At 53.5% G+C, this 57671-nt stretch carries 45 protein-coding genes, 1 other RNA gene, 1 pseudogene and 1 other annotated feature (1 of these 48 running past the window's edge); of the genes and pseudogenes, 27 read left to right on the top strand and 20 right to left on the bottom strand.

Annotation, left to right across the window (positions count from 1 at the left end):
• The 4 genes in view from KXR87_RS16130 to KXR87_RS16115 are tightly spaced (at most 41 nt apart) and all read right to left on the bottom strand, a layout consistent with a single transcriptional unit that may run on beyond the window.
• Positions 1 to 80, bottom strand: partial view of a DUF3131 domain-containing protein gene (locus KXR87_RS16130; RefSeq protein ID WP_437433223.1) — the start only. 1315 nt of this gene lie to the left of the window's left edge; 80 of the gene's 1395 nt are visible here — the first part of the coding sequence; its start codon is at positions 78 to 80; its stop codon lies beyond the left edge, outside the window.
• A complete protein-coding gene (locus KXR87_RS16125; RefSeq protein WP_437433255.1) occupies positions 65 to 1567 on the bottom strand; it encodes a DUF3131 domain-containing protein in 1503 nt (500 codons plus the stop codon). Before KXR87_RS16125 ends, KXR87_RS16130 begins: the two co-directional genes overlap by 16 nt.
• A gap of 41 nt (positions 1568 to 1608) precedes the next feature.
• Positions 1609 to 2940: a DUF3131 domain-containing protein gene (locus KXR87_RS16120; RefSeq protein WP_437433222.1), complete on the bottom strand. Its 1332-nt coding sequence runs from the start codon at positions 2938 to 2940 to the stop codon at positions 1609 to 1611.
• Complete coding sequence (locus tag KXR87_RS16115; protein WP_437433221.1) at positions 2937 to 4754, bottom strand: glycosyltransferase; 1818 nt, start codon at positions 4752 to 4754, stop codon at positions 2937 to 2939. The genes KXR87_RS16120 and KXR87_RS16115 overlap by 4 nt, the downstream gene beginning before the upstream one ends.
• Before the next feature lie 286 nt (positions 4755 to 5040).
• Between KXR87_RS16115 and opgC the strand changes: the two genes are divergently transcribed.
• Genes opgC through KXR87_RS16090 form a run of 5 tightly spaced genes read left to right on the top strand, consistent with a single transcriptional unit; the run spans position 5041 to position 9158 of the window.
• The gene (opgC, locus tag KXR87_RS16110; RefSeq protein ID WP_437433220.1) at positions 5041 to 6258 is read left to right on the top strand and encodes an OpgC domain-containing protein; all 1218 of its coding nucleotides are present in this window, start codon (positions 5041 to 5043) and stop codon (positions 6256 to 6258) included.
• 10 nt (positions 6259 to 6268) lie between these two features.
• Entirely contained in the window at positions 6269 to 7168 is a 900-nt protein-coding gene (locus tag KXR87_RS16105; protein ID WP_437433219.1) for a hypothetical protein, read from the top strand.
• Positions 7169 to 7176: 8 nt separating this feature from the next.
• Positions 7177 to 8391: a PP2C family protein-serine/threonine phosphatase gene (locus tag KXR87_RS16100; protein ID WP_437433218.1), complete on the top strand. Its 1215-nt coding sequence runs from the start codon at positions 7177 to 7179 to the stop codon at positions 8389 to 8391.
• Positions 8381 to 8719 carry an STAS domain-containing protein gene (locus KXR87_RS16095; protein WP_437433254.1) on the top strand — a complete coding sequence of 113 codons (339 nt, stop codon included), beginning with the start codon at positions 8381 to 8383 and terminating at the stop codon, positions 8717 to 8719. Before KXR87_RS16100 ends, KXR87_RS16095 begins: the two co-directional genes overlap by 11 nt.
• Before the next feature lie 19 nt (positions 8720 to 8738).
• Positions 8739 to 9158, top strand: a complete 420-nt coding sequence (locus KXR87_RS16090) for an ATP-binding protein (protein ID WP_437433253.1) — start codon at positions 8739 to 8741, stop codon at positions 9156 to 9158.
• A 124-nt stretch (positions 9159 to 9282) separates the two neighbouring features.
• Here KXR87_RS16090 and KXR87_RS16085 read toward each other — a convergent pair whose 3' ends face one another.
• Positions 9283 to 9669, bottom strand: coding sequence for a DUF7079 family protein (locus tag KXR87_RS16085; protein WP_437433217.1), 387 nt, complete (start codon positions 9667 to 9669; stop codon positions 9283 to 9285).
• 539 nt (positions 9670 to 10208) lie between these two features.
• Complete coding sequence (locus KXR87_RS16080) at positions 10209 to 10655, bottom strand: DUF943 family protein (protein ID WP_437433216.1); 447 nt, start codon at positions 10653 to 10655, stop codon at positions 10209 to 10211.
• 830 nt (positions 10656 to 11485) lie between these two features.
• Between KXR87_RS16080 and KXR87_RS16075 the strand changes: the two genes are divergently transcribed.
• A complete protein-coding gene (locus tag KXR87_RS16075) occupies positions 11486 to 12223 on the top strand; it encodes an ankyrin repeat domain-containing protein (protein ID WP_437433215.1) in 738 nt (245 codons plus the stop codon).
• 329 nt (positions 12224 to 12552) lie between these two features.
• Here the strand turns inward: KXR87_RS16075 and KXR87_RS16070 are convergent.
• Together KXR87_RS16070 and ssrA are read right to left on the bottom strand one after the other, a co-directional pair.
• Positions 12553 to 12764: pseudogene (locus tag KXR87_RS16070) on the bottom strand (transposase); the annotation flags it as partial.
• A gap of 285 nt (positions 12765 to 13049) precedes the next feature.
• Positions 13050 to 13412: a transfer-messenger RNA gene (ssrA, locus tag KXR87_RS16065) on the bottom strand.
• Positions 13413 to 13988: 576 nt separating this feature from the next.
• Here ssrA and KXR87_RS16060 point away from each other — a divergent pair.
• From KXR87_RS16060 to KXR87_RS16040, 5 genes are all read left to right on the top strand, one after another.
• On the top strand, positions 13989 to 16937 hold the full coding sequence (locus KXR87_RS16060; RefSeq protein WP_437433214.1) for an Ig-like domain-containing protein: 2949 nt from the start codon (positions 13989 to 13991) through the stop codon (positions 16935 to 16937).
• Between the two features lie 15 nt (positions 16938 to 16952).
• A complete protein-coding gene (locus tag KXR87_RS16055) occupies positions 16953 to 26417 on the top strand; it encodes a beta strand repeat-containing protein (RefSeq protein ID WP_437433213.1) in 9465 nt (3154 codons plus the stop codon).
• Between the two features lie 68 nt (positions 26418 to 26485).
• Positions 26486 to 27832, top strand: a complete 1347-nt coding sequence (locus tag KXR87_RS16050) for a TolC family outer membrane protein (protein ID WP_437433212.1) — start codon at positions 26486 to 26488, stop codon at positions 27830 to 27832.
• 23 nt (positions 27833 to 27855) lie between these two features.
• The gene (locus tag KXR87_RS16045; protein WP_437433211.1) at positions 27856 to 29988 is read left to right on the top strand and encodes a type I secretion system permease/ATPase; all 2133 of its coding nucleotides are present in this window, start codon (positions 27856 to 27858) and stop codon (positions 29986 to 29988) included.
• A 10-nt stretch (positions 29989 to 29998) separates the two neighbouring features.
• Positions 29999 to 31168, top strand: coding sequence for an HlyD family efflux transporter periplasmic adaptor subunit (locus KXR87_RS16040; protein ID WP_437433210.1), 1170 nt, complete (start codon positions 29999 to 30001; stop codon positions 31166 to 31168).
• Positions 31169 to 31227: 59 nt separating this feature from the next.
• On the opposite strand, the gene smpB is transcribed toward KXR87_RS16040, so the two are convergent.
• Positions 31228 to 31710 (bottom strand): SsrA-binding protein SmpB, encoded by a 483-nt coding sequence (gene smpB, locus KXR87_RS16035; RefSeq protein ID WP_437433209.1) that lies wholly within the window; start codon positions 31708 to 31710, stop codon positions 31228 to 31230.
• A 159-nt stretch (positions 31711 to 31869) separates the two neighbouring features.
• On the opposite strand from smpB, the gene KXR87_RS16030 reads away from it, so the two are divergent.
• On the top strand, positions 31870 to 32307 hold the full coding sequence (locus tag KXR87_RS16030) for a type II toxin-antitoxin system RatA family toxin (protein WP_437433208.1): 438 nt from the start codon (positions 31870 to 31872) through the stop codon (positions 32305 to 32307).
• On the top strand, positions 32297 to 32587 hold the full coding sequence (locus KXR87_RS16025; RefSeq protein ID WP_437433207.1) for an RnfH family protein: 291 nt from the start codon (positions 32297 to 32299) through the stop codon (positions 32585 to 32587). The genes KXR87_RS16030 and KXR87_RS16025 overlap by 11 nt, the downstream gene beginning before the upstream one ends.
• Here KXR87_RS16025 and KXR87_RS16020 read toward each other — a convergent pair.
• From KXR87_RS16020 to nadK, 4 genes are all read right to left on the bottom strand, one after another.
• Positions 32557 to 33108: a ClbS/DfsB family four-helix bundle protein gene (locus KXR87_RS16020; RefSeq protein ID WP_437433206.1), complete on the bottom strand. Its 552-nt coding sequence runs from the start codon at positions 33106 to 33108 to the stop codon at positions 32557 to 32559. The two genes, KXR87_RS16025 and KXR87_RS16020, sit on opposite strands and share 31 nt — an antisense overlap.
• 56 nt (positions 33109 to 33164) lie before the next feature.
• Entirely contained in the window at positions 33165 to 33506 is a 342-nt protein-coding gene (gene bamE, locus KXR87_RS16015; RefSeq protein WP_437433205.1) for an outer membrane protein assembly factor BamE, read from the bottom strand.
• A gap of 148 nt (positions 33507 to 33654) precedes the next feature.
• Positions 33655 to 35316 (bottom strand): DNA repair protein RecN, encoded by a 1662-nt coding sequence (gene recN, locus KXR87_RS16010; RefSeq protein WP_437433204.1) that lies wholly within the window; start codon positions 35314 to 35316, stop codon positions 33655 to 33657.
• Positions 35317 to 35402: 86 nt separating this feature from the next.
• Entirely contained in the window at positions 35403 to 36281 is an 879-nt protein-coding gene (gene nadK, locus KXR87_RS16005; protein WP_437433203.1) for an NAD(+) kinase, read from the bottom strand.
• Positions 36282 to 36404: 123 nt separating this feature from the next.
• Here nadK and grpE point away from each other — a divergent pair, with 123 nt between their 5' ends.
• On the top strand, positions 36405 to 36998 hold the full coding sequence (grpE, locus tag KXR87_RS16000) for a nucleotide exchange factor GrpE (protein ID WP_437433202.1): 594 nt from the start codon (positions 36405 to 36407) through the stop codon (positions 36996 to 36998).
• Between the two features lie 54 nt (positions 36999 to 37052).
• Here grpE and KXR87_RS15995 read toward each other — a convergent pair whose 3' ends face one another.
• A complete protein-coding gene (locus KXR87_RS15995; protein ID WP_437433252.1) occupies positions 37053 to 38342 on the bottom strand; it encodes an HlyC/CorC family transporter in 1290 nt (429 codons plus the stop codon).
• 17 nt (positions 38343 to 38359) lie between these two features.
• Complete coding sequence (locus KXR87_RS15990) at positions 38360 to 39148, bottom strand: cytochrome C assembly family protein (protein WP_437433201.1); 789 nt, start codon at positions 39146 to 39148, stop codon at positions 38360 to 38362.
• A 169-nt stretch (positions 39149 to 39317) separates the two neighbouring features.
• On the opposite strand from KXR87_RS15990, the gene ffh reads away from it, so the two are divergent.
• From ffh to KXR87_RS15955, 7 genes are all read left to right on the top strand, one after another.
• Positions 39318 to 40679, top strand: coding sequence for a signal recognition particle protein (gene ffh / locus KXR87_RS15985; protein ID WP_437433200.1), 1362 nt, complete (start codon positions 39318 to 39320; stop codon positions 40677 to 40679).
• 258 nt (positions 40680 to 40937) lie between these two features.
• Complete coding sequence (rpsP, locus tag KXR87_RS15980) at positions 40938 to 41186, top strand: 30S ribosomal protein S16 (RefSeq protein ID WP_437433199.1); 249 nt, start codon at positions 40938 to 40940, stop codon at positions 41184 to 41186.
• A gap of 18 nt (positions 41187 to 41204) precedes the next feature.
• The gene (gene rimM, locus KXR87_RS15975) at positions 41205 to 41753 is read left to right on the top strand and encodes a ribosome maturation factor RimM (protein WP_437433251.1); all 549 of its coding nucleotides are present in this window, start codon (positions 41205 to 41207) and stop codon (positions 41751 to 41753) included.
• Positions 41754 to 41798: 45 nt separating this feature from the next.
• On the top strand, positions 41799 to 42581 hold the full coding sequence (gene trmD, locus KXR87_RS15970) for a tRNA (guanosine(37)-N1)-methyltransferase TrmD (RefSeq protein ID WP_437433198.1): 783 nt from the start codon (positions 41799 to 41801) through the stop codon (positions 42579 to 42581).
• Between the two features lie 150 nt (positions 42582 to 42731).
• Positions 42732 to 43079, top strand: coding sequence for a 50S ribosomal protein L19 (gene rplS / locus KXR87_RS15965; RefSeq protein WP_006178051.1), 348 nt, complete (start codon positions 42732 to 42734; stop codon positions 43077 to 43079).
• Between the two features lie 149 nt (positions 43080 to 43228).
• Positions 43229 to 43633 carry a DUF2946 domain-containing protein gene (locus tag KXR87_RS15960; protein WP_437433250.1) on the top strand — a complete coding sequence of 135 codons (405 nt, stop codon included), beginning with the start codon at positions 43229 to 43231 and terminating at the stop codon, positions 43631 to 43633.
• Between the two features lie 49 nt (positions 43634 to 43682).
• A complete protein-coding gene (locus tag KXR87_RS15955; protein ID WP_437433197.1) occupies positions 43683 to 45047 on the top strand; it encodes a PepSY-associated TM helix domain-containing protein in 1365 nt (454 codons plus the stop codon).
• A gap of 36 nt (positions 45048 to 45083) precedes the next feature.
• Here KXR87_RS15955 and dgcN read toward each other — a convergent pair whose 3' ends face one another.
• Positions 45084 to 46292, bottom strand: coding sequence for a diguanylate cyclase DgcN (gene dgcN, locus KXR87_RS15950; RefSeq protein ID WP_437433196.1), 1209 nt, complete (start codon positions 46290 to 46292; stop codon positions 45084 to 45086).
• Positions 46293 to 46987: 695 nt separating this feature from the next.
• Between dgcN and aroF the strand changes: the two genes are divergently transcribed.
• From aroF to KXR87_RS15935, 3 genes are all read left to right on the top strand, one after another.
• Positions 46988 to 48058, top strand: a complete 1071-nt coding sequence (gene aroF, locus KXR87_RS15945; RefSeq protein ID WP_437433195.1) for a 3-deoxy-7-phosphoheptulonate synthase AroF — start codon at positions 46988 to 46990, stop codon at positions 48056 to 48058.
• Between the two features lie 9 nt (positions 48059 to 48067).
• Entirely contained in the window at positions 48068 to 49189 is a 1122-nt protein-coding gene (gene tyrA / locus KXR87_RS15940; protein WP_437433194.1) for a bifunctional chorismate mutase/prephenate dehydrogenase, read from the top strand.
• Positions 49190 to 49255: 66 nt separating this feature from the next.
• On the top strand, positions 49256 to 50161 hold the full coding sequence (locus KXR87_RS15935; protein WP_437433193.1) for an SMP-30/gluconolactonase/LRE family protein: 906 nt from the start codon (positions 49256 to 49258) through the stop codon (positions 50159 to 50161).
• On the opposite strand, the gene pheA is transcribed toward KXR87_RS15935, so the two are convergent.
• The 4 genes from pheA to bamD all read right to left on the bottom strand — a co-directional run bounded on the left by pheA (position 50122) and on the right by bamD (position 52871).
• Positions 50122 to 51282, bottom strand: coding sequence for a bifunctional chorismate mutase/prephenate dehydratase (pheA, locus tag KXR87_RS15930; protein ID WP_437433192.1), 1161 nt, complete (start codon positions 51280 to 51282; stop codon positions 50122 to 50124). The two genes, KXR87_RS15935 and pheA, sit on opposite strands and share 40 nt — an antisense overlap.
• Before the next feature lie 22 nt (positions 51283 to 51304).
• Positions 51305 to 51430: a sequence feature (Phe leader region), on the bottom strand.
• Complete coding sequence (gene pheL, locus KXR87_RS15925) at positions 51382 to 51429, bottom strand: pheA operon leader peptide PheL (protein ID WP_437433249.1); 48 nt, start codon at positions 51427 to 51429, stop codon at positions 51382 to 51384. (Overlaps the previous feature by 48 nt.)
• 103 nt (positions 51431 to 51533) lie before the next feature.
• Positions 51534 to 51869, bottom strand: a complete 336-nt coding sequence (gene raiA, locus KXR87_RS15920; protein ID WP_437433191.1) for a ribosome-associated translation inhibitor RaiA — start codon at positions 51867 to 51869, stop codon at positions 51534 to 51536.
• 267 nt (positions 51870 to 52136) lie between these two features.
• Positions 52137 to 52871: an outer membrane protein assembly factor BamD gene (gene bamD / locus KXR87_RS15915; RefSeq protein WP_437433190.1), complete on the bottom strand. Its 735-nt coding sequence runs from the start codon at positions 52869 to 52871 to the stop codon at positions 52137 to 52139.
• 130 nt (positions 52872 to 53001) lie between these two features.
• Here bamD and rluD point away from each other — a divergent pair, with 130 nt between their 5' ends.
• From rluD to clpB, 3 genes are all read left to right on the top strand, one after another.
• Positions 53002 to 53982: a 23S rRNA pseudouridine(1911/1915/1917) synthase RluD gene (gene rluD / locus KXR87_RS15910; protein WP_437433189.1), complete on the top strand. Its 981-nt coding sequence runs from the start codon at positions 53002 to 53004 to the stop codon at positions 53980 to 53982.
• Positions 53979 to 54710, top strand: coding sequence for a purine nucleoside phosphorylase YfiH (gene yfiH / locus KXR87_RS15905; protein ID WP_437433188.1), 732 nt, complete (start codon positions 53979 to 53981; stop codon positions 54708 to 54710). The genes rluD and yfiH overlap by 4 nt, the downstream gene beginning before the upstream one ends.
• A gap of 131 nt (positions 54711 to 54841) precedes the next feature.
• Positions 54842 to 57415 (top strand): ATP-dependent chaperone ClpB, encoded by a 2574-nt coding sequence (gene clpB / locus KXR87_RS15900; protein ID WP_437433187.1) that lies wholly within the window; start codon positions 54842 to 54844, stop codon positions 57413 to 57415.
• Positions 57416 to 57671 lie beyond the last annotated feature (256 nt).

The raw sequence follows: 57671 nt of genomic DNA, 5'->3' as shown, positions 1-57671 counted from the left end.
CCGTCGCGGCTGAACAGCGCGAAGGCGATGAGGGCCACAAGGGCGACAGCGGTCAGCCAGCCGGCTAGGGTTTTAAGCATTGCGCGGTTACCGGCGGAAGTTTAATCGGCTCATCCGCGCTACAGGCGGCACACTGGCAGGCCTGACAGGCAGGTCTGGTCCGCTGCGTAACCCCGGTCTGTTCACACCAGCTTTTCACGGCTGGCGTACTGTTCAGGAATGGACGGTTGCGTCGGGTGTTGTTCTCTTCGAACTGGTCGAGAAGCTTTTTGTCCCATAACGAGGGGGCGAAATCGTGATTTTTCGGGTTGTCGCTGTTGAACTGCAGCAGCTTGCCCTCTTTTTTAAACAGCAGTGCCTCCAGCATGATGCCGTTGTTGTTGGCGGTAAACTCCTTGATAGGACCGTCACCATTTTCGTACAACCCCTCGTAGTATCCTTTGCCCTCTTCATTGGCGTTTTCAATGGTATTAAACAGGCGGTCCGTGTAGGGAGAATCCCATAACACCCACATACCAAGCGCGGCTTTGAGGGAGACGGCGGCTGTTTCAGGCACGAACTGTCCCTTATCGGTAATGGTGTTCCAGTTAAAGCCATCGCTGAATACGGTGTCGTAAACGAAGTAGGGGGATTTATCGAGTTGATGTTCCGAGCGGGCAGTTAGCACGCCGGTTATCGCGTAGCGATTCTCCTGCGCCTGATAGACGCGATCGGCAAAGTTCTTCATCCAGGGGTGGGAATAATCCCGCGGGCTGTTATTGCGATCCGTCGGATTATCGAATCCAAACTCAAGGCCATAAAGCAGATATGACTCTGTCACCACGTAGTTGTGTTGCGAGGTACGGCGGGGATCGCGTGAATCATAGGGCACCAGAACGCAGTAAATTTCCGCCAGCTCATAGGGCTGCGGTCGGCTGGCCTGGCAGGTGGTGAAACCCCAGAGCTGGAAGCCCGCTGCACCGTACTCCTCATAGCCGAGCCGCCCCTCCTGCACATACTTTGGCTGGCCATTTTCCAGGTAGGCACCATAGAGTGTTCCACAAGGATCGACGGCGTGGCTGAAGTCCCAGCCAAGCACAACGTTGTCAATGCTGTTGCCGTATTCCGGGTAGCGCTCCTTGATAACCTTAAGCCACACCAGCATCCTGCCAATATCAAGGGCTGAAAAGCCGATCTCGCCGGGTTTGTTCTGGTAGTCCACCTTCTGCCCGCTAATGGTGTTATAGGCTTTATTGGGCAGTTCATTGCGAAACAGCACCAGTTTGTTCAGCGTGGCGAGAAATTTCAGCATCCGACGGTCAAATTCGGCTTTATCAATGATGCCGAGCTCGCGGGCCGCAGTCATGGCAGCCAGATAAGAGGCGCTGTCCCACATCGTGGTTGAGGGATACTTATTTACCGCGTTCACAAGCCCGGTCGTTGGCTGATAGTTAGAGACAAAATATTGCCAGGCATTTTTGGCGATAGCCATCTCCCGGGGGCTGAGCTCCCCACTGCGTGGGCGGTAATCAGACGCCGGCAGACCCGGCGCGGCATTAGCGGCAGACAGCGCCAGCCAGAACGCCATGAGTCCGGCCAGAAGAGGGAAAAAGAGAATGAATTTCAGCTTCATGGCGTCGCTCCTGCTGAAGAGAGGGGGTGGGCGTCGGCGTTAAGGCAGGCGAGGCAAAGCATCTGCCCGTGGGCAATGTAGGCCAGGCTTTCGAGGACAATCGCGTTGGTATCGGCATCAACAACGTCATTTACGCTGCTGTTCAGGTTCAGACCCCGCTGCCAGCCTTTACCGGGGACTTGCAGCCGCTGCACCTGCTGGCGCAACGCTTCGCTCCAGCCGTTGCGAAACAGGGCATACCAGGCAAACGCGGATCGGGTTGAGACGATGGCCGTTTGCTCCGGGGTTGCATCGCGCAGGGCGCGGTTCTGAAGAGGCTGGCGGTCCGGCAGGTCGTTAACATAGTCCGGGGCGGGTTCGGCGTAGTCCGTGCTGATGGGCGGTTTGCTGACGCGCAGGCTGTGGCGACGCTGCTGTATTTGCATAATGCGCCAGGTGATTTCTGCGCTCTGGGCGTCAAAACCGAGCTCCAGCCCGGTAAGCAGGTAGGGCAGGCTAATCAGAGAAGGCTGGCGTCCCCACGGGGTGCGTAGCCCCTCGTCAGGCACCATGATGCCGTCGATATCAATCATCTGCTGGCCCTGAGGCGGGTTTGTCACCGCAAGCCCCGCGGCACTGTCAATCAGCCGCAGCGTATGGCTGGCATACAGTCGGTAACCAAAGCTGTTTCGTGGTTCGTCGGTCGCCAGCGCCCAGTGATGCAAAGCGGCTGCGGCCTGGCTGGTGGTGCTGGTTTCAATCAGCGCTCCCACCTTCCACTGGTTAAAGAGATCGCGTACGGCGGGGGCATGCTGCGGGTAACGCCACAACAGCGCTTGCAGTGCGTTCAACAAACGGCCCATTCCGATGGCAGATGACTCGGGTTTTCCCAGTATTTTCAGCGTGTCCGCGTGATAGTAAGCCGCAGGCAGCCCCTGCGGGTTCAGCGGAAGCTGGCCCAGGGTAAAGAGTGCCGTCGCGATCCGCTCATCAAACTCGTCAGTAGTCAGAATACCCAACTGTTTTGCCGCCACTGCGGCAAAGAGGTAGCTGCCAATGCTCCACAGACTGAACCACGGCTCCTGGTCATGCCCATTCGCCAGCCCATTGGGCTGGGTATTATTCACGTAATACTGCCAGGCGACCCGCGCCCAGATGGCCTCATCAAACGTTAACTCACGTGGGGCAGGCAGCGGCGGAAAATCCTTGCTGAGCGTCATGCCGCTGCTGCTCTCAATGCGGGTAGGCATCTGTTTTTCGACCCAGACGACAATGGCGAAGCCCAGCAAAAAGCCGAGCAGGATAGTGAGGTAGCTGCGGGCAGAGAGTAGCGCATCGCGTTTTCTCATTGGCTCGTCTCCGCGTCTTCCGCAGGCGTCCAGATGGCAGCCAGTATCAATGGCAGCATGGCGGCAATGTTGACCGCTCCCCAGAAGATATTGATGACGTAGCCGGAAGGATCGTCAACCTGTCCCCGTGCTACCTGAATGCCGCCCCAGATAAGCCCGACAAGCGTTAACAGCACAATGGCAATTTGTGGCTTTACGAGGTAGAGAAAACGGCCCGCCTGGCGCTCCTTCGGGGTGACATGAAATTTTATCTGCTCACCGCGCAGCACGGTGCTGAGCGCTCGCAGGTTCATAGAGAAAAAAGAGAGGTATGAGGCCCTGCCATCCCAGGCGGAAATGCCCCAGGTGCCGAACATAAAGGCCAGCTCTGACAGAATAAAAAAGGGCAGGAAATGGAGATAGAAGGGCGTCGACCATGCAGAGACCGGCGGGATGCCGGTAAACAAATAGATAATCGGCGAAATCAGAAAAACGGTATTCCAGACGCAGGCCATGTAGGACCAGAAGGTGGTGGCGTACATTAGCGTTTGCGGCAGGGAGAGCTTAAAGCGGCGGCGACTGAAAATATTGTCGTGAAACAGTATGTCCAGCGAGCCTGCGGCGTATTTAAAACGCTGGATCATCCACGTCAGCATGTCCTGGGGCGAAAGCATTTTGGACTCGATACGCGGATGCATTACCGAGCGCCAGCGCCGGGCAGCGTCGCCATGCAGCAAAATCGAGGTATAGATATCTTCAGAGACGTGAAATTTATAGGGGGTGAGTTCGGTGTCAAACGCCACGTGCGGTCGCATAGCCTCTTCCAGTGCCTGACGCGTGGCGGGATCGCGTATATCCCTGGTGTGGCGGTTAATCTCCTCCTCCACGGTCCAGACATAGCTGCGCAGGGCCGCCTGCATCACCGCTTCGCGGCGGTGAACGGAGGCCGCGCCGCAGCAGAATGCGGCGTTGGCCCAGTTACGACGGCGCAGAATGACGTCATAGAACATTCGTGGATCGTTAAAGAAGGGATCGCGGCCAACGGTAACAGGCCCGATGAGTTTTTGCATAAGCCAGCCCACGCCATAGCCTGCCTTGCCCGCTTTACGCTCAAGCCAGCGGGCCAGGTTCTCCCCTTCAGGAAGATCGTAAAACCACTGCGGCGTCTGCACCCAGGCTACATCAGGGTCGCGGAAATAGCCCATTGTGTGGCTGAGCAGCGTCGGGAAAACGCGGGTATCGGCGTCACAGATAATGAGAAAATCGCCGTCGGTCTGCTCAAGCCCGTTGCGCAGATTCCCTGCCTTGTAGCCAGTGTTGGTCTGGCGGGTAATATAATTTACCCCCTCCTCTTCACAGACAGCGCGCATCGCCGGGCGACGCCCGTCGTCCAGCACATGCACACGGTAGTCCAGCGGGAAGGGGTACTCCATTTTCATGGCGTCACGAATGGAAAGTCTGACAAGCTCCACATCTTCGGAGTAGGTCGCAATAAACAGATCCACCCTGATGGGACGGGACTCGACCTTTTCCTCCGCCAGCAGGCAATCGTTAATCTCCGCAGGCGGTGTGGTTTGCAGCGGATCGTCTTCTTTCCACAAATTAATGGTAAACAGCACCGTGCCGATCCAGGCCAGGGTCTCTGCTAACACCAGCGGCAGGGCATACCAGAGGGCATCGGTATTTAATGAGGCTGTCCAGCGCCAGTAAATATAATTGGCTCCGAGGATCAGCGCCGCTACTGCTAAAACCTGCCAGGTCATCATCACCCAGCGAGGTGTGTTGAGTGGCTCAGGCGGCTGGCGATGTTCAAAACGGGAAAAGTAAAAATCCATAGCAAAGGATATCCTGTTTCCACACGGGTTCTGAATTAAAGACGCTGTGCTGGCAGGAGCGGTTCCGCCTGAGAAAATAACGTCTGTCAAAACAAAAGGTAAAATAAGTGTAGATGGCTGAGAAAAAGTGTCCAGCCGGGTAAATAGCAACAATACAGGCTCACTTAACTTAAAATCATTGCTGCTTAATATAACTTTTGGTTCTCTTATTAATTGCCTTATACAGGTCTATACGCTATCTAAATAATTTATCAGCTGTTTTATCGCACAGATAAAAGGTCTGCCTATGAGCCAGGTTGCGTCAGCGATTTCTGAGAAAGAAAGAGAAAAATCAATCGCATGGCGCTATGATGTGGCGGGTAATCGTGACCTGAGAATTGATCTCATGCGTGGGATAGCGCTGGTGATGATGGTCGTGGCTCACACTGAGGTAATGTCGATATTTAATATATTTACCTGGGAGCGATTTGGCCTGACGACCGGGGCTGAAGGCTTTGTCATTCTTTCCGGATTTATGCTGGGAATGCTTAATCGGGCCCGTTTGCAAAAAGTCGTCTTGCTCACGGTTTCGTGGGGGTTATATCTTCGCGCATGGAAAATATATCGCGTAAATATCATCATCATCATCTCTTTTTTATTGATTGGGTATATTCCCTTTATTAATGTTTTTGAGGTGACCCATTTTACCGATCGTTTTTCGGGCACCAGCTGGTCGCTTTATCCGGTTACGCCGCAAATAAAAGAGACCTGGTTTAACATTATTCTCTATTTACAGATTGGCCCCCACCAGACGCAAATCCTTGGTCTGTATATTTTTCTGTTGCTATTAAGCCCGCTGTTTCTGGGAATGCTACAACGCGGCAAGGTGTACTGGCTTCTCGGGCTTTCTTTGCTGGTCTACTGCTGCTGGCAGCGCTGGCCGGTGCGGGTTACCGCCGCTGAATTTGAGTTCGCGTTTCCGCTGCTGGCCTGGCAATTTATTTTCGTACTGGGCATGAGCAGTGGCTGGTACAAAGCGGAGCTGCTCTCCTTTGCCCGCACCCCTGCTGGCAGGGTTACTGTCGCTGCATTGGTGGTTCTGGCGCTGATCCTGGGGTTTATCGCGCAAAACCACACCAACCCCTTTATGCCCTCCGCCCTGCTGATGCATACCATCCCGCCGGCGGATTTTAATGCCTTTTATCACACCTGGGCGGCGAAAAATGGGCTGGGGCCGGTTCGGGTGCTCAATGATATCTGCCTGATGGTTACGGTCTACCTGCTGCTGACCTGGTGTTGGCTTCCTGTCTACCGGCTGGCGGGGTGGTTTCTCATCCCGCTGGGGCAGCGTTCCCTCTACACCTTTATTTTGCACGTTTACGTTGTTCTTGCGGTCAGCCAGTTCGTGACCTTCGATTTATGGCGTCATGCCTGGATTGAAAACACGATAATTCATGCGGCGGCGCTTGGCGCACTGTGGCTGATGGCGAAATACAACGTCGCGGCACGCTGGATACCTAACTAAGGAAAGGCAAATGCGTGAGAGATTTTTAGCTGCCACTCTGCTGATGAGCGCTGCTCTGGGGGCGCAAGCGGCGCAAACGGATGATAACCCGACGCTGCGGGATAAAGATGGCGAGCCGGTGCAGGCGGGGGTTTTTACCAGTCGCTGGGGACGGTTATTTTCCGGTAATGAGAAGACGTTCTCGGGGGCGTTAAGCTTTAGCTCGGGTCTCAAAGAGCAGTGGATGACCATTCCCAATAATTCAGATAGCGCAGAGCGGAAGAAAAAGGTTAATCAGACGCTTAACCTCAGCCTGCAGTATTCCCCCTACAGCTTCTGGTTTGCCAACATCACCTCGCGGTTACCCGTGACGGATACCAGTCGTTACACCGCCGACTATCGCTACAGCTTTGGTTATGACGACTGGCATGCTAATACCCTCAGTCTCGTCTACAGCAATTACGGCGATAACCACTTCTGGACGTCAGACAAACGCCGCAGCACCTATTTTGAGCAAGGGGCCGTCACGCTTGCTTATAAATTCTCACTGCCAAAGCCGATGGAGCACGCTCTGCTGATTAATAAAGGCGACTCGATTATTTGCCAGGTGGGCTACAGCTGGGTGCCGCGTTACTACGACCTCAGCGACAACGATATCCGTAAAAATAAAAACGTCATGCTGGGCGGGTGCGGATATACCTTTAAACAGCATTTCTTTGTACGCGCCACAGCCTTCTGGTTCCCGGATCGTAGCCAGCAGCAGCCGTGGAACGGTGATTACAGTTACAGCTTTGGCTACGCGGGCTACACCCCTGGTTCCTTCTCCCTGCAGTATGCGAACTACGCCGGTACGCGCTACCCTGGTCATAAGAGTGGTAACGGGAAATTCCGTGAAGGCACGGTCAGTCTTATCTGGTTCTTACCGCTATAGGGGGGGGTATGACGGCACAGCATGTACTGATTGTGGAAGATTCACCGGTTTACCGTCGTCTGCTTGCCCGTATGTTGACGCAGTGGGGATACCGCGTCAGCGAGGCGGAAAACGGTGTTGCCGCCCTCACTCTGCTGGCAAGCCAGCCGGTGAGCATGGTGATTAGCGACTGGGAAATGCCGGAGATGGACGGTTTGACGCTGTGCCAGGAGATCCGTAGCCGTCAGTTTGGTCACTATATCTATCTTATTTTGCTGACCGCCCGTGAAGATCCCTCCGATCTGACGCTGGGGTTTGATGCTGGTGCAGATGATTTTCTGAGTAAACCCGTTGAGCAGGCCGAGCTGCGGGCGCGTCTGCATGCGGGGGCGCGTATTTTGTCGCTGGAGGCGACGCTCGCCGCCCGCAACGCGCGCCTTAGCGAGGCGTTGCAACAGATAGAACAGGATCTTGAGGTGGCGGCCCGCATCCAGCGGTCGGTATTACCCGCTCATCAGCTGTGCTACCGCGACTATTTTTCCGACTGGTTATTTCTGCCGTCGGCCTGGGTCTCCGGGGATATTTTTAACGTATTCCCGCTGGATAACCATCTGGGCTTTTACTGCGTGGACGTTTCCGGCCACGGCGTCGGGGCCGCGATGATGTCGCTCGCCGTCGCCAGACAGTTTTTACATGGCCGGGCGGTGGAGCGTTTTCTCTTTTGTGATGATGGCGGCGTGGAGTCACCGGCGGAGGTGGTGCGCATCCTGAATGGTCGTTTTTGTAGTGAAGAGACTGAGATTGTGAGCTATTTCACCATGATCTACGGCGTGATCGATCTTGATACCGGGCAGGGGAAACTGTGTCAGGCCGGGCATCCTACCCCCTTTATCGTGAGCCTGAATGGAGAGGTGAGAACAGTAGGTAGCGGCGGGGCACCGGTGGGGCTGATGCCCGATCTTGTCTGGAACGACGTTTCCTTCACCCTGGCACCCGGCGAGCGGCTGTATCTGTTTAGCGATGGCATTACGGAGTGTGAAAATGCGTCCGCAGAGCAGTTCGGGCAGATGCGGCTGCAGCACTGGCTTCAGGAGGGGGCAGCCCTGCCGCTGGACGCACTACTGACGCACTTTGGTCAGCATCTCATCCGCTGGCACAGCGGGGAAAACGCAGAGCAGCAGGCAATGGCTGATGATGTCTCACTCTTGGTTATTGAGCATAAAGGAGAAGATGATGAATATTGATACAGAGCGGCTGGCGCACGTGAATATCCTTACCCCCTCGGTGCGCAGGCTCGACGCCTCGGTGGCTGCGGCCTTTAAGGAGGCGGTTATTCGCGAAATCGGTGATGACCGCAAAGCCCTGATCGTCGACTTTTGCAAAATTGACTTCATCGACAGCAGTGGGCTGGGGATGCTGGTTTCTTTACTCAAGATGATGAACGGGAAGGGAGAAATGACGCTGTGTGCCTTAAACCCGGGAATTCAAAATATGTTCACCCTGACCCGGATGGATCGCATTTTTCGAATCTGCCCGGATCGCGCCTCGGCGCTAACGCCGACGAATCCGTGACCTTCCCGTGGCTAACAACATGGTATTTCCGGCAACCTTAACGTCACTCTCCCGGTTGGCGGAGTGGCTTACACAACAGCTGGCGCCCCTTCCCGTTAGCGACGAATGGCGGTTTTCTGTCGATCTTGCCGCCTGCGAGACGGCAACCAATATTATTCGCCACGCTCTGCATGAAGACGGGCATAGCCAATTTTCCGTGGAATTTATCCAGAGCGAGGAGGCTATTACGTTGCGTTTTACCGACACGGGCGATCCCTTTCCGGCAACGCGCCTCGCAGCGGCGAAAGAAGACAGCACCTTCGGGGCAGATCCCTTTGCCGAAAGTGGACGGGGGCTAAAATTAGTTTTGTTGAGTGTCGATCTCTTTAAGGTAGAAAATACCGGGGGGATGAATGTCACGACCCTGGAAAAGTTAATGCCGGGACAATGCTCACGATAAGGGCGTGTTTGCTGATAATGTAATGCGTAACCACGTTGGGTTCGGATTTAATGTCTTGGCGTAAGACTTCACGGGACACATTCAGGGCACAAAAAAGCCCGCAGGGTTTGTGCCGTGCGGGCTTTCAGGAGCATGATTCCAGCAGGGCCGATAGCCTGGTGAGGGGGTCCTGAATATGTTTACGGCGCTGTTTTAACAGTACGCGGGCAGGAACAACACGCTCAATAAGGGTCGGCTTCCTGCTTACGTATTCTGTTACGAGCCGCTTAACATCTTCTTCTGTCCAGCCGTCCATCACCGGCGTTGGGTTGTAAAGAAGATTCCACTGGAGGGCAGGGGCAACTTCCTCATCGAGAATCGCGAAGATTGCTTCCCGGCTGTACCCGGATTCCTTTAACAAATTAGCCATGAATCGATAGTCATAGTCCATGAGTTCGCGCCCGGTAAAAAGCTCCGATAAGGCATGCCAGACAGGAGTGCGCATGGCCAGCTCATCCTCGTTAAGGTGCATTTATTTTTCCCTGCGGTTCAGACAGTGAGTCAGATGTCTTGTGAAATATTTTCGTTGCGTAATGTTCGGCAAAATCGGCTATGGTGCGACCTGACGGTTTTGATAGCTGAGGTTTCACCACCCGATACTGGCTACTTCGGTCATTGCGTTAGGACTGTGAAGTAATAAGTGTAGTTCTGTTGACCTGCTCCCGCTGGTTAATACACCGCGATAGTAGTCTCTTCATAATTCACATGGGACATCCTCATAAGGTCGGATATCTGAAGCAATGTGTTGCTCACCGACTGATTCGAGCAGTTTTATAAGATTAATTCGATAAGGAGCGTAACCTTTTTTATTACTCCTGTACTGATGGCATTGCCGTCAAATTTAGAGTGAAATAATTTAAATAGGTGTAGCGTCAGTTTTTGTCGACCGTATTCATAGCATGAGGCTTTTTAGCAGGTATAGCGTGAGAAATAGTGTTATTTTTCATTAAATGAACCCCTCGTTTCATAATGGCTCGTGCCGGGTTTACCTGTTGAGTCGGTAAAGACTATTTATTCTAACTCTATTTTTCCTTCAGGGGTCTGCACGTAAGTTTTATGATCTATGTTTATGAATTGCTTTTCATTAAGGTTACCTCTGACAATTATCGCCATAGTATTATATACACATTTTTCATGCTTACCATTTGCATCATCAAAACAGGTATAATCATCGATAGAACCATCCCTTGTTCCTTTAGGTAATTCTTCATAACCATTAAAGTTCATGATGGTAACTGTGAAGTTATAGGGTGTCTTGATGACGTGATATTTTTCCTGCAGTAACTGTTTGTTTTTCATCCACCATTTTAATTTTCCTTCTGTGGTTACTGGCAAATGTTCTACAAAAACCGCACTACCATCCACCCTGACTATTTTTGTTGGTCTGACATAACTCCATATGCAGTATGCAATAATTAAAGCAATTATAATTGTTCCAGTCCTTTTATACTTAGGCATCGTTTTTTCGCGGGAATGACTATAGGAGGGTATCACTTTCATGGAAATTAGACCTTGAAATCTTGCAATTTTGAACCGCAACCAGTTTAACCGATACATCAGGGACATTGCAGACTGACCGCGATCCGATATAGATGTCATAAAGATATTGTCTACCTCAAGAAAATCATTAATACCTGGCGGCAGGAAGATAACGAGTGTGAACCACATTCAGCACTGAATTATCTGACACCACGATAATTTCAGTACACTGGCAACATGGAAAATCAGGGTGCAACGTAATATATAGTGCTAATTTATTGATAGATCAAATAGTTAATGCAGTTAAATACAACTCATTTATTCTCTCAAAAATTTCAACTATCAAAAATCATAGGGGCTGGTTAGATGATCCTCATCCCATAAGACTTATGTGAATCATTTTCACATCTCCCTGTCATTTACAGTAATTATTTATATAATTGTTTATCTAGTCGTTTAGGACACTATCAGCGCGTTTAATAACAGCTCGCATGCTAAATGATTATCCCTTCTGGAGCATCCATGCATATCAGTAAAGGGAGTAGTGAGAAGGGGGAGTTGGTGTTATGACAAATTACATGTCTCTGACCTACATCCTGGAAGAAAAAGTCGCTCCCGAACGATATCCTTTTTTGATACGTCACTTATTGCTATGAAAGTGGGCGTAGCAAACATGTTTCCTGATGACACAGTGCTGGACTTTCTGGCGGTACGGGTAACATACGGACAAGCACGGCCTGTCACAGGTTATTAACTGCTTGAGGCACAAAAGGATGAGGATACGGGAATTATTAAAAGCAGGATTTAGCATGAAAAAAATCACCTGCGCGATATTCTTTTCTTTTCTGTTAGCGCTGTTATCGGCGTGTAATGATATGAAAAAGATAGAACCTGAAAAACATTTTACTGGCCCGCAACTTGTTCTGGCTAACGCGATTGATGCGGCAGATCGCGAGTCTGTTCTTCGACTGGCAAAAGTGACTGACCTAAAAACGCCCGGAGCTGAAGAGCTGACTATCCTCTTTTATGCCCTTAATGAGTGCTTCTACAATGACAATCCTCCTGAGCGATTACAGATAGTCACGGATTTGGTTCGCGCTGGCGCTGACCCATTACAGCCACAGATGAATATGCCAGGTAGCCCTGCTGAAATAACGGCTAAAGGCGATAAAGACATATGGTTAAAGGCATTACTGGATGGAGGGTTAAACCCTGGCGCCAAGGACAAGCTGTATCATGTCCCACTTATCTTCTCGACGATCGATTCAAAAAATACCTCCACGCTGGCGCTATTAATAGAGCGAGGAGCTGATCCAAATGCACGAAATTCACTCGGTGAAACTCCGCTTGTTGATGCTTTTTTTAGTGCCGATTTTGATAAAATGTTTTTCCTGCTGGATCACGGAGCCGATCCAAACCCGGTAAATAAGCAAGGACGATCTTTCCGACAAATGGTTGATAGAAGGATTTCTCAGGTTAAAAAAGGCAGTGGTTACTACGATAACCTGCTGAAACTGGACAAAAAACTTAAAAATCTCGGTGTTTAATATATGACGCTTTTTTTGGATAAGAAGCTCATCAATGCTGACGAACAGCAGAGGTTAATTCCACTGCTGGCCGATTCAGCTAACTATTCTTAACATCTCAATTACTGCGATTCATACTGTATGTAGTTATCACTATTATCAGCTACCCGCTAAATTTTCCATCGGCCATCCTCACCCAGCCAGACATCCAGCCGCATACTGCTTTCATCATGAGGCCCAGGAGATGTAAACAGACCCGTTTTAGCTCCAGGCATTTTTTGAGTTCCCGGCCAGATAATGGTGTTGTCGGTATTTCTCCGGCGTCATAGTATTCAGTGATTCATACGGGCGTTCACATCGGCAAACAGCTGGTTGAGACATCGGTTTTCGTCCTCAGGACTTTAATATCAGAATCCCCCATGCCACCGTGTCTGGACTTTCAATTGTATCAGGTGGCTTCAGAAATAACGGCCTCCCGGCAGACCTTTTTAACAATTCGTCCGGCTTCAACCGACTTCATCACCGCGATGATCTGATGCTCAGTAAAACGGGCTTTACGCAAAGCTATCTCCTGCGCTGGCTGACTGATTATGCCGGATGATCTCTCAATGTGAATGGCACGATTATGCAGGGTACTTACACCATGTGAGTCTCCCTGCTTTTAGGCCCAACGGGAACACTATAGCTTTTCGTTGGGCCTATCGAAGGGCCTAAAAGGTTCAGATTTAATTGGTTGGCATCAGACTTCGCAGGACAAATTGCAGGCACAAAAAAGCCCGCAGGGCTTGCGCCGTGCGGGCTCTTAGGACTTCATCGGATGACTCTGGTAATCACCGATGGAGAATTTTGGTGGAGCTGGCGGGAGTTGAACCCGCGTCCGAAATTCCTACATCCTTGGTACTACATGCTTAGTCTGTCTTTACATTCGCCGGGCACCTGCGAACAGACACGCCACTACCCGACTAGCCTGATTAGTTTTAACGCTTCAGCCCCAGGCAGGACATCCACGCGATCTCTTTTGGGTTTGACCTCTCTTGATCCCCGTCCTAAGAGCGGAGGCTAGGGAGAGAGGGCTCTTAGCAGGTTATTAAGCTGCTAAAGCGTAGTTTTCGTCGTTTGCGACTATTTTTTTGCGGCTTTTTACGAGGCAAACCGCCCCTCGGCATGCACCTTGGGTTTCGCAAATCCCGTCGAATCCAGAATCAGCCCCTAAGTGTGTTAAACAGTATAACAGCTTTTGACCGTGGCATGCCAGTCCATATAGGTAGAACTTTCTTATTATTTTCCGTTGCTTAAAGTATGAGCACCTGGTAATGACGGCGTACAGATGCCGGATTTAATTTATATATGCATAGTAAAAGCCGAGTTTTATATGAGTGCAGCATTTAACCAGCGCTGGTATATCATGTATTGCTGCTTTAATTTGTATAAATTAATGATTATTTAAATTTTAATTAATGATTCGCATATTAATTTAAGCGTAGCTTAATAATACCCAGGATATATTGCTGATATATTCTGTATTCAGAACTTTTACAACAAATTGTGAAATAGGAGTTTGCCTAAAGTGTGAACCTTGATTATATCTTTATTTAACACGGCATTAAACAAGCTAAACGCGGTAAAAGGATCAATCCTATATAAAATCAACCACTTAAACTAATCTCAAAAATCATATAGCAAAACCTATTTATATCACCAGCCAAAACTCGGTGTGGGTACCCCTACGCTCTGATATTTGCTGGCGATGCCACAAATTATTGCTCTGGTACTCGAGGTGAATTATATGGCTACGCAAAGCGTCGTTACAGGAACCATGCAGGTAATTAACCAAAAAACAGGTGATGTCGTTGCACAATATGCGCAAGGTGGCGATCGCGTCGTTAACCTCACTGAAACCAGTATCGTGCGTATTAATGCTTCTCCAGAAACCGTTAATTTTTATGAACGTCAGGGAAATGACCTGATTGTCCATATGAAGGACGGTTCTACTGTGCGTTATCAAAGCTTTTTCTTGCTGGATAGCGATGGCCTGCATAGCCAACTGGTCTTTGAAGACAATCTCGGTACCCATCATGCGGTATTCCCGTATGCGGCTGAATCGGGTCCGGCAGCGGCAGAGGCCATTGTTCCCACCTATGCGGATGTCGCCATGGACTCCCTGGTTGGGACGAGCGGTATTTCGGCCCTTGCGGTGCTGGGGGGGATTGCTGCGGTGGGTGGCATTGTCGGTATTGCGGCAGCATCTGGCGGTGGCGGTGGCGGCGGTGGTGGCAGCGACAGCAATAACGGCGGCACTAACCCTGAAAACCCAGGCAATGGCGGCAACAACCCAGGAAACGGGGGGACCGATCCGGGTAACGGTGGAACAGACCCAGGCAATGGTGGTACGGACCCCGGTAACGGTGGCACAGACCCAGGAAACGGGGGGACCGATCCGGGTAACGGTGGAACAGACCCAGGCAATGGTGGTACGGACCCCGGTAACGGTGGCACAGACCCAGGCAATGGCGGCACGGATCCCGGTAATGGCGGTACCGACCCCGGCAATGGTGGAACCGACCCTGAACCCGGTGTTCCGGTGCTGAGACTGGCGGTCATCGGCACGGATAATATGCTCAACGCTAACGATATTCTGGTATCGCAGGCGCTGTCAGGCTCCACCGATGCTGTTAATGCGGGTAGTCAGGTGGTGGTACGTATTGGCAACAATACCTGGACAACGGTGGTTGAGAGCGATGGCAGTTGGGTGGTCTTCCTGCCGCCGTCGGTGCTGGGCCAACTTGAGCAGGGTGCCCATATCGTCGACGTCACACTCACCACGCTCGATGGCAGAACGGTAACGGAAACGACGGAGTTCACTCTCGATTCGATTCCCCCCGCGCTCACGCTTACGCAATTTGCTTCGGGCAACATTATCGACCAGGCGTTGATTGATGGCGATAAGCTGGTCCGCGGCTATTCCAGTACTGCGGATGAAGGCAGCCAGGTGACGGTCACGTTAAATGGCAAAAATTATACCACCACGGTAGACGCGAACGGGCAATGGCAACTGACCATTCCGCAGGCAGACATGGCGCTGCTTCAGGACGGTGAAAGCTATGTCATCACCTACCGGGTGGTGGATCTGGCCGGCAACGTGACGCAGGAAACACAGTCAGTCACTACCAATTTCTCGACTCCTGAGGTCACCATCGATCCGGTCACCAGCGATAACGTTCTTAACGCTGCGGAAGTGCTGTTGAATCAAACCGTCTCTGGCCACACGGTGAACATTCCTGCCGGGCAAATCGTGACCATCACTCTCAATGGCAAAACCTATTACGCACAAGTGGCGGGGGATGGATCCTGGAAAACCATTATCCCCGCAGGCGATCTTGCGGCACTGGGACAAGGGAACACTACCCTGATCGTCAGTGTCAATGACATTGACGGCAATCCGGTTATCAAAACGGCTGGCGTCGAGGTGAATACCAGCCAGGCAGGCATTGCGATCGCCATTTTGTCGACCGACGATTATCTCAGTGCGGCTGAAGCTGAACAGCCACTGGAAATTCGTGGGGTGACGACGGTGCTTGGGGCCGGAGCGATCATTACGGTGACCGTTAACGGCAAAGAATATCAGGTCACCAACATTGATGATGCGGGTTACTGGAGCGTCATCATTCCTCCTGCTGACTTACTATTGCTGAAAGATGGCCCGACAGTCATAACGGCTGTGGTCACCGATGGAACACAAACCGCCGAAGATAATCACACGCTCAATGTCCAGATTAACCATCTGCCACAGCCGACTATCAACGAGCCCTTTGGTGATGGCTACCTGAACAGCGCTGAAAAATCAGTAGATCAGGTACTGAGCGGCAATACAGGTGTCTCTGGCGGCGGGCAGACAGTCACGGTGCAGGTAGGAAATAAAACTTATCAGGCCACGGTGGATGCTGACGGGAACTGGAAAATTACGGTACCGGCCACCTACCTGCAAACCCTCCCGGACGGCGTCCTGCCTGTAACAGTGAATGTGAGTGACGCGGCGGGGAATAGCGCTTCACTCAGCGATTCAGCACAGGTCGATACGCTTGCTCCGGCACTTTCCTTACTGCCATTGACCGGCGATGACAAACTGAACCCCAGCGAACTGAACCAGGATCAGGTCATCAGCGGCATCAGTGCGGTCAGTGAGCAGGGACAAATCGTCACTATCTCCCTTAACGGGAAAACCTACACCGGGGTAGTGGGCAACGACGGTAACTGGCAGGTGACTCTTCCCTCTGCCGACCTCGTGGCGCTGGGCGGGGGAAATCACACCTATACGGCGTCTCTTACGGACGCCGCAGGCAATACCACCACGGTCTCCCATTCATTCGATGTGAAAACCAGCGCAGTGACCCTTGATGTGCTGAATTTAACCTCGGACAACATCCTCAATGCGGCAGAGATCAAAGTTGATCAGACGCTTGGGGGCACCACAAATGCGGAAATAGGCAGTATCGTTACGGTCAACCTGGGTGGCAAAAGCTACAGCGGCGTCGTCGACGCGGCGGGTAACTGGAAGGTCGTCCTGCCGGCGATTGACTTGCAACAGCTGACGCAGGGGACAACCTCTTATACCGTCAGCGTCACCGATGCTTACGGGCAAACGCAGACCGAGACGAAAGATTTTAACATTGATACCTCGGCTGATTCGGTGGCGATCAGCATCGTCGCCAGCGATGATTACCTGAACCTGGCGTAATCCGGCAACGATCTGGTGGTACGCGGAAACAGTGCCGGGTTGCCGGAAGGCGCAATCATTACGGTCACCCTCGGCAGTGAGACCTATACCGCCACGGTCGGGCCTGGCGGCGCATGGCAAACCACGATCCCTGCCGCCGATCTCGGTCAGCTTTCTGATGGTCTCAACACCATTACTGCTTCATCCGTCACCGTCAACGGCACCGTCACTGACAGCCATGATTTTACGGTCATCATTAACACGCTGCCGCAGGTAGTGATTAATCAACCCTTCGGCGATGGCATCGTCAATCAGGTGGAATCGACCCAGAACCAGACGCTAACCGGAACAACCGGTGTCAATGGGCCTGGGCAGACGGTGGTTGCCACGCTGAATGGTCAACAGTACATCGGTGTGGTGAATACTAATGGCATCTGGTCTGTCACTCTCCCATCCGGTGCGCTGAGCACTCTGGCATCCGGTCCGGGTACCCTCAGCGTTGAGGTCAGGGATGTGGCAGGTAACCCGTCTTCAGGCAACGTAAGCTTTACCGTAGATAAGGTGCCGCCGACCGTCACGGTGCAGCCCATCAACGGTACTGACGTACTGAATGGTGCCGAGGTACAGGCAGGGCAGACGATAAGTGTTAACGCCTCAACCGATGCGAGTAGTGTCATTGTTCGCATCAATGGCACGGATTATCCTGCCACGCTGAATGCGGGGGTATGGCAGGCAGCGATACCGGGAACTGCCCTGGCTGCGTTGCCAAACGGAGCGAGCGCCATCACCGTGACGGCGACGGATAATGCAGGCAATACCACTACGGTTTCTCATACCCTGACGCTCGATACCACCGCGCCTAACCTGGTCGTGGACCCTGTCACTCGTGACAATCAACTGGATATCGCCGAGTTAAACAGTGGCTTTAACCTGACCGGTAGAACTGTTCCAGCCGATCCGGGGGCGCAAGTCAGCGTCACTATTAACGGCCAAACATTAACGGGGGTGGTGGCGGCTGACGGTAGCTGGTCGGTTCCGGTCAGCGCAAGCGATCTGGCAGGGCTGACGAACGGCAACTATCCGGTGTCTGTTACGGTGACGGACACCGCGGGTAATGCGTCGCCAACCCAGAACGTCAATTTTAGCGTCAATACCAACGCCAGCGCGATTGCAATCAGTCCGGTCGAGTCTGATGACAAAATCAGCGCAGCGGATATTCAGGATGGCCTGACCATCAGTGGTATCTCCGCACGTCTCGCAGAAGGGGCGACCGTCACCGTCACCCTGAATGGCAAACAGTACACCACCCAGATTAACAGCAGCGGCAACTGGCAGTTGACGATATCGCAGGCTGACGCAGCGGCGATTGCGGATGGTACCGCGACGCTGACCGTCTCGGCTCGCGATGTTGATAATCTGCCCGTTTCCGGGGAGCGGTCGTTCACTATCATTACTCACCAGTTGCCGCAGCCGGTAGTAAACACGCCGTTTACGGATGGAATAGTGAACGCCGCTGAAGCGGCGGCAGGTGGCGTATTAAGCGGTGTTACTGGCAGTAAAGGCAGCGGTCAGACGGTCACCGTCACGCTCGATTCCGGCACACCCATTACCGCCACGGTGGACGCGAACGGTAACTGGAGTGCGCCTGTCACTTCCACACAGCTTGGCGCGCTTACGCAGGGTAATCACACCATAACGGTCACCGTGACCGATGCGGCGGGCAACCAGAACACGGTAACCACCCCGCTATCAATAGATACTCAGACACCCAATCTGGGTATGAACGCCGTCACCAGTGACAACATCGTTAACACGGTAGAAGCGGCAGGAGCATTGAGTATTTCCGGCACCGGGACCTACGATCCGCTGCATGCTCAAACGGTCAAGGTACTGGTTAATGGTCAGAATTATGATGCAACTCTGCAACCCAATGGTACCTGGAGTATCACGCTGCCAGCGGGGGCGCTCGCCGGTGTGCCGGATGGACCGGTCGCTGTTCAGGCTTCAATTACGGATGCGGCGGGCAACAGCAATACCATCAATACCAGCTTCATACTGGATGCTTCTCCTGCGGGTGCGCCACAGATAACGGTTAACACCGTCTCCAGTGATAACTACGTGAATACGCAGGAATCCCTGAGCGCATTGACGATAAGCGGCACGGCGATCCTTGTTGAAAACAACCAGACTGTGACCATCACACTGAACGGGCAAAACTACACGGCTACCGTTCTGAACGGTGTCTGGTCGGTGAGTATTCCGCAGAATGAAGTCGCCGCCGTACCGGATGGCGCCCAGGTCATTTCGGTTAGCGTGACCGATCTCGCCGGCAACGTAGCAACCAGCAGCCAGAGCGTGAATTTTGTCACCCATGCGGCGTCACAGCCGACCCTGACGATTAATACTGTCGCGCAGGATGACGTGATTAACGCGCAGGAGCATAACGCGGCGCTGGATATCACCGGTACGTCAACCCGACTGGCGGCCGGTACAGTCATTACCCTGACCTTCAATGCCAAAACCTATACGGCGACCGTTGATGGCAGTGGCAACTGGAAAGTGACGGTGCCGCAGGCCGATGTGCAGGCACTCTCTGATTCGACCCTTGTTAATCCCGCCTACGCGATAACCGCAACGGCGCAGGATGCTGCACAGAATAGCGCCAATGCTTCCCACAATGTCTCGGTGGATACGACCGGGCCGGGGCTGACGGTGATTGTTGCAGGCACGATCCTTGCTGATGAGATTATTAACATTGCTGAGGCCAGCATCGACAGAACGGTTACCGGGACGGGTCTCGCAGGTCAAACGGTTATCCTGGACATTAATGGAAAAACCATTGCCACGTCCGTAGGCAATAACGGGACCTGGAGCATGACGATCCCGGCTGCAGAGCTGCAAGCTCTGGATCAAGGGCCGGGCACGCTGGTCTTCCACTCAACGGATGCCCAGGGAAACCGCAGCGAGCAAATCATCAATGTTGATGTCCACACCGATCCTGCCGCCGTACCAACCCTGACGCTGAATGCGATGTACAACGACAACATCGTGAGCCTCGCGGAAGCGGGCGATACCACCCTCATTGGCGGTAACGCAACTGGGCTTGCGAATGGCACGGTTGTCACTCTGACCATCGGCACACAAACCTTCACCGGCAGTGTGGCCGACGGCATCTGGACGGTGGGGATTCCCCCTAACCAGCTCACAACCAGTGGGCAACTGGCGGTGACCGTCAGCGCAGCAGATGAATGGAACAACCCGGCTACCGCCACGTCGGTTCTGGATGTAGTACTGGCTCAACCTACGGCAACCTTACCGGGGATTCTTTTTGGCGACAATTTTATCGGCCAGGCGGAAGCGGGTGCCACTGCCCAACTGACAGGCTCCACCGGTCAGCCAGGCGCCGGGCAAACGGTGAAAATCACCTTTGACGGTAACCAGGATGTGTTCGGCACCGTGGATGTGAACGGGAACTGGTCGGTAGTGCTGGATACCGCCTTACTCCAGGGGCTGACTGATGGAACCCACTCCATGACGGTGACCGTGGGTGACCGTGCGGGTAACACCGCCACCTCATCCCCGGCGAACACGATAACCGTGCTGACCGATCCGTTGACGGCGCCGGCGCTTGCCACACCGTTTACCGATGGCTTCCTGAATGTGGCAGAGTCGGGCGTCACGCAAACCCTCACGGGGGCGCTGAACACGCCGGTGGCTAACATCGACAGAGTGATGGTGACCCTGAATAACGGTACGGCGGTACAGGCGGTCATTAATCCCGTTGATGGTACCTGGCAATTACCGCTCTCACCTGCTGCGCTGGCCGCCCTGCCGGATGGTACGACGACGGTCAACGTGACGGTGATTGATAAAGCGGGCAACCAGATTACCGGGCAGAGCAATTTTGAAGTGCAGATTCATAGTCTGCCGGTGGCGACCTTTAACACACCGTTTGTGGATGGTGCCCTGAATAACGCCGAAGCGGCAACCGACCAGGTGATAACCGGCAACACGGGCGTGGCAACGGCAGGGCAGACGGTGACCGTGGTCTTTAACGGCGTACCTTATACCCAAACTGTGCAGAGCACCGGGGAGTGGTCGGTGACCATCCCGCAGGCCGCCTTCACGGGACTCGCTGAGGGGGCCACCCCAGACCTGACGGTCACCATTACGGATCGCGCGGGTAACGAGAGTCCAACCTTAACGACGACCGTAGGCATCCACACCGACCTGCCAGAACCGACGGCGACCAACCTCTTCACCGATAACATCCTCAACCTCACCGAAGCCGCGGGTCCGTTAACGCTGACGGGCTCGACGGGAACGGGTGTTGTCGGTAATGAGTATGTGACCGTACAGATTGACGTGGGCGGCATCATTTATACCGCCAGCGTCGCAAACGGCACCTGGACGGTGAATCTGCCTGCGGGTTCGTTGCAGTCGCTGGATCCTGCGGTACCTCATGCGATCATCATTACCGCTGAAGATCAGTACGGTAACACCGGTACCCACACTGAAGACTTTACTCTGGCCTTTACCCCACCGACCGTGGCCATCACCACTCCGGTCTTTGCCGATGGTTATGTGAACCTTGCTGAATCACAAAGTCTCACCTCACTGAGCGGGACCTTTAACTCGTCATACCCGACCGGGGCGACGGTGAATGTGAAAATTGGCAGCCAGACTTTCGCAGCGAATGTGATCGGTAATACGTGGACGCTGGATTTGACCGCTGCCGAATGGGCGCAGATCCCCGAACGTGGGCAGCAGACCCTCGCCGTCACGGTGACGGATGGGGCGCTCAACAGCAACACCACCACCACGCCAGTCAATATTATTCTGACGCAACCGACGGTTACCGTAACGACCCAGTTTGCCGGAGACGGACAACTGACCTATCTGGAAAGCGAGACCTCGCAGACCATCGGAGGCACATCCACCAATCTGCAAACCGGCGATATTGTTCGGGTGACCTTCCCGTCTTCTAACGGACCGCTGGTGCGGGACGCGACGGTGCAGGCCAACGGCAGTTGGTCATTGCAGCTTTCGCCCGCGGATATGGCAACGCTGCAGGCGGGTGCCATATCCGTGCAGGGGATCGATAAAGCCAATAATACCGGTAGCGCCACAAACGTTACCCCGTTGACTATCAACCTGACGCCCCCGACTTATGCAGTCATTCTTGATCAGGTCACCGGTAACAACCTGGTGAACGCAACGGAAATTGTTAACGGTGAGGTTCCGGTCAGCGGGCGTGCCAGTGCCAATCTGGCCGGGCAACTGATTACTTTGTCGTTAACGCCTGAGGGCGGCACAAGCACGGTCCTGACCACGGTTACGGTTGGCCCGGATGGAACCTGGAATTACGGACTTGCGCAGAGCGCAATTCCTGATGGGACATACACCATCACGGCGGCGAGCGTCAGCCAGCCTGCGACGCCAGTGGCCTCACAGACCTTTACCGTTGATCGTATTCCACCGGCGCTGACCCTGGCGCAGTTCACGGGCGATAACGTGATTAACGGTGATGAGAAAGCCATTGCGCAGACCATTACCGGTACCTCGGATCAAAACGGTAGCCTGGTGACGGTGACGCTGAACGGCAAAACCTACTATGGGCTGGTTACCGGCGGAAGCTGGGCGGTTCAGGTGCCGCAGGCCGATATGGCAGCACTGAACGGCGCCTCTTACACCATTAACGCCACCATCAGCGACGCGGCAGGTAACGCGACGACGCAACAACAGACGTTCACCATTGATACAGCCTCACCGCTGCTGACGGTAGATACGCTCAGCGTCCCGGCCGTACTCACAACGGTCAATGCGGTGGGCGGCTTGTTGGTGCAAGGGCAGGGGGAAGCGGGTAACTCGGTTACCATCACCCTGGGACCGCTAAGCTGGACTACTACGGTCGATCAGAACGGGAACTGGAATTATCGCTTCCCGGAGCTCAACCTGAACAGCCTCACCGATGGCGCCCAGGTGGTCAGTGTCACCTCCACGGATAGCGCCGGTAACGTCTCGACCAACAAGGTCTCCCTCAACGTTGCCCTCAACAAAGGGCTGGGTGTCCTGATCGATCAGGTCTTTAACGATGGCATCCTGAACGTTGCGGAGTCACTGGTCACTCAAACGCTGACCGGGCGGGTGAACGGGGATTATCGCGGCGCGAAAGTTTCGCTGAATATCGCTGGCGCGAACCTGACGATTAACGATCTGCTGGTGGGGGCAGATGGCTCCTATTCCTTCCAGTTACCGCCGTCCATCTGGCAGGGGCTGATCAATCAGACCCTGACTGCGGAAGTGAAGGTGGTCGATGCCAACGGGAATACCAGGTATGAAACCATCGATTTCAACCTGGCACTGAGCGATCTGCCGGTGGTAGGCAATGTGCTGGCCGCGGTAGACAACGTGATTAACCGGGCAGAGAGCACGGTCGATCAGGTCATTTCCGGGACGGTCAGTAATCTGGCCGATATCACAAGCGTGGTGGTCAACTTCGGTGGCCGTGCGGTGACTGCCGCCGTCACGTCGCTGGGGGATGGCACGGGACGCTGGGTCGCGACCTTACCGTCATCTATTCTCAGTACTCTGCCGGATGGTCAGGCCTCGGTGGGCATTGCCGTCACGGACAAATATGGCAACGTGGTCAATAGCAATGCCAGTATTACCGTGGCCAGTAACGTTCTGCCAAGCATTACCTTAAGCCCGCTCTTTACCGATGGTACGCTGAGCATTCCTGAGCTGGCGAATGCCCTGATTGGCGGCACCACCACGGGGCTTGCCGGACGCACGCTGACCGTACAGATAGGGAATATTCAGGCCTTCACCACCAATGTTGACGGAACCGGGAAGTGGTCACTGGATTTAAGCGCCATTACCGGTGCGTTGCAGGCTCTGGGCAATGGAAACCTTGCGGTGACCGTGACGGCCACTGACCAGTATGGTAACCCGGCGTCGCAGACCGGGCAGATCAAACTTGATCTGCTGGCGCCCGTTGTCAGTAATGTAGTGGCCTTTGGCGATGGCTTACTGAGCGTGGCCGATTCTCTGGTTAATCAGACCATTACGGGCGTGGTGAACAACGCCCCGCTGGGGTCTACCGTCGAAGTACAGATCGGCGCGAAAGTGTTTACCGGCCTTGTGGCGGCAAACGGCACCTTCACCATTAATCTGACACCTTCGGGACTTGCCGGCCTGGCGGATGGGACCTTCACCCCGCAGGTGAAAATCACCACCCCGGACGGTAATACTTCGACCACGGCCGCCAGCGCGAACGTGAGTATTGGGTTGAGCAACCTGCCGACGGTCGCCGTCACCTCCCTGTTCGGTAATGATGGCTGGCTGAACAAAGCGGAAACCGGGCTTGCGCAAACCATCTCCGGGACGGTGACGGGCCTGACCAGCGGCACGGTCAACGTGACCGTTGGAACGACGCCGTATCAGGCGACCATCAACAATGGTACCTGGTCACTCCAGCTTTCAGCCGGGGCGCTGGCCTCTATTGCGGACGGTTCGCTGAAGGTGACCGCCAGTGTGACGGATGCCGTGGGTAACGTGGTGACCGGTAGTCAGGTGGTGAATACCATCGTTCAGGCGGTGCCGACCATTGGTCTGGGGACGCTGTTTGGTAACGGGATCCTTGACCTGTCCGATCTGCTGACTAACCCGATACTGTCGGGGACCAGTACCAATCTGGCGGTGGGTACGCTGATTGATGTCAAAGTCGGGCCGCTTACCCTGACCGCCACGGTGGGGGCAAACGGAGCCTGGCAATTGCCGATACCTGCCCTTTCGCTGCAAGGCTTGCAGGACGGAACCAACATTTTGCAGGTCAGCGCTACGGCAAGAGACGTAGCCGGCAACGTTGCCTCCACCAGCCAGTCTGCCAGTGTGGCAATTCAGGCGGCGCCAACTGTGGCAATCACCTCGCTGTTTGGTGATGGCGGTTTGAGCGTCGCGGATCTGAGCGTCGACCAGAAGATCTCGGGTGTCAGCCTGAATGCCGTGGGATCGCTGTTGACCGTATCGCTGGGTGCAAAAAGCTACAACGCGACCGTTGCCGCGGACGGAAGCTGGAGTGTGACGGTGCCGAAAGCCGATCTCGGCCAGTTAGCGGATGGCCAGCCGGCCGTCAGCGTTTCGGTGACGAATGCCGCCGGAAACGTCGCAACGACCAGCGGCATCCTGGATGTTATCTCCCATGCGCTGCCAACCGTGACCCTGAACCCGCTGTTTGGTGATGGACTGCTCAACATTGCTGAAGCGGCATCCGGTCAGCTTATCACCGGCAAAATCAACGGGGTGGCGAGCGGGGCGAAGGTGGTCGTCACGGTGGGTGGCGTCCAGCTTAACGCGACCGTCGCTGCTGATGGAACATGGTCAACGGCGGTGAGCACCAACATTCTGCAAAGCCTGACCAGCGGTTCGGCGAAGATTGGTGTTGCAGTCACCGATCGTGTCGGAAATACCACGGCGACCGAAACGGATATTGGCGTTAAGTTCACTCAGCCGACGCTGGCGCTGACGCCGCTCAGTCTGACGGGGCTATTAAGTCTGGTCGGCTCGTTACTTTCACCAAAATTGCTCACGCTTTCCGGGACTTCGGCTAATCTTGAAGCAGGATCGACTGTTTATCTCAACTTGTTGAACACCGTGACCGCAACCGCCAAAACGGCAGCGGATGGCAGTTGGTCAACGCAGGTTTTACTGGGCGTTGATCTGCTGAAAATTCTGTCGCTCTCGACGGTAGTGCATCTCTCGGCATCGGATACAGCAGGCAACATGACATATCTGAACGTGGGCTTAGGTGGCGGCAATGCGAACACCAACCCACCGGTTTCCACCTTGTCTGCTGAGGCAGCCAGTTTCTCTCTCCTGGCGGCCAGTGCGGTGGAATCGTCGGATTCGCATGCCTCAACGGACAGTGCTGAGACCTCAACGGTGCACGCGGCCAGCACCACGGCGGCAGCTACGACCACAACAACCAGCAGTGAAAGTACCACCACAACGGAAGAGTACACGATCGGCGGCGTCACCATTGATTACGCTGACGGCACGCAACTGAGTGGTGACAGTGTTCTGGGGAATACGGGTAATGACACCATCCATCTTTCAACGCTGGGCTTTGCGCTGATCGACGGTGGCGCGGGAACCGATACCCTGGTACTGGATGGCGCAAACATCATCCTCAATCTGATTGAGGCCTCGACGAAGGTACAGCATATCGAAATTATCGATCTCGGTAAGTCCGGGACCAATAGCGTGACGCTGGATGTTCACGAAGCCTTAACGATGACGGATAAACCTGAAGACGATCTGGTCATCAAGGGGACGACGGGTGACCAGGTGAATCTCAAACACGGTAGTAACGATGTCTGGGCGGTCAGCGGTCAGCGAGATGTGGATGGCGTGCAGTTCGACGTTTATCACAACAGCTCGCAGACCAATACCCTCGGCGATGTCCTGATTCAGCACGGCCTGCACGTCAATATGGTGTAAAAAGGCAGTGGCCTCAGGGACGAGGCCTGAACAGCAAAATATCACCACGGGCAACCCAAAGGTGGAACATGAAAAAGAAGGTCATGAGTTTGTTGCTATTGGTGGTGCCGGGGATAAGCGCGCTCCCCGTCTATGGAGAAACACAACCGCAGTACCGTTGGCAGGCGGCGCCGAGCGAACAGCTTCAGGCGCAACTGACCATCAAAGAGGCGATCCTGCGTGCCTTCGCCAGAAACCCCAAAATTGCGCAGGCATCAGCACAAATCCGCGTCGGGAAGGCCAATCTGGAAGAGGCGCAAAGCGCCTGGTTTCCTCAGGTTTCTCTGCAGGGGAATGTCGGGCGATCGCACCGTACAGACTCTGCCGGTTCGCTGAATAATAACGGCTCCGGGGGCGTGACCTTAAAGCAGTTGTTATATGATTTTGGCAAAACCGGCGGCAGTATCGATGAGCAGCATAATTTGTCCGATGCGTACCGGTACGATCTCTACCACACTCTGAATGAAGTGGGCATGCAGACTCTGCAATCTTATCTGCAGGTTAAACGCTATCAGGCACTGGCCCAGGCGGCGCGCAATAATATTGTGTCGCTTCAGGGCGTGCAGGAGATGGCTGACTTGCGTGCCGGCGCTGGCTTAAGTTCGCAGTCTGACGGGCTTCAGGCCCAGTCACGTATTGCCGGGTTGAATGCCACGCTTGCTACCTATGAAGCCCAGATGCGCACCGCGCAGGCGGCGCTCAGTGTGCTCACCGGCGTGGTGTCTGATTCACTTCCCGATCTGCCTGATTCACTGATGCAGCAGAAGATCACCCTCCAGTCCCTCCCTTATGAGCAGAACTACGCGGTCCGTAGCGCGCAGGCTAAGCAGCTGGCGGCACAAGAGCGTATCCGACAGGCACAGGCACAGCACTGGCCGACGGTCTCCGTTCAGGCGGGCAGAACACGCTATGAAAACGAGAACAGTAGTTACTGGGACGATCAGGTGCAACTGGTGGTCGATGCGCCGATTTACCAGGGGGGGGCGGTGAGTGCGCGGGTAGATGCGGCAGAAGGCGATCGCGCCAGCACCCAGGCGGCGGTGGAAGCCAGCAAACTGGACATTAACCAGCGTGCGGCAACGGCCTGGGCCGATTTGACCGGCGCACAGCAACGCCAGGAGGCGGGGGAAGCGCAAATGCGTAGCGCCAACCGCGCCCGGGGTGTCTACCGGGACGAGTACCGTCTGAGTAAGCGCAGCCTCAACGATCTTCTCAGTATTGAACAAGATGTTTTCCAGGCTGAAAGTTCGGCGATTGTCGCCCGCTACGACGCCTGGGACGCCGCCGTCCGCTATGCGGGGGCCGCCGACAATTTACTCGATATGCTGGGCATTGAGCGCAGTCGTACCGTGGGCGATGACCTGCCCACGCTTTAAGCGCTTACCGCGCAGGAGATGTCATGCAAGAGCCGGATACCGAAAGCTGGATTAACGTGATGGTCCGTGCGGCGGGGCGCTTTGGCCTGCCTGCGGATGCCCCCGCTGTTCGTCAGCAAATGCGTTGGTTTGAAACGCTTCCTTTAAGCGGCCGCCTGGAACGACTCAGCGGATTGATGGGGCTTCAGGTTCGTTTGCTCCCGGTGGAGAAGCTGCGCTGGAGCGCCCATAATCTGCCCGTCATCTTACAGCTTGAGACGGGTGAGCTGTTGTTGATTGAAGCGCTGGATGCCGACGGGCTTGCCAGTTACTGGCTCAGCAACGGCGGTGACCTGGTGCGGGAAGAGCCGCTGGAGACGCTCCTTACCCGCGTGAAACCGGAAGCCGTGATGCTGGGCATTGCGGCGCGTGGACGGGATTCACGGGTGGACGATTTTACGCGACCCTGGGAAGCACACTGGTTCTGGCGTCATTTTCGCCATACCGGACGTAAGCTCTCGGAGATTGCGCTGGCGTCAGTCACCAGTAACGTGCTGGCGCTGGGCGGGATCCTCTTCTCCATGCAGGTCTATGACCGCGTTATCCCTGCGCAATCTTTCCCCACCTTGTGGGTACTCTTTTTTGGTGTGCTGCTGGCGGCGGCGTTTGAGTTTTTCATCCGTCTGGCCCGTACCCATGTTTCGGACATTATGGGTAAGCACATCGATCTGAAAGTGTCGTCGTTGTTCTTCGCCCGTGCGCTGGCCATTAAAAATGATGCGCGGCCTAAATCCACCGGATCCTTTATCTCCCAACTACGTGAAATCGATCAGGTACGTGAATTACTGACCTCCACCACGGTGGGGGCGGCGATGGACATTCCCTTCGTGTTGCTGTTTCTTGCCATTATGGCGCTGGTGGGCGGGCCGCTGGTCATTATCCCCTTAATAGCGATTCCACTGATCGTGATTCCAGGGCTGCTGGTGCAATGGCCGATGGCGAAGCTCGCCAAAGAGGGGATGCGTGAGAGTGCGATCCGTAATGCGGTACTGGTGGAGTCCATTGAAGGGGTGGAGGACATTAAAGCTCTGCAGGCGGAACCCTATTTCCAGCGCCAGTGGGAGCATACCCATTCGGTGGGGGCGAACATTGGCATGAAACAGCGCGTCTGGGGCGCCCGCCTGAGCGGCTGGGCCTCGACCGTGCAGCAAATTACTTACGCTGGCATGTTGGTCTATGGCACTTTTCTGGTGCTGGATGGCGCTATTACCACCGGTACGCTGGTGGCCTGTAGCCTGCTCTCGTCACGTACCATTGCACCACTGATGCAGCTCACCATGGTCTTCTCGCGCTGGCAGCATGCCAAAATGGCCATGACGGGGCTGAACGATTTGCTGAAAAAGCCCCTGGATAAAGAAGCCGATAAAAAAATGGCCCACTGCCCGGTGCTGGCAGGCCACTACCAGGTGCAGCAGGTGCAGTACAGCTACGATGTGGAAAAAGGTGACCAGGCACTGCAACTCGGTGAACTGGAAATTAAACCGGGTGAGCGTGTGGCTATTCTGGGTAAAACCGGCGCGGGCAAATCCACCTTGCTGAAATTACTCTCCGGGCAGGCGCAGGCCAGTAAGGGGAAAATTATTATTGATGGCGTCGACATGGCGCATATCGATCCCGTCGATGTCCGCCGCCAGGTGGGCTATTTGTCTCAGGATTCAAGGCTATTTTTTGGCACGTTGCGCCAGAACCTGATGCTGGGCCATCCGCATGCCACTGAAGCTGAGCTGATTCAGGCGTTACGAATCAGCGGGGCGATTGGCATGATCCAACAGGATGCGGCCAGCCTCGATCGTCTTATCAATGAAGGGGGGCGCGGGCTCTCCGGTGGTCAGCGCCAGATGGTGTTGCTGAGCCGCCTGATTGTGCGCAATCCGCAAATTGTTCTGCTGGATGAACCGACGGCCTCGATGGATGAGCAACTGGAAAGCTGGGTGATTCGCCAGCTTCAGCAGTGGCTCACTGGACGCACGCTGGTGCTGGTCACCCATCGCCCGGCACTGCTGAATCTGGTGGATCGTATCGTGGTAATGGAAAACGGCAAGGTGGTGGCGGACGGGCCACGGGATTCGCTGCTGCAACAGGCAGCGCGTAACAGCAACGTGGCGTCGGTCGCCTGAGGAGCCGCGGATGAGTCAACTGACTATGCAGGAAGACCTGGCGCGCCAGGGGCGATTTTACTCATCGGTTATCTGGCTGACGCTGATTGCGATGGTGCTGTTTGTGGCCTGGGCGGCCTGGGCCATCCTTGATGAGGTGACGGTCGGGACGGGAAAAATTACCCCTTCAACGCATGCGCAGGTGATTGAGAGCCTGGACGGTGGGATCGTCAGTGCGCTGATGGTGAAAGAGGGCGATATTGTTGAGCGTGGGCAGATGCTGGCCCGCCTCGATCCTACCCGCTTTCAGTCCAATTACGGTGAAGCCGCCGCCCGTGCGCGAACCCTGCGTGCGTCGAGTGAGCGTCTGCGCTCAGAGCTGACCGGTGAGCCTTTGCGTTTCAGCGCTGAATCACTACGCGAACCCGATCTGGTGGCCCGCGAGCGTCAGCTATATGAATCCCGCAGGCGTAACCTGGATGAGACGGTGGCGAACCTCCAGCAGGCGCTGAAGCTGGTGAACGCTGAGCTTAAAATGACTCAACCGCTGGTGGCGAGAGGGGCGGCCAGCGATGTTGAAGTCATTCGTCTACAGCGTCAGGCCTCGGAACTGAAGGGCAAAATCGACGAAGCGCGTAACCAGTATGCGGTGCGTGCGCGCGAAGAACAGGTGAAAAATAATGCCGATCTGGATGCTCAGTTGCAGGTGCTTGCCGGTAAGGCCGACCAGGTTGACAGGGCAACCCTCTCCTCGCCCGTACGCGGGATTGTCAAAGATATTCAGGTGACGACCGTCGGGGGTGTGTTACAACCGGGTGGCAAGCTGATGGAGATCGTGCCGCTGGAAGATCAACTGCTGGTGGAGACAAGGATCAACCCGCGAGATATTGCCTATATCAGACCAGGGCTGCCGGCCACCGTTAAAGTGACGGCCTATGACTCGTCGATCTATGGCGATCTCAAAGGTACCGTAGAGATTGTGTCACCGGATACGTTGCAGGATGAGGTCCGGCGCGATCAGTTTTACTATCGCGTCTATGTACGGACTAAAAGCGCGGAGCTGGAGAATAAAAGCGGGAAGCGCTTCCCGATTTTACCGGGGATGGTCGCGAACGTAGAGATCAAAACCGGACAGAAATCGGTGCTCGATTATTTGATTAAACCGCTGAACAAGGTCAACGAGGCGCTGCGAGAACGGTAGTTGCCGGAAAAGGGGAATAGGCCCGGACGCTTGCGTTAAGCGTCCGGTTGACGCCGGGTTTAACGGCCCGCGTTTTTCATGATGCGGGCTTTATCCAGTTGCCATTCACGCTCTTTAAGGTCGGAGCGCTTGTCATGCTGTTTCTTACCTTTCGCCACGCCGATTTTGACTTTGCACCAGGCATTCTTCCAGTACAGCGAGAGAGCAAGAATGGTATAGCCTTCGCGGTTAATACGACCGTAAAGGGAGTCGAGCTCGCGTTGGTTAAGTAGCAGCTTGCGGGTACGGGTCGGGTCGCAGACATAGTGACTTGAAGCCACGGCCAGCGGGGTGAAGTTGGCGCCAAACAGGTACGCTTCCCCGTCTTTCAGGATCACATAACTGTCGCCAATGTTTGCTTTACCTGCGCGCAGGGATTTCACTTCCCAGCCCTGTAAAGAGAGTCCTGCTTCAAACTCTTCTTCAATGAAATATTCATGGCGGGCGCGTTTATTCATCGCGATGGTAGCGGAACCGGGTTTGTGTACTTTTTTCTTCGTCATAAGTGTCGTGAAGCCATTTGTAATCTGATATCCAAAAAAAGACCTCATTGCATCCTGTGAGGTTCAACGTGTCATCTTAGCACGAGTTCCGGCATAGCGTTTTCCTTTCATCTATGGGAAATGTTATTATTTAAGGATTGTGTGATCGCAGGAAATGTTATGCCACAGATTAGCCGGACTGCGCTGGTGCCTTACAGCGCGGAGCAAATGTACCAACTGGTCAATGATGTGAAATCCTATCCGGAGTTTCTCCCTGGCTGTACGGGCAGTCGGGTACTGGAATCCGGCCCGACGCAAATGACGGCGGCGGTGGATGTCTCGAAAGCGGGGATCAGTAAAACCTTTACCACCCGGAATACCCTTACGGCTAACCAGACCATTCTGATGCATCTGGTTGATGGACCGTTCAAAAAATTAATGGGTGGCTGGAAGTTTGTTCCGCTCAGTGCGGATGCCTGCCGTATTGAGTTCAGCCTGGATTTCGAATTTACCAACAAACTTATCGAACTGGCGTTTGGCAGCATATTTAAAGAGCTGGCCGCTAACATGGTGCAGGCATTTACTCACCGTGCCAAAGAGGTCTACAGTGCCGGGTAAAATCGTTGTTGAAGTCGCATACGCGTTACCTGAAAAGCAGTATCTGCAACGGGTAACCCTGGAGGAGGGGGCGACTATTGAGCAGGCGATTGTGGCCTCAGGCCTGCTGGAGCTGCGTGCGGATATCGATTTAACCAAAAACAAGGTCGGGATTTACAGTCGCCCGGCCAAACTGCATGACAGGGTAGGCGATGGCGACCGCGTTGAGATCTACCGCCCGCTGATTGCGGACCCGAAAGAGCTGCGCCGTCAGCGCGCGGAGCAGTCGGCTAAGAAATAGTCCGGGGGGGACGAGGCTAATTTTTTAAGCAGTGGGTTCAGCCGCGCACTGGCATTTTTACAGGGTGAGACGCTGTTGAACTGAATCATTCGTCCTCGCGTCCACTTCCCGTACCAGGGCTGATGGTAAAGCGCTTCATCACTAAAGGCCTCTACCAGATGGCGCAACTGCCGCTGAGTCTCTTCAAGCCTGGCGAGCAGCGCCGCCCACGCTTGAATATGGGCATAATCGGCATAATATTTTTGCGCCAGTTTGCCCAGCTCATTCCATTTAAATCCTGTCGCCGGAAAATCAATCTCACTGCCTGAGGCTTCCTGATGATGCCAGTAAAGCACCTGCTCGCCCCAGCCAATGAGGTAGCTGACCAGAGAGGCGGGACTTATTGTTGTGCCTGCTGCGTGCCCTTCCAGACAAGGGGTGAAGGCAACCTGCGCTGGAATGCGGTCGAGTTTCTTACGTAACGCAGCGGCGGATTTTTCCATCGCCTCCAGCAACGCGGCCCTGCTCTGCGGTACGGACATTAATTCTCTCCCTGAAATGAAAATGGCGCCCGGGGGCGCCATTCGATGTTCTGAGATTACTCTTTTGTCAGTGCAGGTTTGTTATCAATGTTTGTTAGCACGCTGCTGCTGTTAAAGGTCAGGGTCAGCGTCTGTTGGGTGGCATTTTCATGGCCAGGTTGCTGGCGGAAAACATAGAACCAGGTATTGCTGCCGAACGGGTCGGTCATCATCGGCGTGCCCAGTGCGTAAGCAACCTGCTGTTGCGTCATCCCGACGCGAATTTTAGAAACGTCATTCGGGGTCAGGTAGTTTCCCTGATTGATATCAGGGCGGTATACCACTCGCTCCAGAGTGGAGCAGCCTGCGGTCAACATCAGTAGAACCGCTGCGGCAGCAGTCAGCATTTTACAACGCATAATGATTTGATTCCTTTTCGGGCCCGAACAGTACGTAGCTCATTTGTAATGTGCCGATAATAATAGACCTTTAGCCAGTTTGAAACCTTTGCTACCTGGTCCTGCGGCGAAATTATCCTGAACTCTGACCCTGTTTGTGCCAAAAAGTTTAGGCAGCAAGCAGCTCTTTCGCATTTGCCAGCGTATTTCGCGTGACCTCACTACCGCCCAGCAGACGAGCCAGCTCCTGAAGGCGAGCGCGTTTATCCAGCGGCTGCATATGGGTTTCCGTCATGGCGCCATCGGTTTCTTTGCTGACAACGAAGTGGTGATGACCACAGCCTGCCACCTGCGGCAGGTGGGTGACGCACATGACCTGGGTTGACTCTCCAAGCTGGCGGAGCAGCTTACCCACCACGGCTGCGGTTGGCCCACTGATCCCCACGTCAACTTCATCGAAAATCAGCGCTGGCGTTTCCATTTTTCGTGCAGTAATAACCTGAATCGCCAGTGCAATACGGGACAGTTCGCCACCTGAAGCCACTTTCGAGATGGCCTGCAACGGCTGACCGGGGTTGGTCGTGACCCGAAACTCAATGCGGTCTGCGCCTTCGGCAGTCAAAGCGTGTTCATCAAAGCTAACATCAATCACGAAGACGCCGTGCGGCATGGAAAGCATATGCATACTTTCGGTAATCAGCTGGCCCAGTTCTTCGGCATAGGTTTTGCGCTGTGTATGGAGCAGGCGAGCACTCTCCAGTGCCTGCTGGTGATGTTTATCCACGGCGAGCTTCAGCGTCTCCTGGGAATCAGCCTGATCGTCGAGCTGTTGCTGCTCATCCAGCAGGGACTGGTGGAACTGCGGCAGCGCTTCCGGGCTGACATGATGTTTACGTGCCAGCGAAATCTGCTTTGAAAGACGTTGTTCGAGTTCATACAGACGGTTCGGGTCGAGGTCCAGACGATCGCAGTAGTGACGCAATTCATCACTGGCTTCGCTAAGTTGAATGGCCGCTTCTTCCAGCATGGTAAGCACATCAGAGAGACCCGCATCCATGACGGTCAGTTCGCTCACCAACTGACGGGCAGTATAAAGCTGGCTTTGCAGATTAGCCTCTTCGCCATCTGCCAGCAGGTTAAGTGCATGCTGGCTGGTGCTGAGTAACTGCCCGCTATTCGCAAGGCGCTTATACTCCTCATCGATCTGTTCAAATTCACCCGCCTGGGGGTTAAATTCGTTAAGTTCTTTAAGCTGATATTGCAGCAGCTCTGCGCGCGCGGCACGCTCCTGACTTAACTGCTGGTGCTGCGCCAGCTCACGGCAGCTCTGATGCCAGAGTCGGTAGTGGCTGGTCATTTGTTGCGTAAGCGCATACTCACCGGCGTAACCATCCAGCAGGGCCTTCTGATGTTCTGCTTTCACCAGTAACTGGTGCGCATGCTGCCCGTGAATCTGAATCAACAGCTGACCCAGTTCGCGAAGTTGAGAGAGAGGAACCGCAGTGCCGTTAATAAAGCCGCGTGAGCGGCCGTCACTGCTGATCACGCGACGAAGTAAACACTCACGTCCGTCTTCAAGCTGATTAGCTTCCAGCCAGCGTTGGGCTGCGGGGGTATCTTTTAATGCAAAGCGAGCACAGAGGTCGGCGCGGGCGGCACCCGCACGCACCATGTCGGCTTCAGCACGACCACCCAGGCAGAGGCCAAGCGCGTCGATAGCGATGGATTTACCTGCGCCGGTTTCACCAGTAATAGCGGTCATTCCGCTCTGGAAATCGATCTCAAGCTCACGAACAATCGCAAAGTTGCTAATGGTCAGTTGTGCCAACATGGTTGCTTTCCTGTATGAAAAACCATAACTGTATTTAAATACAGTATATGACTGGTTTTATATACAGTAAAGCCCTGTACCCGGTTTCAGAATAATTTTTTTGACCAACCCAGCTTAGAGCTTAATGTGTTGAAATAACTGTAGTCTTTAGGGTGTATGAGATTGAGATGGTAATCGCAGCGGCGGATCAGCACATCTTCCCCTTCCTGGATAGGTAACGCAATCTGACTGTCGCAACTCACCTCAAGGTCGCTGCGCCGGTGCGAGAAGCGTAAACGAATGGTGCTGCTGCTGTTGATAACCAGCGGGCGTGCCGTCAGGGTATGCGGGAACATCGGCACCAGGGTAATGGCGTCCAGTGAGGGGGTGAGAATAGGACCGCCCGCAGAGAGAGAATAGGCTGTCGAGCCGGTAGGGGTTGAGATAATCAGGCCATCTGAACGTTGAGAAAAGGCGAAGATTTCGTCGATATAAACTTCAAATTCAATCATATGCGCCACTTTTCCTGGGTGGAGCACAACTTCATTAATGGCTGTACTGATGCGCTTCTGGCAATCCTGTTGGCAGACCTGGACTTCCAGCAGAAAACGTTGCTCGGCAAGATAATGCCCTTCAAGGACATCGGCCAGTTGTTGCTGCGCATTATCCGGATCAAGGTCGGTCAAAAAACCCAGGTTACCGCGGTTGATACCGATCACTTTGATGTCATAACGAGCCAGCGTGCGTGCTGCCCCCAACATATTTCCATCGCCACCGACAACCACAGCAAGATCGGCCTGTTGACCAATCTCCGCCAGCGTTCCGGTGCGCACGGAGGTAAGCTTCAACTCCTGCGCAATCTGCTGTTCCACAATGACCTCATACCCTTTTGCACAGAGCCATCGATAGAGCATTTCATGTGTGGTCAGTGCCGTTGGATGGCGCGGGTGACCGACAATACCAATACACTTGAAATGTTGAGCCATTTTCTGGTGGTCCTTGTGCCAAATGAATGATGACAATGTGCCGCGTTCCCTTGAAACCCGGAAACAGATCCCCATAATAAGCGAAGTTAGCGAGATGAATGCGAAAAAAACGCGGAGAAATTCATGAGTAGTAAAGAACAGAAAACGCCTGACGGGCAAGCCCCGGAAGAAATTATCATGGAACAGCATGAGGAAGTTGAGGCAGTTGAATCAGACGCTTCTGCTGAGCAGGTGGATCCGCGCGATGAGAAGATTGCCGACCTCGAAGCGCAACTGGTTGAAGCGCAGAATCGCGAACGCGATGGTGTTCTGCGTATTAAAGCCGAAATGGAAAACCTGCGTCGTCGTACTGAGCTTGACGTTGAGAAAGCGCATAAATTCGCGCTGGAGAAGTTTGTCAACGAGCTGCTGCCGGTTATCGACAGTCTTGAGCGTGCGCTGGAAGTGGCGGACAAAGACAATGCCGACATGGCCTCGATGGTCGAAGGCATTGAGTTGACGCTGAAATCCATGCTGGATGTTGTAAAAAAATTCGGTGTGGAAGTCATTGCAGAAACCAACGTTCCGCTGGATCCGAACGTACATCAGGCCATTGCGATGGTGGAATCTGAGGACGTTGCTGCAGGAAACGTGCTGGGTGTTATGCAAAAAGGCTTTACGCTGAACGGCCGCACTATTCGTGCTGCGATGGTGACCGTCGCCAAAGCTAAGGCCTAAGCGTCTTCTCAGGGCCGGTGACGTTTACGCTTCCCCGGCCCTTATTCTTCCCGCCTACCGGTCCGTCACGCTGTCACGAATTGGTTTGACCGGAATCACCCGCACCTGCTTAATCATATTGTCCTGTACATCAAGGATATCAATATCATACTGCTCAATGCGCACTCGCGTTCCGGCTGCCGGTATCTCTTCGAGGGCTTCCAGTAACATTCCGTTGATTGTCCTGGCTTCAGCTTCCGGCAATATCCAGTTAAAGGCTTTGTTCAGTTCGCGCACGTTGGCGCTACCGTCAATGATCACGGAACCGTCGTTTTGCGGTGTCACCTCTTCGGCAAGAGAAGGGGACATAGAGGTGGTAAAATCACCGACTATCTCTTCCAGAATATCCTCAACCGTAATCAGCCCCTGAACATCCCCGTATTCGTCGACCACCAGGCCAACTTTCTTTTTATTACGCTGGAATTTTACCAGTTGTACGCTGAGGGGTGTCCCTTCTGGCACGTAGTAAATCTCATCTGCCGCACGCAGCATAACCTCTTTAGTGAACTCCTTTTTCTCCGTCATCAGACGGTAGGCTTCGCGGACACGCAGCATACTGATGGTGTCATCCAGCGAGCCACGATAAAGCACAATGCGGCCATGAGGAGAGTGGGTAAGCTGGCGAACAATCGACTTCCAGTCGTCGTTAATGTCGATCCCGAGGATTTCACTGCGGGGCACCATGATGTCATTCACGCTGACCTTTTCCAGATCGAGAATCGACAGCAGCATGTCCTGGTTACGGCGGGAAATCTGCGAGCGCGATTCGTTCACGATAGTACGCAGCTCGTCTTTACTGAGCGCACTACTGATAACGACATCAGCTTTAATGCCGACCATGCGCATCAATATCCGGGTCACACTGTTCAACAGCCAGACCAGCGGCATCATGAGGATTTGTAAAGGGACGAGTAGTACGCTGCTGGGGAAGGCCACTTTTTCAGGATAGAGCGCCGCGATGGTTTTCGGCAAAACCTCGGCAAACACCAGAACCACAAAGGTCAGCACACCGGTGGCAATCGCCACCCCGGCGTTACCGTACAGGCGCATGCCAACTATGGTACCCAGCGCCGAGGCGAGAATATTGACCAGGTTATTGCCAATTAACACGAGGCTAATCAGGCGATCAGGCTTGCGCAGTAACTTCTCAACCCGACGCGCGCTGCGGTGTCCCTGCTTTGCCAGGTGGCGCAGGCGGTAACGGTTGATGGTCATCATGCCGGTTTCGGAACCGGAGAAGTAGGCCGAGATCACCACCATGATGATCAGGGTGACGATCAGCGTCGTGGTGGATATGTGTTCCAGAGGAAATTCCTTCTTGATTAGCTCACAAGGTGTTGCACTACGCGACTGCCAAAATAGGCCAGCGTGAGAATGCCCGCGCCTGCGACGTTGAACCAGACGACACGGCGACCGCGCCACCCTTCATGATAGTGGCCCCACAGCAGAACGATATAGATAAACCAGGCGATGATAGACAACACGGCCTTATCGATATTTTCCATGCTGAATAGATTTTTCAGATAGAACAGACCGGTACACAGCGTCAGCGTCAGGAGCACGACGCCGACCTGGGTAATGTGAAACATTTTGCGCTCAATGCTCATCAACGGAGGCATTTCGCTGCTGAATGCCAGACGCTTGTTTTTCAGCTGATAGTCGATCCAGGCGAGCTGCAACGCATACATTGCGGCAATGATTAACGTTGCGTAAGCAAACAGGGACAGGCCGATATGCACCATCATCCCTGGGCTGGCTTCGAGATGGGTGATGTATTCATTGGGGACAAAAATCGCAAAGGCGAGGTTGATCAGGGCAAAAGTATAAACGATTGGCAGCAGTAACCAGCCACGATTCTTGGACGCCACAATGGTCATCACCGTACAGATCATCAGGCTGACCAGCGACCCCACATTGAGCAGGCTCAGGTTCTGACCACCGTCATCCGGGAAGAGGCGTTCTTTGAGCGCAAAGCCGTGGCACATCAGGGCAATGACCGCCGAAAGCATTGCCATACGCCGCCAGCCGCTGTTTTTCTGAAGCAAACCGGGAATGATCAGCGCAAGGCTTACGGAGTAACCAGCAAGAGCGAGTAAGGCGAAAACGGGCATAGTAGCGTCGACAGTTAGACCCAAGGAGAAAGAAAAGCAGTATAGCGTTACGTGACGTTGGCTCCAACCGTTGCATCACATACATCAATAATGTCTTCATGTTATACTGCTGCAAATTTCTGTTATGCGTCGCTCTGGCGGCCCATCGTTTTACCTCAGGCGAGAGACAATGTTTGATAATTTAACCGATCGTTTGTCGCGCTCTTTGCGCAATATCAGTGGTCGTGGACGCCTCACTGAAGACAACATTAAAGACACGCTGCGCGAAGTGCGCATGGCGCTGCTGGAGGCGGACGTCGCCCTGCCGGTAGTGCGTGATTTCATCAACCGCGTGAAAGAAAAAGCGGTTGGTCATGAAGTTAACAAAAGCCTGACTCCGGGTCAGGAGTTCGTCAAAATCGTCCGTAACGAGCTGGTTGCGGCGATGGGCGAAGAGAATCAGGTGCTGAATCTGGCCGCACAGCCGCCAGCCGTGGTGCTGATGGCGGGTCTGCAGGGTGCAGGTAAAACCACCAGCGTCGGTAAGCTGGGTAAATTCCTGCGTGAGAAGCACAAGAAGAAAGTGCTGGTGGTCTCTGCGGACGTTTATCGCCCGGCGGCGATCAAACAGCTGGAAACCCTGGCCGAACAGGTTGGCGTGGATTTCTTCCCGTCCGACGTTGCCCAGAAGCCTGTCGACATCGTTAACGCGGCGCTCAAAGAAGCGAAGCTGAAATTCTACGACGTGTTGCTGGTGGATACCGCCGGTCGTCTGCACGTTGACGAAGCGATGATGGACGAAATCAAACAGGTACATGCGACCATCAAACCGGTCGAAACCCTGTTTGTTGTTGATGCGATGACCGGTCAGGATGCGGCAAATACTGCGAAAGCGTTTAATGAAGCGCTGCCGTTAACCGGTGTGGTCCTCACCAAGGTAGACGGTGATGCCCGCGGCGGTGCGGCACTTTCTATTCGTCATATCACCGGTAAGCCCATCAAATTCCTCGGTGTTGGCGAGAAAACCGAAGCGCTGGAGCCGTTCCACCCGGACCGCATCGCCTCCCGTATTCTCGGCATGGGCGACGTGCTCTCGCTGATTGAAGATATCGAAAGTAAAGTTGACCGCGCCCAGGCTGAGAAACTGGCGACCAAGCTGAAAAAGGGCGATGGTTTCGATCTGACCGACTTCCTTGAGCAGCTGCGTCAGATGAAAAACATGGGCGGAATGGCAAGCCTGATGGGCAAGCTGCCGGGCATGGGCCAGATCCCTGACAACGTTAAATCGCAGATGGACGACAAAGTGCTGGTACGCATGGAGGCGATCATCAATTCGATGACGCTGAAAGAACGTGCTAAACCAGAAATTATCAAGGGCTCGCGCAAACGTCGTATCGCCCAGGGCTGCGGCCTGCAGGTGCAGGACGTTAACCGCCTTCTTAAACAGTTCGACGACATGCAGCGCATGATGAAGAAAATGAAGAAGGGTGGGATGGCGAAGATGATGCGCGGCATGAAAGGCATGATGCCCCCTGGTTTCCCTGGCCGCTAAAAACAAGGGTATAAGGCTATCTTGTTTGCCATTTTAGCCCCGGGGTGTGCTCGAAATGCTCACGTACTGCGTGTACGCTCCGCTTTCTGCGCGCACGCCGTAACTAAACTGGCTGCACCGATATACGCCTTATATCCCTTGTTTGAGAGATGCTGATTGCATTTTCCCCAAAAATCAGTAAAATTTTCGGGCTTTTAATATGACACCGGGCTCCGTTCCTCGACGGGGCCTGTTGTTTTATTCACACAAGAGGATGTTATGGTAACTATTCGTTTAGCTCGTCACGGCGCTAAAAAGCGTCCGTTCTACCAGGTTGTTGTTACTGACAGCCGTAATGCACGCAACGGTCGCTTCATTGAGCGCGTTGGCTTCTTTAACCCGATCGCGTCCGAGAAAGAAGAAGGCACCCGCCTGGATCTGGATCGTATCGCACACTGGGTTGGCCAGGGCGCTACCGTTTCTGATCGCGTAGCTACGCTGATCAAAGCAGCAAACAAAGCAGCTTAATCTGTCACGGTGGTCATGATGAGCAAGCAACACGCCGCGCAGAACCCTGTTAATCCGATTGTTCTGGGTAAACTGGGATCTTCTTACGGTATCCGTGGTTGGCTCAGAGTGTTTTCCTCCACCGAAGACGCCGAAAGCATTTTTGACTATCAGCCCTGGTTCATCCAGAAGGCGGGTCAGTGGCAGAGCATTGAGCTGGAAAGCTGGCGCTACCACAATCAGGACATCGTCATCAAACTGAAAGGTGTTGATGACCGCGATGCTGCGAATCTACTGACCAATTGCGAAATTGTCGTAGATACCACGCAGTTGCCTCAACTGGAAGAGGGTGACTACTACTGGAAAGACCTGATGGGCTGCCAGGTAGTGACCACTGAAGGTTATGGTCTGGGTAAAGTCATCGATATGATGGAAACCGGATCCAATGACGTTCTCGTCATTAAGGCAAACCTGAAAGATGCATTTGGTATCAAGGAGCGGTTGGTTCCGTTCCTCGATGGGCAGGTTATCAAGAAAGTCGATCTCGCTACGCAAACTATTGTTGTAGATTGGGATCCTGGTTTTTAAACCTCCGGATATACGGTAAAAATACGGCACTATGGGGATGGGCTTGTGTTTATAGGTATCGTTAGCCTCTTTCCAGAAATGTTTCGTGCGATTACCGACTACGGGGTAACTGGCCGGGCAGTAAAAAATGGCCTGCTGAGCATCCAGAGCTGGAGTCCTCGTGATTTCGCTCATGACCGGCACCGTACCGTGGACGATCGTCCTTACGGCGGCGGACCGGGGATGCTGATGATGGTGCAACCTTTGCGGGACGCCATTCATGCAGCAAAAGACGCGGCGGGTGAAGGCGCGAAAGTGATTTATCTGTCACCTCAGGGGCGCAAGCTTGATCAAGCAGGCGTGAGCGAACTGGCAACAAATCAGAAATTGATTCTGGTGTGTGGTCGCTATGAAGGGGTAGATGAGCGCGTAATCCAAACCGAAATAGATGAAGAGTGGTCTATCGGTGATTACGTTCTCAGCGGTGGTGAGTTACCAGCCATGACGCTGATTGACTCGGTTTCCCGGTTTATTCCGGGTGTGCTGGGACATGAAGCATCAGCAACGGAAGATTCTTTTGCTGACGGGCTGCTGGACTGCCCACACTATACTCGTCCTGAAGTGTTAGAAGAGATGGAAGTACCGGCGGTATTACTGTCGGGCAACCATGCTGAGATACGTCGCTGGCGCCTGAAACAGTCGCTGGGCCGGACCTGGCTTAGAAGACCTGAACTTCTGGAAAACCTGGCTCTGACTGAAGAGCAAGCAAGGTTGCTGGCGGAGTTCAAAAAGGAACACGCACAACAGCAACGGATACACGAGAGCATTCAGGATGCATCAAGGCAGTAACTGAGTGAATCCTCAGGAGCTTACAAAAGTAAGTGACTGAGGTGAATGAAGGCAGCTCACGATGAGGCAGGCTGAAGAGCGAAGTGTATAAACATGATGGGATGGCGTAAGCCCCCGAATATCAGTTTACCCAGGATAAGAGATTAAATTATGAGCAACATTATTAAGCAAATTGAACAAGAGCAGATGAAGCAGGACGTACCTTCCTTCCGTCCGGGTGATACCGTGGAAGTGAAAGTATGGGTTGTTGAAGGTTCCAAAAAACGTCTGCAGGCATTCGAGGGCGTGGTTATCGCTATTCGTAACCGCGGTCTGCACTCTGCATTCACTGTTCGCAAAATTTCCAACGGCGAAGGCGTTGAGCGTGTCTTCCAGACTCACTCTCCGGTAGTTGACAGCATTGCTGTTAAACGTCGTGGTGCTGTACGTAAAGCTAAACTGTACTACCTGCGTGAGCGTACCGGTAAGTCTGCTCGTATCAAAGAGCGTCTGAACTAAGGTATCGCTTTCGCGACATCCTGAATAAAAGGGCTGGCCTGTGGGCTGGCCCTTTTTTATTGTCGTTGCGCGATCATATTAACTTCTCAGCCATAAATCGTTTACACTACCCGCGCCGTTGTGGGGGATATGTGACGAAAAAACAGCAAATGACAATCTGGCAACGAGCGGGGACAGCGCTCGCCCTGTTTTCGATCCTGCTTATCGTCATTGCGCCACTCATCTCCGTTGCCCTGCAAAAAGATCCGATGAGCGCGATGCCTGGTATGCATCATGACATGAGTTCGATGTCGATGACCGTGCAACCTGAAATGGCTGGTCATCATGATATGACGCCGGCATCCGTGCCCCTCGATCATGCAGAGGCCTGTGGCTACTGCGTGCTTATGGCACATGTTCCCGGCCTGCTGCTGGCACTTGTCGTATTGATCTCGCTGATCCTGAGTCGTATACGCCTGTCTGTACCGCGTCCGGTGCTTCGACACTGGCGACTCTTCCCGCCGCTTTGGCCTGATACGCGCGCGCCACCGCATCTGTCTGCTTTTTTCCTCTGATAACTGTGCTCAGGCACAGCGATAATTTTTACTTTCAGGAAAGAAAAGTATGACGACCTGCACTCCGCGCGCGGCCTGGATCCACCTGCTGCGTCGCCTTCATTTTTACATTGGGCTGTTTATCGGGCCGTTTATTTTTGTTGCCGCGCTCACCGGCACGCTCTACGTTGCTTCACCACAGCTGGAACAGCACCTCTACAAAGATGCCCTGACGGGGTCGGTATCCGGTAATCAGCAGGCTTTAGCGGCTCAGGTAGCTGTTGCTGAAGAGGTTACCGGCAAAGCGCTGAGGATTTCGGCAGTACGCCCGGCCCCGGCCGCTGGTGAAACCACGCGGGTGATGTTTGCTGATCCACTCCTTGGGGAATCAGAAAACCGCGCAATTTTTATCGATCCGGTAACGCTGGCAGTTAAGGGTGATATGACTGTGTATGGCACCAGCGGTATTCTGCCGTTTCGCCAGTGGATTGATTACGCGCATCGCTCACTGCTGTTAGGTAATTTCGGCCGCCTATACAGCGAACTGGCCGCCTCCTGGATGTGGGTAGCTGCAGTGGGTGGCATCCTTCTCTGGTTTTTTACCCGCCCAAAACGGCGGCTCAATAACCGGCTGCAAAACACTCGGCGTCTGCATGCCGGCCTCGGATGGGGGTTACTGGCGGGGATGTTGCTTTTCTCCGCGACAGGGCTGACCTGGTCACAATGGGCGGGGGGAAATGTAGATAAAATGCGTGCGGCGTTCGGCTGGTTGACCCCTCAGGTAAACACGCTGCTGAATGAAGGGGCGGAATTACATGATCCCCACGCTGAGCATCACATGCATCATGGGGGAGGGGTAATGCCCCCGCAACACATGGAGCTGCGCCTGTTCGATGAGGTATTACAGACGGCACGCAACGCAGGCATTCATGCCGGTAAGCTTGAGATTCGACCGCCGCGTGATGCCACACGGGCCTGGACAGTAACGGAAATAGACCGATCCTGGCCAACACAGGTTGATGCTGTGGCAGTAGATGGTGCAACGCATCGTGTCCTCGATCACACCCGATTTGCCGACTATCCCCTGATGGCGAAACTGACGCGCTGGGGAGTGGATTTTCATATGGGGGTGCTGTTTGGCCTGGCTAACCAGCTTTTACTGATAACGTTCGGCGCGGCGCTCTGCGTGGCAATCATACTGGGCTACCGGCTCTGGTGGTTGCGCCGTCCTGAAGGCGCAACGGTAAGCCCTGGCGAAACGCTGAGTCAGTGCTGGTTAAACCTTGCCCTTCCTGGCCGGATCCTGACGGTAGGTCTGGCGCTTGCTTTGGGCGTGGCATTACCGGTAATGGGCGTAAGCCTGGTATTGCTGTTACTGATGGACTATTTACGCTGGCGCCACGCCAGGCAGCAGCACCTGCACCAGGGAGTTTAATCAAAGGGCGGGGCTCACCCGCCTTTTTGCTTTTCCTCAGGATGACCGGGCCCGGCGATTTTTGACCTGATACATATTTTTATCCGCCAGCTCCAGCAGACTTTCGGCAGTGGCATGTTCCCAGGTCAGAGCATAACCGATACTGAGCGTCATGGTTGCCATGCTGCCATTACAGAGGTCGATGGGGCTTGCAAATTGCAGAGAAAGCCGGGAGGCGATGCGCTGGACATCGGCATCCGAGTGAACGTCTGCCAGAATCATCGCGAACTCATCGCCCCCAATGCGGTAGACCAGGTGATGGCCTTCGGCGAATGCCATAAGCCTTCTCGCCACTTCAATCAGTACGCAATCCCCGGCCGCATGACCCCAGGTATCATTGATGGATTTGAAATTATCCCCGTCCAGAAAGAGCAGGGCGGAGCTGGCACGTGAGGTCATCTCCTTCATGAGAGTAGCGATGTTGTTGCGAAAGGCTGAACGATTTGCCAGACCGGTGAGCGGATCGTGCAAGGCGGTGCGCAATAACTGGGCATTTTTTGCCTGAAGACGAAGCTGCCATTCCTCCATTTCATCCAGCAGGCTATTAAAATCCTGAGCGAAAAGGTGGAACTCAGCAATACGCTCATCGCTCACGCGGCGGGAGAAGTTACGGTGGGTACGCACATCATGAACGACATCAGTAATATTCTGCAAAGCATCCGCGAGCCCATTATGCAGGCGTCGGGTAATAAGAAAGGCAATCGCAGAGGCGAACATAATGCAGCCTGTCAGCACCAGTAGCGACAAAAGAATGTAATGACCAATGAGATTGTCGAAAGCCTGTAACCTGATTTCGCCGATATAACGACCGTTGTGGATTACCGGCTGAGTTAACGCAGAGGGTAACAGCCAGCGGCTCAAAACCCCATTAAAGGTGCCGGAGGTGTCATCGGGAGATTTGCTCCAGCCTGCCATCAGGCGGTGGCGCCAGTCCAGCACTTCAGCCCCGGAAAAATAACCTTGTTCGCCAAACGTGGTCAGCAGATCTGAGGCTGCGGCTTCATCACCAGTAACCAGTGCTGCTTCAAGGCTGTGGCTCATGGCAACACCCGTAAACTCAAGGTTTTTTCGCGCGTATTGTTGCAGGGTGAAAACCGAGACGATGCTTAACAATAACCAGATCAGCGTCATCGTTATAGTGACGCTGACAAGGCTTATGCGCCGCATACGGCTAATAAACGTCGGGCGAGAAAATGACTTATCCATCCTTGTTCTTCCGGGCAAGCATTAATATATCGGTGTTAACGTTTATGCCGCTCTGCTTTAGCGCATCCATAGCGGTTATGAAGCAGGCCCGGGCAGCGTGAGCAGGCAGACAAAAAGCAGCGCTGCGCCGGCATTCAGGCTCCTGCTATCAACAAGCGGCGGTTGCGCAAAAGGGAGGAGGAGAAGCGCATCAGGACAATGTGAAGCAGTAGCAGACGTGGGTTGTGCCTGCGTCGAATACTTGCCGGAAGTCATCCACTTCCTACCTGAAACCTTTCTGAAGCCCGGTCGTGGCAAAATAACATCGTTGCCTGACACCCGATTGCACATAATGTAGGGATTATATCCGGCTCAGGCCCTGGTGAATTTTGTCATATTCACATTTCATGAATTCAGCCTGTTTTCCCATACAGTCAGTGAATATAACCATAAACGCCGTCACCAGGGTCTGGAAACGGCCTGGCGTGCCCGTACCCTATACACGCCCTCGTACCCTGACGTTAAAGAATGAAAAGGGTGCCTAAGAGCCAGTGTTCATTTTTGTTTACATATAGCAGGGCATTATTTGCTCTTTTTTCTCTTAATGTAAATAAAAGTGTACATAATATGGATTGAAATCTTTACTGATTGTGATATGGTTGTCTTCACCTCACTGAGGATCAACTATCGCAAATGAGCACTACAGGATCGCTATCATGCAAAAAGACGCGCTGAACAACGTACATATCACCGACGAACATGTTTTGATCACGCCCGATCAATTAAAAGCAGCTTTCCCGTTATCGACCGAACAGGAAGCGCAAATTGCACAGTCCCGCCAGACCATCTCGAATATTATTGCCGGTCGCGATCCACGTCTGCTGGTCGTCTGTGGTCCCTGTTCAATTCATGATCCTGAAACCGCGATTGAATATGCTCGTCGATTTAAAGCCCTTGCCGCAGAGGTCAGCGATAGCCTCTATCTGGTGATGCGCGTCTATTTTGAAAAACCCCGTACCACCGTCGGCTGGAAAGGGTTGATTAACGATCCCCACATGGATGGTTCGTTTGATGTCGAAGGCGGTCTGAAAATTGCCCGCCGTTTGCTGGTTGAACTGGTGAGTATGGGTCTGCCGCTCGCAACGGAAGCGCTTGATCCAAACAGTCCTCAGTACCTGGGCGATCTGTTCAGCTGGTCAGCTATTGGCGCGCGTACAACGGAATCCCAGACCCACCGTGAAATGGCATCCGGCCTGTCAATGCCGGTTGGATTTAAAAATGGTACTGACGGTAGTCTGGCAACCGCCATCAATGCAATGCGCGCCGCCGCCATGCCACACCGTTTTGTCGGTATCAACCAGGCAGGCCAGGTTTGTCTGCTGCAAACGCAGGGCAACCCGGACGGTCATGTGATTTTACGTGGTGGTAAAGCACCAAACTACAGCCCGGCAGACGTGGCGCAATGTGAAAAAGAGATGGAGCAGGCAGGACTCAAACCTTCACTGATGGTAGATTGCAGCCATGGTAACTCAAACAAAGATTACCGCCGCCAGCCTGCTGTGGCTGAGTCGGTTGTGGCACAGATCAAAGATGGTAACCGATCAATCATCGGCCTGATGATTGAAAGCAACATTCATGAAGGCAATCAGTCATCCGAGCAGCCGCGTAGTGAAATGAAGTACGGTGTGTCGGTCACCGATGCCTGCATCAACTGGGAAACCACCGAATCCTTGTTGCGCGAAATAAATAACGATCTGCGTGGCAGCCTTGCGGCTCGTCTGGCTTAAGAGGGTGTTATGGTTGCAGAGCTGACCGCATTACGCGATCAAATTGATGAAGTAGATAAGGCGCTGCTGGAGCTGCTGGCGCGCCGCATGGCGCTGGTGGCGGAAGTCGGTGAGGTTAAGAGTCAGTATGGCCTGCCGATCTACGTCCCTGAACGTGAAGCCTCAATGCTGGCATCTCGTCGTAAAGAGGCAGAGTCTCTGGGCGTGCCACCGGACCTGATTGAAGATGTGCTTCGCCGGGTAATGCGAGAATCCTATTCCAGTGAAAACGATAAAGGGTTTAAAACCCTTTGTCCGTCACTACGGCCCGTTGTCATCGTCGGTGGGAAGGGGCAAATGGGACAGCTGTTTGCCAAAATGTTGACGCTTTCTGGCTACCAGGTACGCATTCTGGAAAAAGAAGACTGGGCGCAGGCGCAGACGATTGTGGCTGAGGCTGGCATGGTAATTGTGAGCGTGCCGATTCACGTTACTGAGCAGGTTATCGCACAGCTCCCGCCACTGCCGGAAGACTGCATTCTTATCGATCTGGCGTCCGTGAAAACCGGACCCTTGCAGGCTATGTTAACGGCTCATAAAGGCCCGGTACTGGGGCTGCACCCTATGTTCGGGCCTGACAGCGGCAGTCTTGCCAAGCAGGTTGTTGTCTGGTGTGACGGTCGCCAGCCGGAAGCCTACCAGTGGTTCCTGGAACAGATTCAGGTCTGGGGAGCAAGGCTACATCGTATCAGTGCTGTCGAGCACGATCAGAACATGGCATTTATCCAGGCGCTTCGCCACTTTGCTACGTTCGCGTATGGGCTTCACCTGGCGGAAGAGAATGTTCAGCTTGAACAACTTCTGGCGCTTTCGTCGCCTATCTATCGTCTTGAGCTGGCGATGGTGGGACGCCTTTTTGCCCAGGACCCGCAGCTTTACGCAGATATCATCATGTCTTCGGAAAGTAATCTGGCCCTGATTAAGCGTTATTACCAGCGCTTTGGCGAGGCGATTGCCTTGCTTGAGCAGGGAAATAAACAGGCGTTTATCGACAGCTTCCGCAAAGTTGAGCACTGGTTCGGTGATTATGCGAAGCGTTTTCAGAATGAAAGTCGCGTTTTACTGCGTCAGGCGAACGACAGCCGCCAGTAACTAAAATGCCGTATATACTGAAAAGCCAGCGGGATGCCGCTGGCTTTTTCTTTTTGAGGGCAGGATATGGCTGAATTACAGACATTATTTGACTACACCGGACATTTGCCGGAATGCCCGACCTGGAGCGACGAGGAACAGGCGCTCTGGTGGGCTGATATACTGGAAGGCGAACTTCATCGTTACCATCTCGCTTCCGGGGAGCATAGCGTACTCTCCTTTCCCGAAGAGGTGGGCTGCTTTGCGCTTCGTGAGAAAGGCGGATTTATTGTCGCCATGCGCAATGCTATCTGGCTGGCTGACAGGCATGGCCTGCTGGTGCAAAAAGTCTGTGATAACCCCTCTAACCCACAGCTTGCGCGCTTTAATGATGGGGGCACCGATCACGCGGGTCGCTTCTATGCGGGCACTTTCTGGAGTCCGGGTGATTACAATGGTGCGCTATTAGTGCGTGTCGATACCCAGCTGAAACCGCAGATTATCCAGGCCGATATTCATGGAGCCAATGGGCTGGCATTCAGTCCGGATCGCCAGTGGATGTACACCTCTGATACGCCGAATGGCGTCATCTACCGCACCCCACTGGATGAACACGGTGAGCCGGGCCAGCGCGAAGTGTTTCGGCAATTCAAGCCGAATGAAGGTATCCCTGATGGCGCAGCGATGGATGAAGAGGGATGCTACTGGAGTGCGCTATATGATGGCTGGCGCATCGCCCGTTTTTCACCTCAGGGCGAACAGCTGGAAGAGTATCGGTTGCCCGTACGATGTCCGACAATGGTCTGTTTTGGCGGCGTTGATATGAAAACTCTGTTCATTACGACCACACGGGAGAATATGACGGCGGAGGAAGTGGCAGACTATCCCCTTTCCGGCGCTATCTTCACCCTGCCGGTCAGCGTGGCAGGAATGAAGAAGCCGCGATTTAGGGATCAGGCCGGATCAACGGGAACGACGTTCTCGCCGGGGTAACAACCCAGTACTTTTAGCGATCGTGTAATGGCGGTGAGTTCCCGCAGGGCTTTCTGTACATCCGGGGCGTGCAGATTAGCCTGAATGTCCAGGTAAAACATCTCTTCCCACGGGTTACCGTGTATCGGGCGCGATTCCAGTTTGGTCATGATCAGATTATGGTTTCGCAGCACCAGCAGGGCTTCAACCAACGCCCCCGCCTGTTGCCCGGTGGCTATCAGCAGCGTGGTTTTTGCCGGCACCTGGTCGGAGACCTCGATCGCTTTGCGGGCGAGTACCACGAAACGGGTAATGTTTTGTGTCTGATTTGCCAGATTACGTTCAAGCACCTGCAGACCATACAGTGCTCCACCGGCCTCGTTACCCAGTGCCGCAACGTGTGGCGAACCAGCCTGAGCGACTTTTTCCATTGCCGCGGACGTGCTCTCGGTATATTCAATTTTCCAGTGCGGATAACGATTCAGGAACTGACTGCACTGCTGGAAAGGCTGCGGATGGCTATAAACCGTCTCAATGGTCTGCAAATCCGTTGAGCCTGAGACCAGAACGCAGTGATCGATGGGGATTGTCAGCTCACCGACGATCGACAGAGTAGTATGCTGAAGCAGATCGTAAACATCATTGATCGCGCCAGAACTGGTATTTTCCAGCGGCACCACGGCATAGTCAGCCTGACCTGTCTCAACCTGATTAAAAATGTCCTGGAACTTTGGGCAACCGCTTTCAATAAACTGCTCGAAATGACGGGCGGCATACTGGCGAGCGGCAAGATGCGAGTAGGACCCTTTCGGCCCCAGGAAGGCGATACGAGCAGAGTGCGGGTTGATCTTATTTAAATGATGCTGCAGCAGTGCCTGCTGAGTGAGAACAGAATCTTCGATAATCAACTGGAAAAGGCGGGTGATGTAGTGGGCATCCAGGTGGTGACTTTTTCCAAGCTCAATTAACCGCTCAAGTAAGTCACGCTCACGATCGATATCACGCACGGGTCGGTGCGAGGCCAGCTTCGCTTTGCCCACTTCAACAGCAAGTTCGCGTCGTTCCGCCAGGAGTGAAAGAAGCTTCTCATCTAATGCGCTGATTTTGGAACGTAAATCCAGCAGTGGGTTTTCCGATGTCATAGCGTTGCCTTTCTTGTTATCAATAAAAAAGGCCCCCCGGTGTGGGAGGCCTTATTGTTCGTCTTCGCATTCTTTATTACACGACGAAACGCCTCCCGGTCAGGGGAAGGTAAAAAAGAATGCGAAGAAAAACGGGACACGATACATGGTAATTTCCTTTAGTGCGTAACAGTAAAGTACCCGTACTGTTTTCGCTCTGTCAACAAAAAACGCGCCCGGAGGCGCGTTGCAGATTAACGCAATGTGATGACTTATTCTTCTTCTTCAACGAAGTCTGCATCTTTCACTGAGGTGGTGGCCCGACGCGCTTCACCCTTGTGCTGAACTTTATTGAGCTGGCGCTCCAGCTTGTTGATTAAATCGTTAATCGCGGTGTACATATCTTCATGTTTAGCGCTGGCGACCAGATGCCCGTTTGGCGTATTGATGGTGGCGTCAGCGACGAAGCCCTGAGGCTCTTTAGAGAGAATGATATGTGGATTAATTAAGTGAGTTTGCCATTTATCCAGTTTGGCGAGACGGTCTGCGACATGTTGACGAATTGCAGGAGTGATTTCCATTTGTTTGCTGGTAATGTTCATTGTCATAGATGTTACCTCTTGTCTTTCCGTCTTGGTAATTCCAGCATAACGCTAAAAATGTCAAAATGTGTGATTAAAGTCACATTATTTTGTCACTTTTTGTCAAAGAAGAGGTTTTGTGAGGCAGGGCAGGAAGAGGGGAAATATCGCTTGTCGAAGTCAGGATTACCGGTCATAGTTGACTGGATGACCTGACGCTAACACGCTTCAGCTGAACATCCTCCAATAAAAAAAGGCAACCTATAGGGCTGCCTTTTTAGTTTTTTGCTCGCATCAGCTGCTTTGGTTGGATGCGATGATTTTGGCCACTTTATCCGCCTGCGCATTCATCTGCATCTGGCGATAGGCATTTTCCATCAGCGGCAGCGCATCATGCGTAGCGGCGGTATCCGGGTAGTCACGCAGCATCCCCTCAACACGGTTTACGACGGCCACCCAGGCACCACGGCGGGTATAATATTCCGCCACGGAATATTCATATTTTGCGAGACGATCTTTCAGGAAGACCAGACGTTTGGTGGCATCTGTCACATACTGACTACGCGGGTAGCCGCGAACCAGTTTGGAGAAATCATTGAAAGCATCACGAGCATGTTGAGGGTCTCGGTCACTACGATCCACGCCAAAGAAGCCCTGCAGCGCGCTGTCATCCAGCGCCATGTTAGTCAGACCGCGCATGTACATAACATAATCGATGTTCGGGTGCGTCGGGTTCAGGCGAATAAAGCGATCAATGGAAGCCTGCGCCAGCGGTAAGTCAGCATTTTTATAGTAGGCGTAGATGAGATCCAACTGCACCTGTTGCGAGTAAGGCCCAAATGGATAGCGATTATCCAGCGCTTCTAGTTGCGTTATTGCTGCCTTCCAGTTACCGTCTTGCAGCTTTTGCTGGGCAGTCGCATAGATTTCATTTGGCGGATTATCAGGCACCACTTCCTTTGAACCGGAGCAACCCGCCAAAGCCAGGCTCAACGTGGCGGCTGCCACCAGATATTTCATGCGCGTCATGACGTTTAGACTTTCCTCAAATGTTTATGCGGGAGATTGTCTCTTCCTGCTCCCGACTAAGACCAGCTACAATAGCACACTATATTATACGGCGAAGCCGTAAAACCCAACGTTAACGAAGAAGCTGTATATGGCACAACGAGTACAACTCACCGCAACGGTGTCCGAAAAACAACTTGGACAACGGTTAGATCAGGCTTTAGCCGAATTGTTCCCTGATTATTCGCGTTCGCGCATAAAAGAGTGGATCCTTGCCCAAAATGTTCAGGTAAATGGCAAACTCTGGGACACACCAAAAGAGAAGGTTCTGGGGGGCGAAAGCGTCACCATTACCGCTGAAATCGAGGAAGAAGTACGGTTTGAGCCGCAAGATATTCCGCTGACTATCGTCTACGAAGATGACGATATTCTGGTTATCAATAAGCCTCGCGACCTTGTGGTCCACCCCGGTGCAGGTAATCCCGATGGCACCGTACTGAATGCATTACTTCATTATTACCCGCCTATTGTTGATGTACCGCGCGCGGGTATTGTTCACCGTCTGGACAAAGACACCACCGGCCTGATGGTCGTGGCCAAAACCATACCGGCGCAAACGCGTTTGGTTGAATCATTGCAACTGCGCGAAATTACCCGTGAATATGAAGCGGTAGCAATTGGTCATATGACGTCTGGTGGTACGGTTGAAGAACCCATCAGCCGCCACCCGACCAAGCGTACACACATGTCCGTGCATCCGATGGGGAAACCTGCAGTAACGCATTACCGCATCATGGAGCATTTCCGCGTCCATACGCGTTTACGCCTGCGTCTGGAAACGGGCCGAACTCACCAGATTCGTGTTCACATGGCACATATCACGCATCCGTTGGTGGGTGACCAGCTCTACGGCGGCCGCCCACGTCCGCCTAAGGGCGCTTCTGAAGCGTTCATCACCGAGCTGCGTAAATTCGATCGCCAGGCTTTGCATGCCACCATGCTTCGACTCTATCACCCTATTACTGGTATTGAGATGGAATGGCATGCGCCTATCCCGCAGGATATGGTGGAGCTGATTGCCGCTATGCGCGACGATTTTGAAACGCATAAGGATGATGTGGCCTGGCTATGACACACTTGATTATCCCCGAATGGCCGCTACCCAAAGGTGTGGCTGCATGTAGCTCGACGCGACACGGTGGTGTCAGCGTACCGCCTTATGATTCGCTAAATCTGGGTGCTCATTGCGGTGATAATCTGGAACACGTCGAAGAAAACCGCCTGCGGCTTTATGCAGCTGGCGGGTTGCCATCGAAACCCGTCTGGCTTGAGCAAGTTCATGGCAACGCTGTATTAACTCTCACTGGTGGTGATTGTGCCAGTAAACGTGCGGACGCGTCTTACAGCACGCTCCCCGGCACCGTTTGTGCGGTCATGACCGCTGACTGCCTGCCCGTGCTCTTTTGCAATCGGGCGGGTACGGAAGTGGCAGCTGCCCATGCCGGGTGGCGAGGCTTATGCGCGGGTGTGCTTGAAGATACGGTGGCTTGTTTTACAGATAACCCTGAAAACATAATCGCCTGGCTCGGCCCTGCGATTGGCCCGGATGCATTCGAAGTCGGGGCGGAGGTTCGTGAGGCTTTCATGGCGGTGGATAATCGTGCCGACAGTGCCTTCAAACCCGCAGGTGAGAAATTTTACGCAGACATTTACGCTCTGGCACGCCAGCGTCTTGAAAGTGTGGGCATCACCCATGTTTTTGGAGGCGACCGCTGCACCTTCACAGAAAAGCACGATTTCTTCTCTTATCGTCGCGACAAGACGACAGGCCGTATGGCAAGTTTCATTTGGCTGATATAACCTAACGAATCAAGACGATCCAGTGCGCAGCACTTTCTTTCCACATAATTCAGGTCATCAACCTTGAATAATTGAGGGATGACCTCATTTAATCTCCAGTAGCAAATTTGACCTGTTATATGGGGGGAGTTATGCGTCTGGATCGTCTTACCAATAAATTCCAGCTTGCTCTTGCCGATGCCCAGTCTCTCGCACTGGGGCACGACAACCAATTCATCGAACCACTTCATTTAATGAGCGCCTTACTGAATCAGGAAGGGGGCTCAGTACGTCCTTTATTAACCTCGGCGGGCGTTAATGCCGGACAGTTACGTACGGCTATCGATCAGGCGTTAAGCCGCTTACCGCAGGTCGAGGGTACTGGCGGTGACGTGCAGCCTTCTCAGGATCTGGTACGTGTACTCAACCTTTGCGACAAGCTGGCGCAAAAACGTGGGGACAACTTTATTTCGTCAGAGCTGTTTGTTCTGGCGGCGCTTGAGTCTCGCGGAACGCTGACCGATCTGCTGAAAGCGGCAGGGGCTTCCACCGCGAATGTGACGCAGGCAATTGAACAAATGCGTGGAGGTGAAAACGTGAACGACCAGGGGGCTGAAGACCAACGTCAGGCCTTGAAAAAATATACCGTTGATCTGACGGAGCGTGCAGAGCAGGGCAAACTTGACCCGGTTATCGGTCGCGATGAAGAAATTCGCCGTACTATTCAGGTGCTGCAACGTCGTACCAAAAATAACCCGGTCCTCATTGGTGAGCCTGGCGTGGGTAAAACCGCCATTGTCGAAGGGCTTGCGCAGCGTATCGTTAACGGCGAAGTGCCAGAAGGCTTAAAAGGCCGTCGCGTCCTGGCGCTGGATATGGGATCGCTGGTGGCCGGGGCGAAATACCGCGGTGAATTTGAAGAACGTCTGAAAGGTGTGCTGAACGATCTTGCTAAACAGGAAGGTAACGTCATTCTGTTTATCGACGAATTGCACACTATGGTAGGTGCCGGTAAAGCCGATGGTGCGATGGATGCCGGAAACATGCTCAAACCGGCACTGGCACGTGGTGAACTGCACTGTGTGGGGGCTACCACGCTTGATGAATATCGCCAGTACATTGAGAAAGATGCGGCCCTTGAGCGTCGTTTCCAGAAAGTGTTTGTGGCTGAGCCTTCAGTGGAAGACACCATTGCCATTCTGCGCGGTTTAAAAGAACGCTACGAACTGCATCACCACGTGCAGATCACCGATCCGGCGATTGTAGCGGCAGCAACGCTTTCTCATCGTTATATCGCTGACCGTCAGTTACCGGATAAGGCTATTGACCTTATTGATGAAGCGGCATCCAGCATTCGTATGCAGATTGACTCCAAACCGGAAGAGCTGGACCGGCTTGACCGCCGTATTATCCAGCTCAAGCTGGAACAGCAGGCCTTACTAAAAGAGTCTGACGATGCCAGTAAAAAACGTCTGGATATGCTTAACGACGAGCTTTCCGATAAAGAACGCCAATACTCTTCATTAGAAGAAGAGTGGAAAGCGGAGAAGGCGTCCTTGTCTGGCACTCAGACCATCAAGGCTGAACTTGAGCAGGCTAAAATTGCCATTGAACAGGCTCGTCGGGTGGGCGATCTCGCAAGGATGTCTGAACTGCAATACGGCAAAATTCCTGAGCTCGAAAAACAGCTTGAAGCCGCCACGCAGTCTGAAGGCAAAACGATGCGCTTGCTGCGTAATAAAGTAACTGATGCGGAAATTGCCGAAGTCCTTGCCCGCTGGACCGGGATCCCCGTTGCGCGAATGATGGAAGGGGAACGCGATAAACTGTTACGGATGGAACATGACCTTCATCATCGGGTGATTGGTCAGGATGAAGCAGTCGAAGCGGTTTCCAACGCAATTCGCCGTAGCCGGGCGGGGTTAGCTGACCCTAATCGTCCTATTGGTTCATTCCTGTTCCTCGGGCCAACCGGGGTGGGTAAAACAGAACTCTGTAAATCGCTGGCGAACTTTATGTTTGATAGTGACGATGCGATGGTTCGTATCGACATGTCAGAGTTTATGGAAAAACACTCGGTCTCTCGCCTGGTGGGGGCACCTCCGGGATATGTCGGGTACGAAGAAGGTGGCTATTTAACCGAAGCGGTTCGTCGGCGCCCTTACTCGGTCATTCTGTTAGATGAGGTCGAGAAGGCGCATCCGGATGTGTTCAACATTCTGTTGCAGGTGCTGGATGATGGCCGCCTGACCGACGGGCAAGGAAGAACGGTCGATTTTCGCAATACCGTGGTCATCATGACCTCGAACCTTGGATCGGATTTAATTCAGGAACGCTTTGGTGATCTGGACTATGGCCATATGAAAGAGCTGGTCATGGGCGTGGTAAGCCATAGTTTCCGCCCGGAATTTATCAACCGTATTGATGAAGTAGTGGTGTTCCATCCTCTGGGCGAGAAACATATTGCTTCTATTGCCCGTATCCAGTTGCAAAGACTGTATAAACGTCTCGAAGAGCGTGGGTATGAGGTCGACATTTCTGACGAGGCCTTAAAGCAGTTGAGCGAGCATGGCTACGATCCGGTTTATGGAGCCCGTCCATTGAAACGTGCTATCCAGCAGCAAATTGAGAATCCGCTGGCGCAGCAAATCCTTTCTGGCGAGCTGATTCCTGGAAAACGAGTCCAGCTTGAGGTTAAAGATGGGCGGATAGTCGCAGTGCAGTAAATAACAGAACTACAAAAACGAGTCCTTTGGGGCTCGTTTTTGTTTAAAAAGCAGGCGAAAACAGACTTTATAGATATGGATTGCCTGGAAAGTGAGCGAACGATAACTTTTTTGAATTTTAGACTTGTCAGCCCGGAATAACTCCCTATAATGCGCCTCCACTGACACGGAACAACGGCACACACGCCGCCGGGTCAGCAGGGTGTTCCGGTGAGATTCACTGAGAAGCCCGCAGAGAAAAGCGAAAATAAACGCT

Source organism: Yokenella regensburgei (genome assembly GCF_051486985.1).
Lineage (GTDB): Bacteria > Pseudomonadota > Gammaproteobacteria > Enterobacterales > Enterobacteriaceae > CBFFRJ01.
Note: the sequence above shows the minus strand (reverse complement) of the source record. Positions and strands in the feature narration are given on the sequence as shown.

Coding starts and splice junctions, on each gene's coding strand:
- KXR87_RS16125 (WP_437433255.1), bottom strand. CDS start 1,567: ATGGCGTTCTGGCTGGCGCTGTCTGCCGCTAATGCCGCGCCGGGTCTG.
- KXR87_RS16120 (WP_437433222.1), bottom strand. CDS start 2,940: ATGAGAAAACGCGATGCGCTACTCTCTGCCCGCAGCTACCTCACTATC.
- KXR87_RS16115 (WP_437433221.1), bottom strand. CDS start 4,754: ATGGATTTTTACTTTTCCCGTTTTGAACATCGCCAGCCGCCTGAGCCA.
- opgC (WP_437433220.1), top strand. CDS start 5,041: ATGAGCCAGGTTGCGTCAGCGATTTCTGAGAAAGAAAGAGAAAAATCA.
- KXR87_RS16105 (WP_437433219.1), top strand. CDS start 6,269: ATGCGTGAGAGATTTTTAGCTGCCACTCTGCTGATGAGCGCTGCTCTG.
- KXR87_RS16100 (WP_437433218.1), top strand. CDS start 7,177: ATGACGGCACAGCATGTACTGATTGTGGAAGATTCACCGGTTTACCGT.
- KXR87_RS16095 (WP_437433254.1), top strand. CDS start 8,381: ATGAATATTGATACAGAGCGGCTGGCGCACGTGAATATCCTTACCCCC.
- KXR87_RS16090 (WP_437433253.1), top strand. CDS start 8,739: ATGGTATTTCCGGCAACCTTAACGTCACTCTCCCGGTTGGCGGAGTGG.
- KXR87_RS16085 (WP_437433217.1), bottom strand. CDS start 9,669: ATGCACCTTAACGAGGATGAGCTGGCCATGCGCACTCCTGTCTGGCAT.
- KXR87_RS16080 (WP_437433216.1), bottom strand. CDS start 10,655: ATGCCTAAGTATAAAAGGACTGGAACAATTATAATTGCTTTAATTATT.
- KXR87_RS16075 (WP_437433215.1), top strand. CDS start 11,486: ATGAAAAAAATCACCTGCGCGATATTCTTTTCTTTTCTGTTAGCGCTG.
- KXR87_RS16060 (WP_437433214.1), top strand. CDS start 13,989: ATGGCTACGCAAAGCGTCGTTACAGGAACCATGCAGGTAATTAACCAA.
- KXR87_RS16050 (WP_437433212.1), top strand. CDS start 26,486: ATGAAAAAGAAGGTCATGAGTTTGTTGCTATTGGTGGTGCCGGGGATA.
- KXR87_RS16045 (WP_437433211.1), top strand. CDS start 27,856: ATGCAAGAGCCGGATACCGAAAGCTGGATTAACGTGATGGTCCGTGCG.
- KXR87_RS16040 (WP_437433210.1), top strand. CDS start 29,999: ATGAGTCAACTGACTATGCAGGAAGACCTGGCGCGCCAGGGGCGATTT.
- smpB (WP_437433209.1), bottom strand. CDS start 31,710: ATGACGAAGAAAAAAGTACACAAACCCGGTTCCGCTACCATCGCGATG.
- KXR87_RS16030 (WP_437433208.1), top strand. CDS start 31,870: ATGCCACAGATTAGCCGGACTGCGCTGGTGCCTTACAGCGCGGAGCAA.
- KXR87_RS16020 (WP_437433206.1), bottom strand. CDS start 33,108: ATGTCCGTACCGCAGAGCAGGGCCGCGTTGCTGGAGGCGATGGAAAAA.
- bamE (WP_437433205.1), bottom strand. CDS start 33,506: ATGCGTTGTAAAATGCTGACTGCTGCCGCAGCGGTTCTACTGATGTTG.
- recN (WP_437433204.1), bottom strand. CDS start 35,316: ATGTTGGCACAACTGACCATTAGCAACTTTGCGATTGTTCGTGAGCTT.
- nadK (WP_437433203.1), bottom strand. CDS start 36,281: ATGGCTCAACATTTCAAGTGTATTGGTATTGTCGGTCACCCGCGCCAT.
- grpE (WP_437433202.1), top strand. CDS start 36,405: ATGAGTAGTAAAGAACAGAAAACGCCTGACGGGCAAGCCCCGGAAGAA.
- KXR87_RS15990 (WP_437433201.1), bottom strand. CDS start 39,148: ATGCCCGTTTTCGCCTTACTCGCTCTTGCTGGTTACTCCGTAAGCCTT.
- ffh (WP_437433200.1), top strand. CDS start 39,318: ATGTTTGATAATTTAACCGATCGTTTGTCGCGCTCTTTGCGCAATATC.
- rpsP (WP_437433199.1), top strand. CDS start 40,938: ATGGTAACTATTCGTTTAGCTCGTCACGGCGCTAAAAAGCGTCCGTTC.
- rimM (WP_437433251.1), top strand. CDS start 41,205: ATGAGCAAGCAACACGCCGCGCAGAACCCTGTTAATCCGATTGTTCTG.
- rplS (WP_006178051.1), top strand. CDS start 42,732: ATGAGCAACATTATTAAGCAAATTGAACAAGAGCAGATGAAGCAGGAC.
- KXR87_RS15960 (WP_437433250.1), top strand. CDS start 43,229: ATGACAATCTGGCAACGAGCGGGGACAGCGCTCGCCCTGTTTTCGATC.
- KXR87_RS15955 (WP_437433197.1), top strand. CDS start 43,683: ATGACGACCTGCACTCCGCGCGCGGCCTGGATCCACCTGCTGCGTCGC.
- dgcN (WP_437433196.1), bottom strand. CDS start 46,292: ATGGATAAGTCATTTTCTCGCCCGACGTTTATTAGCCGTATGCGGCGC.
- aroF (WP_437433195.1), top strand. CDS start 46,988: ATGCAAAAAGACGCGCTGAACAACGTACATATCACCGACGAACATGTT.
- tyrA (WP_437433194.1), top strand. CDS start 48,068: ATGGTTGCAGAGCTGACCGCATTACGCGATCAAATTGATGAAGTAGAT.
- KXR87_RS15935 (WP_437433193.1), top strand. CDS start 49,256: ATGGCTGAATTACAGACATTATTTGACTACACCGGACATTTGCCGGAA.
- pheA (WP_437433192.1), bottom strand. CDS start 51,282: ATGACATCGGAAAACCCACTGCTGGATTTACGTTCCAAAATCAGCGCA.
- raiA (WP_437433191.1), bottom strand. CDS start 51,869: ATGACAATGAACATTACCAGCAAACAAATGGAAATCACTCCTGCAATT.
- bamD (WP_437433190.1), bottom strand. CDS start 52,871: ATGACGCGCATGAAATATCTGGTGGCAGCCGCCACGTTGAGCCTGGCT.
- rluD (WP_437433189.1), top strand. CDS start 53,002: ATGGCACAACGAGTACAACTCACCGCAACGGTGTCCGAAAAACAACTT.
- yfiH (WP_437433188.1), top strand. CDS start 53,979: ATGACACACTTGATTATCCCCGAATGGCCGCTACCCAAAGGTGTGGCT.
- clpB (WP_437433187.1), top strand. CDS start 54,842: ATGCGTCTGGATCGTCTTACCAATAAATTCCAGCTTGCTCTTGCCGAT.